50 protein-coding genes are annotated in these 55,776 nt (G+C 69.6%); 23 read left to right on the top strand and 27 right to left on the bottom strand.

Translation table 11 applies throughout. The features are described from left to right. Positions 1-40 precede the first annotated feature (40 nt). Positions 41-958, top strand: coding sequence for a DMT family transporter (locus tag EAT51_RS18970; protein WP_130521719.1), 918 nt, complete (start codon positions 41-43; stop codon positions 956-958). Positions 959-1,093: 135 nt separating this feature from the next. On the opposite strand, the gene EAT51_RS18965 is transcribed toward EAT51_RS18970, so the two are convergent. Both EAT51_RS18965 and EAT51_RS18960 read right to left on the bottom strand, forming a co-directional pair. Next, a complete protein-coding gene (locus EAT51_RS18965; RefSeq protein ID WP_130521720.1) occupies positions 1,094-1,429 on the bottom strand; it encodes a hypothetical protein in 336 nt (111 codons plus the stop codon). Positions 1,430-1,492: 63 nt separating this feature from the next. Then, positions 1,493-2,437, bottom strand: a complete 945-nt coding sequence (locus EAT51_RS18960) for a DegV family protein (protein ID WP_130521721.1) — start codon at positions 2,435-2,437, stop codon at positions 1,493-1,495. Positions 2,438-2,768: 331 nt separating this feature from the next. On the opposite strand from EAT51_RS18960, the gene EAT51_RS18955 reads away from it, so the two are divergent. Further along, positions 2,769-3,323 (top strand): DUF924 family protein, encoded by a 555-nt coding sequence (locus EAT51_RS18955; protein ID WP_130521722.1) that lies wholly within the window; start codon positions 2,769-2,771, stop codon positions 3,321-3,323. Positions 3,324-3,553: 230 nt separating this feature from the next. Here the strand turns inward: EAT51_RS18955 and grxD are convergent, their stop codons facing one another. After that, the gene (gene grxD, locus EAT51_RS18950) at positions 3,554-4,483 is read right to left on the bottom strand and encodes a Grx4 family monothiol glutaredoxin (RefSeq protein ID WP_130521723.1); all 930 of its coding nucleotides are present in this window, start codon (positions 4,481-4,483) and stop codon (positions 3,554-3,556) included. Positions 4,484-4,550: 67 nt separating this feature from the next. Here grxD and EAT51_RS18945 point away from each other — a divergent pair, with 67 nt between their 5' ends. Continuing rightward, positions 4,551-5,324, top strand: a complete 774-nt coding sequence (locus tag EAT51_RS18945; RefSeq protein ID WP_130521724.1) for a polysaccharide deacetylase family protein — start codon at positions 4,551-4,553, stop codon at positions 5,322-5,324. Positions 5,325-5,503: 179 nt separating this feature from the next. Next, complete coding sequence (locus EAT51_RS18940; RefSeq protein ID WP_130561903.1) at positions 5,504-7,678, top strand: TonB-dependent siderophore receptor; 2,175 nt, start codon at positions 5,504-5,506, stop codon at positions 7,676-7,678. A gap of 71 nt (positions 7,679-7,749) precedes the next feature. On the opposite strand, the gene EAT51_RS18935 is transcribed toward EAT51_RS18940, so the two are convergent. From EAT51_RS18935 to EAT51_RS18925, 3 genes are read right to left on the bottom strand one after another with little or no spacing between them, the layout of a single operon-like run. After that, the gene (locus tag EAT51_RS18935; RefSeq protein ID WP_130521740.1) at positions 7,750-8,424 is read right to left on the bottom strand and encodes a class I SAM-dependent methyltransferase; all 675 of its coding nucleotides are present in this window, start codon (positions 8,422-8,424) and stop codon (positions 7,750-7,752) included. A gap of 52 nt (positions 8,425-8,476) precedes the next feature. After that, positions 8,477-9,124 (bottom strand): SGNH/GDSL hydrolase family protein, encoded by a 648-nt coding sequence (locus EAT51_RS18930; protein ID WP_130521726.1) that lies wholly within the window; start codon positions 9,122-9,124, stop codon positions 8,477-8,479. Positions 9,125-9,129: 5 nt separating this feature from the next. Next, positions 9,130-10,410: a pyridoxal phosphate-dependent aminotransferase gene (locus EAT51_RS18925; protein ID WP_130521727.1), complete on the bottom strand. Its 1,281-nt coding sequence runs from the start codon at positions 10,408-10,410 to the stop codon at positions 9,130-9,132. A gap of 139 nt (positions 10,411-10,549) precedes the next feature. Between EAT51_RS18925 and rsgA the strand changes: the two genes are divergently transcribed. Further along, a complete protein-coding gene (gene rsgA / locus EAT51_RS18920; RefSeq protein WP_130521728.1) occupies positions 10,550-11,638 on the top strand; it encodes a ribosome small subunit-dependent GTPase A in 1,089 nt (362 codons plus the stop codon). Here rsgA and EAT51_RS18915 read toward each other — a convergent pair. After that, the gene (locus EAT51_RS18915; protein WP_130521729.1) at positions 11,635-12,027 is read right to left on the bottom strand and encodes a MerR family transcriptional regulator; all 393 of its coding nucleotides are present in this window, start codon (positions 12,025-12,027) and stop codon (positions 11,635-11,637) included. The two genes, rsgA and EAT51_RS18915, sit on opposite strands and share 4 nt — an antisense overlap. Before the next feature lie 89 nt (positions 12,028-12,116). On the opposite strand from EAT51_RS18915, the gene EAT51_RS18910 reads away from it, so the two are divergent. Next, entirely contained in the window at positions 12,117-13,040 is a 924-nt protein-coding gene (locus EAT51_RS18910; protein ID WP_130521730.1) for an alpha/beta fold hydrolase, read from the top strand. 105 nt (positions 13,041-13,145) lie between these two features. Next, entirely contained in the window at positions 13,146-13,970 is an 825-nt protein-coding gene (locus tag EAT51_RS18905; RefSeq protein WP_130521731.1) for a COG4705 family protein, read from the top strand. Here EAT51_RS18905 and EAT51_RS18900 read toward each other — a convergent pair. Further along, positions 13,900-14,862, bottom strand: coding sequence for a LysR family transcriptional regulator (locus EAT51_RS18900; protein ID WP_130521732.1), 963 nt, complete (start codon positions 14,860-14,862; stop codon positions 13,900-13,902). The two genes, EAT51_RS18905 and EAT51_RS18900, sit on opposite strands and share 71 nt — an antisense overlap. 117 nt (positions 14,863-14,979) lie before the next feature. On the opposite strand from EAT51_RS18900, the gene aceB reads away from it, so the two are divergent. From aceB to EAT51_RS18880, 4 genes are all read left to right on the top strand, one after another. After that, the gene (gene aceB / locus EAT51_RS18895) at positions 14,980-16,614 is read left to right on the top strand and encodes a malate synthase A (RefSeq protein WP_130521733.1); all 1,635 of its coding nucleotides are present in this window, start codon (positions 14,980-14,982) and stop codon (positions 16,612-16,614) included. A gap of 101 nt (positions 16,615-16,715) precedes the next feature. Continuing rightward, positions 16,716-18,047: an isocitrate lyase gene (gene aceA, locus EAT51_RS18890; protein ID WP_130521734.1), complete on the top strand. Its 1,332-nt coding sequence runs from the start codon at positions 16,716-16,718 to the stop codon at positions 18,045-18,047. Positions 18,048-18,299: 252 nt separating this feature from the next. Then, the gene (locus tag EAT51_RS18885) at positions 18,300-18,671 is read left to right on the top strand and encodes a hypothetical protein (RefSeq protein ID WP_130521735.1); all 372 of its coding nucleotides are present in this window, start codon (positions 18,300-18,302) and stop codon (positions 18,669-18,671) included. Between the two features lie 195 nt (positions 18,672-18,866). Beyond that, positions 18,867-19,877: a DUF2884 family protein gene (locus EAT51_RS18880; protein WP_228258001.1), complete on the top strand. Its 1,011-nt coding sequence runs from the start codon at positions 18,867-18,869 to the stop codon at positions 19,875-19,877. A 256-nt stretch (positions 19,878-20,133) separates the two neighbouring features. On the opposite strand, the gene EAT51_RS18875 is transcribed toward EAT51_RS18880, so the two are convergent. From EAT51_RS18875 to speE, 8 genes are all read right to left on the bottom strand, one after another. Next, positions 20,134-21,648, bottom strand: a complete 1,515-nt coding sequence (locus EAT51_RS18875; RefSeq protein WP_130521741.1) for a YifB family Mg chelatase-like AAA ATPase — start codon at positions 21,646-21,648, stop codon at positions 20,134-20,136. A 36-nt stretch (positions 21,649-21,684) separates the two neighbouring features. After that, the gene (gene ubiK / locus EAT51_RS18870; protein WP_130521742.1) at positions 21,685-21,939 is read right to left on the bottom strand and encodes a ubiquinone biosynthesis accessory factor UbiK; all 255 of its coding nucleotides are present in this window, start codon (positions 21,937-21,939) and stop codon (positions 21,685-21,687) included. Between the two features lie 193 nt (positions 21,940-22,132). Beyond that, positions 22,133-22,648, bottom strand: a complete 516-nt coding sequence (locus tag EAT51_RS18865; RefSeq protein ID WP_130521743.1) for a GNAT family N-acetyltransferase — start codon at positions 22,646-22,648, stop codon at positions 22,133-22,135. A 43-nt stretch (positions 22,649-22,691) separates the two neighbouring features. Then, positions 22,692-23,441, bottom strand: coding sequence for a DUF998 domain-containing protein (locus EAT51_RS18860; protein ID WP_165422016.1), 750 nt, complete (start codon positions 23,439-23,441; stop codon positions 22,692-22,694). A 398-nt stretch (positions 23,442-23,839) separates the two neighbouring features. Continuing rightward, on the bottom strand, positions 23,840-24,499 hold the full coding sequence (locus EAT51_RS18855) for a BUD32 family EKC/KEOPS complex subunit (RefSeq protein WP_130521745.1): 660 nt from the start codon (positions 24,497-24,499) through the stop codon (positions 23,840-23,842). A gap of 471 nt (positions 24,500-24,970) precedes the next feature. After that, the gene (locus tag EAT51_RS18850) at positions 24,971-27,265 is read right to left on the bottom strand and encodes a TonB-dependent receptor (RefSeq protein ID WP_130561902.1); all 2,295 of its coding nucleotides are present in this window, start codon (positions 27,263-27,265) and stop codon (positions 24,971-24,973) included. A gap of 154 nt (positions 27,266-27,419) precedes the next feature. Continuing rightward, the gene (locus EAT51_RS18845; RefSeq protein ID WP_130521747.1) at positions 27,420-28,535 is read right to left on the bottom strand and encodes a glycerophosphodiester phosphodiesterase; all 1,116 of its coding nucleotides are present in this window, start codon (positions 28,533-28,535) and stop codon (positions 27,420-27,422) included. A gap of 569 nt (positions 28,536-29,104) precedes the next feature. After that, positions 29,105-29,965 carry a polyamine aminopropyltransferase gene (speE, locus tag EAT51_RS18840; RefSeq protein ID WP_130521748.1) on the bottom strand — a complete coding sequence of 287 codons (861 nt, stop codon included), beginning with the start codon at positions 29,963-29,965 and terminating at the stop codon, positions 29,105-29,107. Positions 29,966-30,130: 165 nt separating this feature from the next. Here speE and speA point away from each other — a divergent pair, with 165 nt between their 5' ends. Further along, entirely contained in the window at positions 30,131-32,020 is a 1,890-nt protein-coding gene (gene speA / locus EAT51_RS18835) for an arginine decarboxylase (RefSeq protein ID WP_130521749.1), read from the top strand. Positions 32,021-32,335: 315 nt separating this feature from the next. Here speA and EAT51_RS18830 read toward each other — a convergent pair whose 3' ends face one another. Then, positions 32,336-33,346: a pyridoxamine 5'-phosphate oxidase family protein gene (locus EAT51_RS18830; protein WP_130521750.1), complete on the bottom strand. Its 1,011-nt coding sequence runs from the start codon at positions 33,344-33,346 to the stop codon at positions 32,336-32,338. A 296-nt stretch (positions 33,347-33,642) separates the two neighbouring features. Between EAT51_RS18830 and EAT51_RS18825 the strand changes: the two genes are divergently transcribed. The 4 genes from EAT51_RS18825 to EAT51_RS18810 all read left to right on the top strand — a co-directional run bounded on the left by EAT51_RS18825 (position 33,643) and on the right by EAT51_RS18810 (position 37,223). Beyond that, a complete protein-coding gene (locus EAT51_RS18825; protein ID WP_130561901.1) occupies positions 33,643-34,167 on the top strand; it encodes a nuclear transport factor 2 family protein in 525 nt (174 codons plus the stop codon). Between the two features lie 5 nt (positions 34,168-34,172). Continuing rightward, complete coding sequence (locus EAT51_RS18820) at positions 34,173-35,240, top strand: sensor histidine kinase (protein ID WP_130521752.1); 1,068 nt, start codon at positions 34,173-34,175, stop codon at positions 35,238-35,240. Continuing rightward, a complete protein-coding gene (locus tag EAT51_RS18815; RefSeq protein ID WP_130521753.1) occupies positions 35,237-35,983 on the top strand; it encodes a LytR/AlgR family response regulator transcription factor in 747 nt (248 codons plus the stop codon). Before EAT51_RS18820 ends, EAT51_RS18815 begins: the two co-directional genes overlap by 4 nt. 103 nt (positions 35,984-36,086) lie before the next feature. Next, on the top strand, positions 36,087-37,223 hold the full coding sequence (locus EAT51_RS18810) for an acyltransferase family protein (protein WP_130521754.1): 1,137 nt from the start codon (positions 36,087-36,089) through the stop codon (positions 37,221-37,223). Positions 37,224-37,252: 29 nt separating this feature from the next. Here EAT51_RS18810 and EAT51_RS18805 read toward each other — a convergent pair whose 3' ends face one another. The 6 genes from EAT51_RS18805 to radC all read right to left on the bottom strand — a co-directional run bounded on the left by EAT51_RS18805 (position 37,253) and on the right by radC (position 43,041). Further along, entirely contained in the window at positions 37,253-38,002 is a 750-nt protein-coding gene (locus EAT51_RS18805; protein WP_130521755.1) for an SDR family NAD(P)-dependent oxidoreductase, read from the bottom strand. A gap of 87 nt (positions 38,003-38,089) precedes the next feature. Further along, positions 38,090-39,292 carry a dienelactone hydrolase family protein gene (locus EAT51_RS18800; RefSeq protein WP_130521756.1) on the bottom strand — a complete coding sequence of 401 codons (1,203 nt, stop codon included), beginning with the start codon at positions 39,290-39,292 and terminating at the stop codon, positions 38,090-38,092. Then, positions 39,289-39,738 (bottom strand): hypothetical protein, encoded by a 450-nt coding sequence (locus tag EAT51_RS18795; protein ID WP_130521757.1) that lies wholly within the window; start codon positions 39,736-39,738, stop codon positions 39,289-39,291. Before EAT51_RS18795 ends, EAT51_RS18800 begins: the two co-directional genes overlap by 4 nt. Beyond that, positions 39,735-40,553 (bottom strand): SPOR domain-containing protein, encoded by an 819-nt coding sequence (locus tag EAT51_RS18790; RefSeq protein ID WP_130521758.1) that lies wholly within the window; start codon positions 40,551-40,553, stop codon positions 39,735-39,737. The genes EAT51_RS18795 and EAT51_RS18790 overlap by 4 nt, the downstream gene beginning before the upstream one ends. 27 nt (positions 40,554-40,580) lie before the next feature. Beyond that, positions 40,581-42,272, bottom strand: a complete 1,692-nt coding sequence (gene argS, locus EAT51_RS18785; RefSeq protein ID WP_130521759.1) for an arginine--tRNA ligase — start codon at positions 42,270-42,272, stop codon at positions 40,581-40,583. Positions 42,273-42,366: 94 nt separating this feature from the next. Beyond that, complete coding sequence (gene radC / locus EAT51_RS18780; RefSeq protein WP_130521760.1) at positions 42,367-43,041, bottom strand: RadC family protein; 675 nt, start codon at positions 43,039-43,041, stop codon at positions 42,367-42,369. A gap of 66 nt (positions 43,042-43,107) precedes the next feature. On the opposite strand from radC, the gene coaBC reads away from it, so the two are divergent. The 3 genes from coaBC to EAT51_RS18765 are packed head-to-tail and all read left to right on the top strand — an operon-like array spanning position 43,108 to position 47,239. Then, complete coding sequence (gene coaBC / locus EAT51_RS18775; RefSeq protein ID WP_425478256.1) at positions 43,108-44,397, top strand: bifunctional phosphopantothenoylcysteine decarboxylase/phosphopantothenate--cysteine ligase CoaBC; 1,290 nt, start codon at positions 43,108-43,110, stop codon at positions 44,395-44,397. Beyond that, entirely contained in the window at positions 44,394-44,852 is a 459-nt protein-coding gene (dut, locus tag EAT51_RS18770; RefSeq protein ID WP_130521762.1) for a dUTP diphosphatase, read from the top strand. Before coaBC ends, dut begins: the two co-directional genes overlap by 4 nt. 17 nt (positions 44,853-44,869) lie before the next feature. Continuing rightward, positions 44,870-47,239 (top strand): phosphomannomutase/phosphoglucomutase, encoded by a 2,370-nt coding sequence (locus EAT51_RS18765; RefSeq protein WP_130521763.1) that lies wholly within the window; start codon positions 44,870-44,872, stop codon positions 47,237-47,239. A 289-nt stretch (positions 47,240-47,528) separates the two neighbouring features. Here the strand turns inward: EAT51_RS18765 and EAT51_RS18760 are convergent, their stop codons facing one another. Further along, on the bottom strand, positions 47,529-48,182 hold the full coding sequence (locus tag EAT51_RS18760) for a hypothetical protein (protein WP_228258000.1): 654 nt from the start codon (positions 48,180-48,182) through the stop codon (positions 47,529-47,531). A 26-nt stretch (positions 48,183-48,208) separates the two neighbouring features. After that, the gene (gene pyrE, locus EAT51_RS18755) at positions 48,209-48,865 is read right to left on the bottom strand and encodes an orotate phosphoribosyltransferase (protein WP_130521764.1); all 657 of its coding nucleotides are present in this window, start codon (positions 48,863-48,865) and stop codon (positions 48,209-48,211) included. Positions 48,866-48,965: 100 nt separating this feature from the next. On the opposite strand from pyrE, the gene EAT51_RS18750 reads away from it, so the two are divergent. Genes EAT51_RS18750 through EAT51_RS18740 form a run of 3 tightly spaced genes read left to right on the top strand, consistent with a single transcriptional unit; the run spans position 48,966 to position 51,308 of the window. Next, a complete protein-coding gene (locus tag EAT51_RS18750) occupies positions 48,966-49,766 on the top strand; it encodes an exodeoxyribonuclease III (protein ID WP_130521765.1) in 801 nt (266 codons plus the stop codon). Continuing rightward, entirely contained in the window at positions 49,763-51,100 is a 1,338-nt protein-coding gene (locus tag EAT51_RS18745; protein WP_130535483.1) for an AmpG family muropeptide MFS transporter, read from the top strand. Before EAT51_RS18750 ends, EAT51_RS18745 begins: the two co-directional genes overlap by 4 nt. Beyond that, entirely contained in the window at positions 51,078-51,308 is a 231-nt protein-coding gene (locus EAT51_RS18740) for a hypothetical protein (RefSeq protein WP_130521767.1), read from the top strand. The genes EAT51_RS18745 and EAT51_RS18740 overlap by 23 nt, the downstream gene beginning before the upstream one ends. Before the next feature lie 61 nt (positions 51,309-51,369). Here the strand turns inward: EAT51_RS18740 and EAT51_RS18735 are convergent, their stop codons facing one another. Further along, positions 51,370-52,488, bottom strand: a complete 1,119-nt coding sequence (locus tag EAT51_RS18735; RefSeq protein WP_265937043.1) for an anhydro-N-acetylmuramic acid kinase — start codon at positions 52,486-52,488, stop codon at positions 51,370-51,372. Between the two features lie 32 nt (positions 52,489-52,520). After that, positions 52,521-53,978, bottom strand: coding sequence for a peptidoglycan DD-metalloendopeptidase family protein (locus EAT51_RS18730; protein ID WP_130521768.1), 1,458 nt, complete (start codon positions 53,976-53,978; stop codon positions 52,521-52,523). A 182-nt stretch (positions 53,979-54,160) separates the two neighbouring features. Here EAT51_RS18730 and tyrS point away from each other — a divergent pair, with 182 nt between their 5' ends. Beyond that, positions 54,161-55,369: a tyrosine--tRNA ligase gene (gene tyrS, locus EAT51_RS18725; RefSeq protein ID WP_130521769.1), complete on the top strand. Its 1,209-nt coding sequence runs from the start codon at positions 54,161-54,163 to the stop codon at positions 55,367-55,369. Positions 55,370-55,776: the final 407 nt, after the last annotated feature.

The raw sequence follows: 55,776 nt of genomic DNA, 5'->3' as shown, positions 1-55,776 counted from the left end.
CCTAGCCTGTCCGTTCCCCTCCTGCCGCGAAGCCGCCGTCATGTCGCCTGCCTCTCCTCCCGCCGCGTCGCGCACCGCGCTGTGGCAGCTGCTGATCGCCGAGGTGCTGATCGGCTCGGTCGGCGTGTTCGTGCACGAGAGCGGGCAGGACCCGGTGACCGCCGTGTTCTATCGCTGCCTGTTCGGCGCGCTGTTCCTGCTGGCCTGGGGCCTCGCGCGCGGCCATCTGCGCGGCGTGCTGCGCGACCGCGTGCTGCTGCGCGGCGCGGTGATCTCCGGGGTGCTGCTGGTGCTCAACTGGGTGGCGCTGTTCGCCGGCATGGCGCGCTCGTCGATCGGCGTGGCCACGCTGGTCTATCACTTCTTCCCCTTCGTGATGCTGATCCTGGCCGCGCTGCTGCTGGGCGAGCGCACGCGGCCGGCGGACTGGGGCTGGACCGCGCTGGCGTTCGTCGGCGTGGTCTGTTCGGCCGATCCGCTGCGGCTGCTGCAGCATGTCGATGCCGGATACCTGGCCGGCATCGGGCTGACCCTGTTGGGCGCGGTGCTGTGCGGTGCGTCCCTGCTGATGTCGCGCAGCGTCGGGCGCCAGCGGCCGTTCGCGGTGGTCACCATCCAGTGCTGCGTCGGCTCGGTGATGCTGGCGGGCTTCTCCTCCGGCACCGCACTGCACTTGGGCACGCACTGGGCCTGGCTGGTCGGCCTGGGCGTGATCCACAGCGGCATCGTGTATGTGCTGTTCTACTCGGCCTACCGGCACCTATCGGTGGCGACCATCGCGGTGATCGCCTTCGTCTATCCGCTGGTGACACTGGTGCTGGACTATGCGCTCTACGGGCATCGTCTGGACGCCGTGCAGCTGCTCGGCGTGGCGCTGATCATCCTCGGCACGCTGGGCGTCAACCTGAAGTGGCGGCTGCCTTCGCGCCGCGCGGCGCCGTTGGATGTAGTCCGGTAAACGCCTTCGGCAATGCTTCAACCGTCGTTCCCGCGTTCGCTGGAACGACGGATTCTTGTTGGCGGTCGCAGTAGCGGTGCGATCAAAAGAAAGGCCGCGCATGGCGCGGCCTCTCGCAGCCCTGGCGTTGCGCCATCAGCGCACGTCGTGCAGACGCCAGCCGCTGCCGGCCAGCAGGCCCAGGCGATGCTTGAGCACCTCGCTCGGCAGGCTGGTGTCCACCACCAGGTCGATGTGCAGGTCGTCGATCTTGCCCTGCACATGCGCGGCCGGATCGACCGCGCCCAGCGAGGGCGGCACCTGGTCCGGCTCGTCCTGCGCGTCGCGCCAGCGGGCGAACAGCACGTCGGTGCGCAGCGCATCCTGCAGCTGTTGTGCATAGCCCTCGGCGCTGCTGGAGGTGAAGCTGAATTCCGGCTCCGGCCCGCGCGCCTTCTCGGGGTCTGGCAGGGCGATGTAATAGGTCGTCATGGGTGTTCCCTCCGCGATGGCATTGAGGCGCAGCCTAGGACGGCGCGCGTCAGCGCCCCGTGTTCAGGCCGAGAAGATGTGCGGCGGCGCGGCGAAGCCCACGCCCAGCGCGCCCTTGCCCACGTTGACCATGCCGGTCAGGCTCATCACCGACTCGTAAAGCCGCACCCCGTGCTCCTCGCAGGTCTGCCGCAGGCGCGCATAGCCGGGCAGGGCATGCAGCTCGGCCAGTTCGCCGCCATAGCCCAGGTTGACCACCGGCGTCAGCAGTCCCTCGCGCACCTTCTGCCCGGTGAATTCGAACAGCTTCTGCGCCGAGGGCTCGAAGCCCTTGAGCTTGGCCACCGGCTCGGTCACGCCGCGGTAGGCGCGCAGCACCGGCTTGATGTCCAGCGCGCTGCCCAGGGCGGCGCTGAGCAGGCCGACGCTGCGGTCGCCCTTGGTGCGGGCGCGGGCGCGCAGGTAGTAGAGGTCGCGCGGAATCATGTAGCCGTAGGTGTTCTCGGCCAGCGCCTCCAGCGAGGTGCGGATCCTGGCCACGCTCTCGCCGGCATCGCGCAGGCGCACGGCCTCGATCGCGGCCACGCCCTGGCCCGCGAACACGTTGAGCGTGTCGATCACGCGCAGGGCGAAGGGCGAGGTGTGCCCGGCCGCCTGGCGGATCGGCTTGTAGTCGTTGAGGATCGCGAAGCTCGCCTGCATCGCGTTGTCGTGGATCTGGCTGCGCAGGCGCGAGATGGTCAGGCAGAACACGTGGTCGTAGTCGATCGCCAGCCGCTGCAGAAACAGGTCGCGGATCTGCACCACCGAGAACGGCGTGGTTTCCGCCTCGTGGCCGCGCTCGGCCACATGCGTGCGCAGGAACTCCAGCGTGGCCTCCTCGTCGCGATGGTCGGCCAGGATGGCATCGCCGATGCGCACCGTGATCGGCAGGACGACGAGGTTGTGTTGACGGATGAAGTCGGCGGGCAGATCGCACGCCGAGTCCACCACGATCCCGATCCGCATGCGCTTTCCCCTTCGAAAGCCGGCGTGAGCCGTGTTGCCAGGTCTTGTGATGATGTTGCGGCGCGTCACGTCGATCCGTGGCGGCGCCCTCCCGGCGCGCATTGTGGACGATCCGGTCACGGCAAAATTGCAGGACGTTTCGCAGTTGTCGAACCCCGGCGGCTGCCAGATGACGCATGACGGCCTTGTCAGCCAGCCCGGCGGGCGCGGCGGGTTTGCACGTCCCGTTCATCGCCGCTTCTTATGCTCGCCGGTCCATCCATCCCGTTGAGGCAGGCGGCATGTCCAGGCGCGAGCAGGCAGGCGAGGCAGGTCAGGTGAGGCGCCGCGCATGCCGGTGAAGCGCAAGCCGAGCCGGCAGCAGGAAGTGGTGGAGTTCTGGCGCCAGGCCGGGCCGGAGCGCTGGTTTGCGAAGAACGAATCGTTCGACGCCAACTTCCGCACCCAGTTCCTGGCCGACCACCACGCCGCCGCGCGCGGCGAGCACGAGGACTGGCTGCGCAACGCCGAAGGCGCGCTGGCGCTGCTGGTGCTGCTGGACCAGTTTCCGCGCAACGCCTGGCGCGACAGCGGCCACGCTTTCGCCACCGACGGCCTGGCCCTGGCCTACGCCGCGCGCGCGCTCGATGCCGGCCATGACCAGGCCACCGAGCTGGCGCTGCGGCCGTTCTTCTATCTGCCCTTCAGCCATGCCGAGGACGCGGCGCTGCAGGCGCGGGCGGTGGCGCTGTTCGAGTCGCTGGGCGACGCCAAGCACCTGGAGTTCGCGCATGCGCACCAGGCCGTGATCGCGCGCTTCGGCCGCTTCCCGCATCGCAACGCCGCGCTGGGCCGCACCAGCACGCCCGAGGAACAGGCCTGGCTAGACGCGGGCGGCGGCTTTTAGTCTCGGGAGTGGCCTTGTGGGCCTTGCGAGCAACCGTCTCTCCCGATCACGTCGCGGCCCCTTGTAGAGCGGAGCTCGCTCCGCTGGGCTTTCCCCGCGATCCGGCCGAAAAGCAGCGGAGCAAGCTCCGCTCTACAGAAGGGGCGGGGACCGCTCCCTTGAATCGATCACCCAAACGACAACACGCCCCAAGCGGGGCGTGTCGTGTGGGTCATGCGCGCGTACGGAGATCAGTAGCGCGGCACGCTCGGATCGACGTCGTTGGACCAGGCCTCGATGCCGCCGGCCACGTTGTGCACGTTGGAGAAGCCGAGCACGCGGAACTGTTCGGCGGCCTGGTGGCTGCGCCCGCCGGCGTGGCACAGGAACGCGAGCTGCGTGTCCTTGGGCAGGGCCTCCAGCTCGGCACGGCCGTTGCCGTCGAAGGTCTTGAACGGCACGTTGACCGAGGCGATGGCGCGCTCGTCGGCCGGGCGCACATCCACCAGCAGCAGCTCGCCGGCGGCGACCTTGGCGGCGGCCTCGGTCACCGAGAGCTGATTGACCGGGCGCGGCGCGTTCGGGTTGTCGATGGCCAGGCCCTTGCCGCGGATGTCGTCGACCCAGTCGATGGTGATGCCCTCGGCGCGGCGCGCGCTGGCCAGGTCGAACTGGATGCGCACGCCGTTGGACTCGGCGGCGATGGCGTTGGCGTCGAACGGGCCCAGCTGGAAGTTCGGCTGGAACTGCGCGTCGATGGACAGCACCAGCGCGGCGCCGCCGCCGGCGTCGGCCACGGCATTGGCCAGCATCTCGGCCGCGGCCGGGGTCACGGTGATCGACGGCGGCGTGCGGTCGGGCGCGGCCACGCCCAGCAGCGCGGCCAGCTCGCCGGAGTTGGTCATCTGCTCGATGATGTCGCTGCCGCCGACCAGCTCGCCATCGACGTACAGCTGCGGGATCGTCGGCCAGTCGCCATAGACCTTGATGCCCTCGCGGATCTCCTGGTCGGCCAGCACGTTGACGTGGGCGTAGTCCACGCCCAGCGTGGACAGCGCGCCGACCGCCTTGGCCGAGAAGCCGCACTGCGGCATGGTCGGCTGGCCCTTCATGAACAGCACCACGCGGTTGGACTGCAGCAGGGAATCGATGCGCGAACGCAGGGCGGGATCGAGGGACATGAGGGCTACCGGCGGGTTGGACGACAAGAAAGGAGGGGAATTTTACCCGCGTGGCATGATGCGCGGGATGGAGCCCGAAGCAACGCAGCATCGCGCCACGCCCAGGCCCTACTTCAGGTTGGGGCTGCTGGCGCTGTCACAAGTAGTCGCCCTGGCGCTGTGGTGGCTGGTCGGGTGGCCGCTGGGCCTGGCCGTGCTGCTGGTCAGCCATGGCGCGGTGCTGTGGTCCACCTTCCACCCGCGCTCGCAGCTGTTCTGCCCGGCGCTGGTGCGCCTGCCCGGCGCGCAGCCCCGGGTCTGGCTGACCATCGACGACGGCCCCTCCGACGACACCCGGCCGATGCTGGATCTGCTGGATGCCCACGGCGCCAAGGCCACCTTCTTCGTCGTCGGCGAGTGCGCCCGCGCCCGGCCCGACCTGGTGCGCGAGATCGTCCGCCGCGGCCATGGCCTGGGCAACCACAGCGATAGCCATCCGCAGGCCGCGTTTTGGCGGCTGGGGCCGGCCACGCTCGAACGCGAGATCGCCGCCAACCAGCGCGGCCTGACCGAACTGGCCGGCGCGTCGCCGCGCTGGTTCCGCTCGGTGGTCGGCCACACCAATCCCTTCATCGCGCCGGTGCTCGCCCGCCACGGCCTGACCCGCGTGGCCTGGAGCGCGCGTGGCTTCGACGGCGTGCGCTGCACGCCCGACCAGGTGCTGGCGCGCCTCGTCCCCGACCTCAAGCCCGGCGCCATCGTCCTGCTGCACGAAGGCGCCACGCATGGTCACAACGTGGAGATCCTGCGGCGCGTGCTGGAAGCGCTGCGCGCGCGCCGCCTGCGTGCCGAGCTTCCTTGATCGCACGTTGATACCAAGAGCGACTCGGTTGCGCCGGCAAGCATTCTTGACAGCGTTTTAACGCGAGCGGACCATTCCGCGCTGAAGCCAGCGACCGGCGGCGCCTTGCCTACAAGGCCCGATGCCCAGCCAGCTGCCGTCCACGACGGCATCTCCCACCGGTCCCGAGGCTCTCGACGATGTCCCATCGCTGCTGCCCTGCGCGCCTCGCCGCGCAGGTCGTTTCCGTACGTTCGCTGTCCCGTTCGCTGCTGGCCATGGCCTGCGCCTGGCCGCTTCTGGTGGCCGCCCAGTCCGCCCCCCAGGAGGCGGTCGATCTGGATCGCCTCAAGGTGGAGGGCCATCGTGGCGACGCCACCGAAGGCAGCGACTCCTACACCGCCGATCTCGCGCGCAGTTCGGTCAAGCTGGCGCTGTCGCTGCGCGAGACGCCGCAGTCGGTGGTGGTGATCAGCCAGCAGCAGCTCATCGATCGCGACCTGCAGACCTTCCAGGACGTCACCGACGCGGTTGCCGGCTTCAATTCGCCGACCTGGGATACCGAGCGTACCTACATCAGCGCGCGTGGGTTCGAGATCGACTATTACCGGGTCGATGGCATCCCGACCCAGTACACCGGCGATGTGCAGCAGAACCTGGCCATCTACGACCGCGTGGAGATCGTCCGCGGCGCCAATGGCCTGACCACCGGCGCCGGCAGCCCGGCGGCGTCCATCGACCTGGTGCGCAAGCATGCCGACAGCGACGTGTTCACCGGTAACGCCAGCCTTTCCGCCGGAAGCTGGGATCGCTATCGCGGCAGCGTCGATGTGCAGTCGCCGTTGAACGCGGCCGGCAACGTCCGCGGCCGCGTGGTGGCCAGCTACGAGGACAAGGACTCGTTCCGCGACTACTACAGCAAGACCTCCGGCCTGCTGTACGGCATCGTCGATGCGGACTTCAGCGATGACACCCATGGCTATGCCGGTGTCAGCAAGCAGCGCAACGACGGCCGTGGCACCACCTGGGGCGGCGTGCCGGCCTGGTTCAGCGATGGCACGCGCACCCACTTCTCGCGCTCGGATTCGTTCACCCCGCGCTGGGCGCGCGGCGTGGCCGATACCACCAACGCGTTCGGCGGGCTGATCCATCGCTTCGAAGGCGGGGCGCAGCTGCACGTGGAGTATTCGCACCAGTGCTTCGAGACCGACTGGAAGTCGGTGCTGTACGGCTACTACGGCTATCCGGACCGGATCACTGGCTTAGGGCTGGACAGCATTTACGGTGGGGATTACCCCACCTCCACCAGGCAAGACAGCTTGGATGCCTACGTCAGCCTGCCGCTGACGTGGTGGGGGCGCGAGCACGAGATCGTCGCGGGCGCGACCTGGACCGATCGCAATGTGCGCAGCTGGTACAACCTGCCGCTGCAACCGCTGGTGGCCGAGAGCGTCTACGCCTGGACCGGTACCATGCCGCAGCCGGCCTGGACGCCGCTGCAGAAGGGCAGCGAGAACGACATCCGCCAGGTCGGCGCCTATGCCGCCGGCCGCTTCAGCCTGACCGACGACCTCAAGGCCATCGTCGGCGCCCGCATCAGCGACTGGAAGAACGCCGACCGGCTGGCGCCGGCCAGCTCCTACGCCAAGCGCGGCCGCACCACGCCGTATGCCGGCCTGATCTACGACCTGGACGCGCATCATTCGCTGTATGCCAGCTACACCAGCATCTTCAATCCGCAGAACAACCGCGACCGCAACGGCCGCTACCTGGAACCGCTGGAAGGCAACAACTACGAGATCGGCGCCAAGGGCGAGTACTTCGGCGGGCGGCTCAATGCCGGGCTGACCCTGTTCCGCATCGAGCAGGACAACTTCGCCGTGGCCGATCCCGGCCAACGGGTGCCGGGCACCACCGATCAGGCCTATCGCGCCGCCGACGGCACGGTTAGCCAGGGCGTGGAGTTCCAGCTCGATGGCGAGCTGACCGAGCAATGGCGCATCAGCTTCGGCTGGGCGCAGTTCGACGCCGACGATGCGCAAGGCAAGGACGTCAGCCCGACCAGCCCGCGCCGCGAGGCCACCGTGTTCACCACCTGGCAGACCGGCCCCTGGCGGATCGGCGGTGGGTTCAACTGGCAGTCGTCGTTCTACGATCGCGGCGTCGGTCCGCAGGGCAATACGCTGCGGCTGGAGCAGGACAGCGTGCTGCTGGCCAGCCTGATGGCCCGCTACGACATCAACCAGGCGCTGTCGGCGCAGCTCAACGTGCGCAATCTGTTCGACCGGCACTACTACGCGAACGTCACCTATCAGACCCAGTGGATCTACGGCGATCCGCGCGATGTGGAGCTGACCCTGTCCTGGCGGTTCTGAGCGGCCGGCATCGCGTGCGGACCTTGCCGTCCGCGTGGACGGGCCGGCGCGCGCAGCGCGCCCAGGCCGGCTCAACCGCGGCGCTGGGCCACGATCAGCCAGTTGTTGAACGGCGTGTTGCCGTACAGCGGGACGAAGCTGGCGCTCAGGCCGGCGTTGGTCAGGTGGTGCTCCAGGCTCGCGCGCGTGGGATAGCGCTTGGGCACTTCCTGCATCCAGCCGGTGAAGTGCGCCATCAGGTCGGTGATCCTGGAGGTGCGGCCACGCCCGCTGTCGTCGCCCAGCGCGCTGCGGATCACCAGCTTGCTGTCCGGCGCGAGCATGCGCGCGGCGTGCTGCAGCATGCCGGCCTGCACGTGTTCGGGCAGGTACTGCAGCATGTCCAGGATGCACACGTTGCCGCGGTGCTCGGGCCAGCGCGCGGCCAGGTCGACCACCTCGAAGCGGGCGTCGTGCAGGCCGTTGCGGCGCGCGATCCGGCCGGCGCGCGCGATCTTGTCCGCGTCGATGTCCACGCCGTGATAGCGGCGCGGCTGGCCGTCCGCGCGCAGCGCATGCGCCAGCAGGCCCAGGCCGCAGCCCAGGTCCAGCACCGGGCCGGGCGCCTCGCGCAGCGCGGCCAGCACGCCGGGATACAGCGGATCGGTGCGCAGCTTGATGCGCGTGTAGTAGTAGTCGTGACGATTGCCCCAGGGCCGGCGTGGCAGGAAGGCGCGGGCGATGGCCAACGCTTGCTGGGGCGGCATGGGACGGGTGGCTTCGCTCACGTCGATCCTTCGGCGCAGGGGCGGGAGCGCGCTAGGCTAGCGCATCCCGGGCGGCGGGAAACGCGCGCTGCATCCACAGGCGATACATCGCGCCGGAGGGATGCAGGCCGTCGCCGACCAGCATCGCAGCTTCGGCCCCCTGCTGGCGACTGACGGTGGTGACATCCACGAACGCCACGTGCCGGCGCTGGCAGGCGAGCCGGGCCTCGCGGTTGAACGCATCGATCTGCGCGGCGATCTGCGCCACATCGCGCCCGGAGGCGGCCGCGAACGGGGTCACGCCCCAGTCCGGAATCGACAGCACCACCACGCGCCGCGCGCGCCCACCGGCCAGCGCGATGGCGTGCTCCAGCAGGCCCTGGAACTGTCGCAGGTACTCGTCCAGCGGACGACCGCGGTACTGGTTGTTGACCCCGATCAGCAGCGTGACCAGGTCGAAGCCAGGCGTCGGCGCGGCCCGATCGATCGCGGCCTGCAGCTCGTCGGTGGTCCAGCCGGTGGTGGCGATGATCTGCGGATCGTCCACGCCCAGCCCGTCGGCGCGCAGCGCACGGGCCAGCTGCACCGGCCAGCGCTCGCTTTCGGCCACGCCCTCGCCGATGGTGTAGGAATCGCCCAGCGCCAGATAGCGCAGGCCGTGCGGCGCGATGCTGCCCGCCGCCGGGCGCACGCCGGCCATGGCGGTCAGGCCGCGGCCGGGCGCGACTTGGGCTTGAGCGGCACGACCTTGGTGGCCGCCTCCGCGCGCTTGGCCAGCGCGCGGTCGATGCGCGTGAACACCTCGCGCATGGCCACCGCATCGGGCAGCAGGGTGACGCGGAAGTGGTTGCGGTAGGGCACGTTGAAGCTCGAGCCCGGCACCACCAGCACGCCCTCGTCCTCCATCAGCTCCAGCGCGAAGGCGTAGTCGTCGAAGCCCTTGGCCGCATCGCCCACCACCGCCGGGAACGCATACAGCGCGCCGGCCGGCGCGCACAGCTTGAGGTGCTCGCTGGCCGCGCAGGCCTCGACCACCGCGCGGCGGGTCTCGTACAGGCGGCCGCCCGGCGCGGTGAGGCCGCTGATGGTGTCCGGGCCGTTGATGGCCGCTTCCACCGCGTACTGGCCCGGCACGTTGGCGCACAGGCGCAGTGCGCCCAGCAGGTCCATGGCGTGCTGCAGCGGAGTGATGCGCTGCGCATCGCCGGACAGCAGCGCCCAGCCCACGCGCCAGCCGCAGGCGCGATGCACCTTGGACAGGCCGGAGAAGGTGATGCACGGCACCTCGCCGGCCAGCGGCGCCAGCGGTTCGAAGGTGGCGCCGTCGTAGAGGATCTGGTCGTAGATCTCATCGACCATCAGCAGCAGCTGGTGCTTGGCGGCGATGGCGACGATGCGCTTGAGCAGCTCGCGCGGGTAGGTCGCGCCGGTGGGGTTGTTGGGGTTGATCAGCACGATGGCACGGGTGCGGCTGGACACCAGCGTCTCGATCTCCGACGGATCGGGCAGGAAGCCGTTGGCGGCATCGCACTGGTAGTACACCGGGCGGCCGTCGTTGAGGATGGTCGCGGCCGACCACAGCGGATAGTCGGGCGAGGGCACCAGCACTTCGTCGCCCGGGTTGAGCAGCGCGCGCAGCGACAGGTCGATCAGCTCGGACACGCCGTTGCCGATGAACACCCGGTCCGGATGCGCGTCGGGCGTGTTGCGGCGCGCGTAGTAGGCGGCCACCGCCTCGCGCGCGGCCGGCAGACCCTGCTGGTGGGTGTAGGGGTCGGTGCGGCCCATGTCGTCGGCGATCGCGTGCTGCAGATGCTCGGGCGCGCGGAAACCGAACGCGCCGGGGTTGCCGATGTTGAGCTTGATCAGCTTGCGGCCCTGGGCCTCCAGCTCGCGGGCTCGCCGGGCCAGCTCGCCACGGATCTCGTAGCGGACTTCGGACAGGCGTTCACGGATGGCGAGGGGCTTGACGGGAGCGGAGGACATGGCACGGGCGCGTGGAGGTGAAAAAACGACCAAAGCATACGCCTGATGGCCCGTGCTGCGGGCGTTTCAGCGGAAACCATGGCCGCGGGCCAGGCCGCTCGCCTGCGGCGCCGACGGGCCAGCCCGTAGAATCGCCACCATGACCGATGCTGTCTTCGACGATGCCGACCTGCGGCGGATTGGCTGGCCCTGGCCTGGCGCGCCCGAGGACCCGGCGTGGCGGGCGCTGATCCAGGCCCATCCCGGCGCCCGGCCGGCGCGGGTGATCGAGCAGCATCGCTCCGGCTACGTGGTCGCGCGCGGGCTGCTGCCTGAGCAGACGCTGCGGCCCGAGTCCCTGCCGGACTGGCAGCGCCCGCGCTTTCCGGCGCATGAGCGCCCCGCCGTGGGCGACTGGGTGCTGGTGGAGGAAGACAAGCGCATTGTTGCCCTGCTGCCGCGGCGCACGGCGATCAAGCGCGCCGCCGCCGGCGAGCACTATCACCAGCAGGTGATCGCGGCCAATATCGATGTGGTTTTCATCGTCTGCGGACTGGATGCCGACTTCAATCCGCGCCGGATCGAGCGCTATCTGATGCTGGTCGGCGGCGGGGGCGTGCAGCCGGTGGTGGTGCTGACCAAGGCCGACCGCACCGAGTACGCCGAGGACGCGCTCGAGGTGCTCGCCGACCTGGCCGCGCAGGAGGTGCCGCTGCGCACGGTCAACGCCAAGGACGCGGCCAGCGTGGCGCAGCTGCACGGCTGGCTCGGGCCGGGCCGCACGGCGGTGCTGGTGGGCTCCTCGGGCGCGGGCAAGTCCACGCTCACCAACACGCTGCTGGGCGTGGAGAAGATGAAGACCAATGCGGTGCGCGAGACCGATTCGCGCGGCCGCCACACCACGACCCACCGCGCGCTGATCCCGCTGCCCTCCGGCGCCTGCCTGATCGACACCCCCGGCATGCGCGAGCTCAAGCCCACCGGTGAGGAGGACCTGGCCGAGGGCGGCTTCGCCGACATCGAGGCGCTGGCCGCGCAGTGCCGGTTCCGTAACTGCGCCCACCAGGGCGAACCGGGCTGCGCGGTGCAGGCGGCGATCGAGGCTGGCGAGCTCGATCCCGGCCGGCTGGCCAATTACCTGAAGCTGCAGGAAGAGGTGACCACCGCGGCGGCCAAGCTGGCCAAGCGCGTGGCCGAGCAGCAGGGCAAGACAGGGCGGCGTCCCACTGGGAAGCCGTCCCGCCGCTAGACCGGATCGCGATCCGCCTGCTGTCCCTTTTCCAGCATCTGGCGCAGTCGGCTGCGTCGCTGTTCGAGTTCGGCGATCTGCCGCTCGATCGAAGCCAGTCGCCGGCGCTGCACCTCGGTCGTCTCGGAGCAGGCCGCCGCGCCTTCGATCATCCGCATGCAATCGGGAAACTCGCGGATCTCGGCCAGGCTGAAGCCTGCGCCGATCAACCGCTGGATCTGCCGGACCTGGGTCACGGCCAGGGCGGAGAACACGCGATAGCCGTTCTCGGCGCGGACCGACGACAGCAGCCGATGGTCGTCGTAGTGGCGGATCGAGCGCAGGCTGGCGCCCGTCTCGCGGGCCAGTTCACCGATGGACAGGTCGGCTTGGGGACGGGCCTTGGGCATGGGCGAACGCTAGCACAGGCCGCGCTTGACTCTCACATCAGTGTGAGGCTCGAGACTGCGCGCCTCCCAGGCATCGATGAGGATTCGCCATGCTTTCGTCCAGGTTTCACCGCGCGCTCGGCGCGCTGATCGTCGGGCTTGCGCTGCTGATCGGCGCGCCGGCCGCGCTCGCCGTCACCAGGCAGTACACCGTCGCCGCGCCGGACGGTGTGGCGCTGGCCGTGCAGGAATCCGGCGATCCCGACGGCGCTCCGGTCATCTTCATCCACGGCCTGCTCGGCAGCCGGCTGAACTGGGACAAGCAACTGCTCGACCCCCAGCTGCAGCGCTATCGGTTGATCACCTACGACCTGCGGGGACACGGCCTGTCCGGCAAGCCCACCGACGCCGCGGCCTACACCGACGGGCGCCGGTGGGCGGACGACTTGGCGGCGGTCATCGCGTCCACGAAGGCGCGCAGGCCGGTCCTCGTCGGCTGGTCGCTGGGCGGTGCGGTGATCTCGAACTACCTCGCCGCCTACGGCGACGACGCCATCGGCGGTGCGGTCTATGTCGATGGCGTGATCGAGCTCAAGCCCGAGCAGCTTGTGGCGCATCCGGAGGTCTATCGCGACATGGTCGCCGCGGACCTGAAGACCCATCTGCAGGGCGAACGCGCCTTCCTGCGGCTGTGCTTCCACCGCCAGCCGGATGCGGACACCTTCTCGCTGCTGCTGGCCAATGCGGCGCTGGCGTCGTGGGAGATGCAAAAAGCCGTCCCCTCGATGACCGTCGACGCCGCCGGCGGGTTGGGCCGGGCCAAGGTCCCGGTGCTGCTGCTCTACGGGGCGCGCGACGCGCTGGTGAAGGCCGAGCCGAGCATCGCGCGCGCCAAGCGCCTCAATCCGCGGATCCGCAGCGTGCTCTATGCCGAGTCCGGCCATGCGCCGTTCCTGGAAGAACCGGACCGCTTCAATCGCGACCTGCTCGCGTTCATCCGCTCGGCCACGTCCGGCTCGGCCGGTCGAGACTGAGGAGGCGTTGAAGCTCGGCGACCGTTGGACCATGGCGTGAGTGCGACCGAAATCCGACAGCGCGGCTGCGACCGTGTCTGCCCTACTCGAGGCTGAGGGCTGGACATGTCCGAACACGGCACGCCGCCGGCGGTCGCCAACAAGGTTGCCGCGGTCACGCTGGGCTTCTGGATTCTCAAGATCCTGGCGACCACGCTGGGCGAGACCGGCGGCGACTGGCTCACCATGACGCTCGGGCTGGGCTACGGGCCCGGGGCCTTGCTGCTGCTGGGCCTGTTCGCGCTGACCCTGTGGGCGCAGCTGCGGGCGCGCGGCTTCCATCGCGGGCTGTACTGGGTGGTCATCCTGTCCACCAGCACCGCGGGCACGGCGATGTCGGACTTCCTGGACCGCACGCTGGGGCTGGGCTATCTGCGCGGCGCGCTGCTGCTGGTGGCGCTGCTGGCCGGGGTGCTGGCCGCCTGGTATCGCAGCGAGGGGCATCTGTCGGTGCAGCGCATCGCCAGCCGTCGGGCCGAGGGCTTCTACTGGATGGCGATCCTGGTCAGCAACACGCTGGGCACGGCGCTGGGGGATTTTTTGGCCGATTCGTCCGGCCTGGGCTTCGCCGCCAGCGCCGGGCTGATCGCGGCGGTGATCGCGGCCACGGCGCTGGCCTACCGCTTCACGCCGGTCAGCCGGGTGCTGCTGTTCTGGATCGCGTTCGTGATGACCCGGCCGTTCGGTGCGACCTTCGGCGACCTGCTGACCAAGCCGGTCGCGCATGGCGGCCTGGAACTGGGCACCGGCGGCGCCTCGCTGGTGCTGGCGGTCCTGCTGGTGGCCGGGCTGCTGGTGCAGGGATGGGGCGGCCGGACGCTCAGCGCTCCGAATGCCCGCTCTCGTCGTGGTCGCGCGGGTGGAACAGGTCCGGCCGGATCAGCGCGATGAAGGCCCGCGCCTGCGGCGAGAGGTACTTGCCCTTGCGCACCACCACGCCATAGCTGCGCGAGGGGAAGTACGCGCTCAGCGAGCGCGCGGTGATGCGGCCGCGGTCGGCCTCGCCCAGGCAGATCGAGCTGACGATCGACAGGCCCATGCCCATGGCCACGTACTGCTTGATCACCTCCCAGCCGCCGACCTCCAGCGCCACGGTGTACGGCACACGCGCCTGCTGGAAGGTCAGGTCCACCAGCCGGTAGGTGATCTGCCGGCGCGGCGGCAGGATCAGGCCGTAGGGCGAGATGTCCTCCAGGGTCACCTTGTCCTTCTTCGCCAGGGGGTGGTCGTGCGGGGTGATCAGCATCGGCTCGAAGCGGTAGACCGGCTCGTAGCTCAGGTCGGCGGCGACGTCGACCATCGAGCCCACCGCCAGGTCCACCGCGTCCTGGCGCAGCAGGTCGGTGCCGTCGGCGCTGATGGCGTTGTGCAGGGTCAGGCGCACCTCGGGGTGCTCGCGGCGGAAGGCGTCCACGATCCGCGGCAGCAGGTAGAGGATGGTCGAACTGTTGGCGGCGATGTTCAGCTCGCCGGCGTCCAGGCCGCTGACCTTGTGGCGGAAATCCGAGGCCAGCGAGTCCACCCCTTCGACCAGCGGCTGGGCCATCTCGTACAGCAGCTGGCCCTCGCGGGTGGGGGTCAGGCGCCGCCCGCTGCGCTCGAACAGCCGCGTCCCGTACTCCCGTTCCAGCGCCTGCAGCTGCAGCGAAATGGCCGGCTGGCTCACGAACAAGGCCTCCGCCGCCCGCGAAACCGAGCCCAGACGCACCACCTGGCAGAACGCGCGCAGCGGTTTGAGTCGATCAGATTTGTAGGAAAAACGCGGGGTTACGTTCGCTGGCATGGGTCTGAATCCGTTCTCATGAGCAGAACTTATGAATTGAATTGATAAAACTAAGTTGTCAAATACTAACCCCCGGAGCACGGTGGCGGCCCAGCTGAAACGACGAGGAACACCGCCATGTCCGCCACCGCCTTCGCCCTGTCGCCCACCGCCCGCGGCGCCACGCCCGGCCTGGCGCTGACGGTCCGGGCCCCGGGCCAGGACGCGCTGCTGCCGGCCGGCCTGCTGGGCCTGCTGACCTCGCTGCACCGGGCGATCGAGCCCGAACGCCAGGCCCGCCTTGCCGCCCGCGCCGCGCGCCAGGCCGCGTTCGACGGCGGCGCCCTGCCGGACTTCCGCGCCGACACCGCGCAGATCCGCGAGGGCGACTGGACCGTGGCGCCGATCCCGGCCGCGCTGGCCGACCGTCGCGTGGAGATCACCGGCCCGACCGACCCGAAGATGGTCATCAACGCGCTGAACTCCGGCGCCAAGGTGTTCATGGCCGACTTCGAGGACTCGACCTCGCCGACCTGGGCCAACCTGCTGACCGGCCAGCGCGCGCTGATCGGCGCGGTCGACGGCGATCTGACCTTCCAGGCGCCGGCGGCCGGCGACAAGCCGGGCAAGCGCTACACGCTCAAGCCCGCCGACGAACAGGCGGTGCTGATCGTGCGTCCGCGCGGCTGGCACCTGGACGAGAAGCACGTGCTGGTCGATGGCGCGCCGATCGCCGGCGGCCTGTTCGACGTGGCCACCTTCGCCTTCCACAACGCCCGCGCGCTGCAGGCCAGGGACCGCGGCCCCTACTTCTACCTGCCCAAGCTGCAGTCGATGGAGGAGGCGGCGCTGTGGGAGACCGCGCTGTCGCACATCGAGGCGACCCTGGGCCTGCCACAGGGGCAGATGAAGGTCACCGTGCTGATCGAGACGCTGCCGGCGGCCTTCGAGATGCACGAGATCCTGTACGCGCTGCGCAGCCGCATCGTCGGCCTGAACTGCGGCCGCTGGGACTACATCTTTTCCTACATCAAGACCTTCCGCGCCCACCCCGACCGCGTGCTGCCCGAGCGCGGCCAGGTCACCATGACCCAGCCGTTCCTGAAGGCCTATTCGGAGCTGTTGATCCAGACCTGCCACCGGCGCGGCGCGCACGCCATGGGCGGCATGGCCGCGCAGATCCCGATCAACAACGATCCGGCGGCCAACGAGCAGGCCATGGCCCGCGTGCGCGCCGACAAGCTGCGCGAGGTCACCGCCGGCCACGACGGCACCTGGGTCGCGCACCCGGCGCTGATCCCGGTGGCGATGGAGATCTTCGATGCGCACATGCCCGGCCCGAACCAGCACGGCGTGGCCCGCGCCGATGTGCATGTCGGCCGCGACGACCTGATCCGCCCGTCCACCGGCACCATCACCCGCGCCGGGTTCGAGGGCAATGTCGAGGTCTGCGTGCGCTACCTGGCCGCCTGGCTGGATGGCAACGGCTGCGTGCCGATCCACTGGCTGATGGAGGACGCAGCCACCGCCGAGATCTCGCGCACCCAGATCTGGCAGTGGCTGCACACCGACGGCCTGCACCTGGACGACGGCACCGCCATCGACCTGGCGCTGCTGGAGACCACGCTCAAGCGCCTGCCCACCCGCCTGGGCGATGCCGCGCTGCCCGGCGCGGCCAAGGTGCCGCAGGCCATCGCCCTGCTGGACCAGCTCTCGCGCAGCGACACGCTGGCCGAGTTCCTGACCCTGCCGGCCTACGCACAGATCGATTGAAGCCGGGTTCGGGCTTCGGATCGAAGAAGCCCGCCCAGCCCTTATCCGCATTCCGCTTGCACCCCATTCGACGGGCATCCGTCAACGACCGGAGAAGCACCATGAGCACTCGCCAGGAACAGATCGACGCCCTGCAGAAGGACTGGAACACCAACCCGCGCTGGAGCGGCGTCAAGCGCAACTACAGCGCCGCCGACGTGGTGCGCCTGCGCGGCAGCGTGCAGCCCGAGCACACCCTGGCCAAGCGCGGCGCCGAGCGGCTGTGGAAGCTGATCAACGGCGAGGCCAGGAAGGGCTACGTCAACGCCTTCGGCGCCATCAGCGCCGGCCAGGCGATGCAGCAGGCCAAGGCCGGCCTGGAGGCGGTCTACCTGTCCGGCTGGCAGGTGGCCGCCGACGGCAACACCTCCGAGACCATGTACCCCGACCAGTCGCTGTATGCCTACGACTCGGTGCCGACCATGGTCCGCCGCATCAATAACACCTTCCAGCGCGCCGACGAGATCCAGTGGAAGAACATCTGCGACGGCAAGCTGGACGAGCAGGATGCGATCGACTTCTTCCTGCCCATCGTCGCCGACGGTGAGGCCGGATTCGGCGGCGTGCTCAACGCCTATGAGCTGATGAAGAACATGATTATCGCCGGCGCGGCGGGCGTGCACTTCGAGGACCAGCTGGCGGCGGTGAAGAAGTGCGGCCACATGGGCGGCAAGGTGCTGGTGCCCACCCAGGAGGCGATCCAGAAGCTGCAGGCCGCGCGCCTGGCCGCCGACGTGCTGGGCGTGCCGACCATCGTGCTGGCCCGCACCGATGCCGAGGCCGCCAACCTGCTGACCTCCGACTTCGATCCCAACGACAAGCCCTTCGTCAACGGCGAGCGCACCAGCGAGGGCTTCTACCGCGTCAGGAACGGCCTGGAACAGGCCATCAGCCGCGGCGTGGCCTACGCGCCTCATGCCGACCTGGTGTGGTGCGAGACCGGCACCCCGGACCTGGGCTTCGCCCGCGAGTTCGCCCAGGCCGTGCATGCGGCCAGCCCGGGCAAGCTGCTGAGCTACAACTGCTCGCCTTCGTTCAACTGGAAGAAGAACCTGGACGACGCGACCATCGCCCGCTTCCAGGACGAGCTGTCGGGGCTGGGCTACAAGTACCAGTTCATCACCCTGGCCGGCATCCACATCAACTGGTTCAACACCTTCAAGTTCGCCCACGACTACGCGCGCGGCCAGGGCATGAAGCACTACGTCGAGCAGGTGCAGCAGCCGGAGTTCGAGGCCCGCGAGCAGGGCTACACCTTCGTCAGCCACCAGCAGGAAGTCGGCGCCGGCTACTTCGACGACGTCACCACCGTCATCCAGGGCGGCAGCTCCAGCGTGACCGCGCTGACCGGCTCGACCGAGGAGGAGCAGTTCTACGAACACAAGGCGGCCTGAGCTTGCGCGCCTTGAACCAGGCAGGACGCGCCCGGCACCGGCGCGTGCGATGAACCTTGAGAGGAGCGGCGTGGCGCAGGCGACCCTCGCGAACAGGGGCGCGAGGGTCTGGCGCGACGCGGGCTGGGAGGCCCCGCCCTCGATCAGAGACATGGCACGCGCTGGCGTCGGGTGCTTTGGCAACACCCGCGGCATCGCTTCAGCGTCATCGAACACCCACCAGCGTCGTTCACCCACTGAGAAAGGTGCGCCATGCTTCGAGCCCGTCACGACAACCGCTATCGCGGCCAGGATGCGTTGTTGTTCCGCGGGGATCGCCCCGGCATCGCCATGCTCGCCTCCATGCTGGATCACCTGGCCTCCAGTCCGCGCCCCGACGCGGTCGGTCGCCGCCATGCCATCCCCGGCGTGCCCAACGTCAGCCTGGAGGTGACCGACTCGGTCTCCCGACTGATGCTGGACAGCGCCTGTCCCACGCCGTTCGTGTGGCAGCTCAAGTGGGCCGACCTGGCCGACTGCGGCGCCAGGCTCGGCGCACTGGCCGGCGAAGCCCAGGGCCAGCTGCGCATCCAGGGCGAGCGCGACGACCTGCAGCTGGTCCTGGCGATGGGGGAGGACGCCTGAGGCACAGCCTGGGGCGACAGGATCCGGGTGGGAGCCGCCATGGCGGCGAGGGGCTTTACTGGGAAAGCCCCATCGCCGCCATGGCGGCTCCCACCAAGCAGTCCAGCCATCGGTCCTTGTGACTTCAGGCACGCGCTCGCATCCGGCGGCCGCGCGGAAGCTGGCTGCCAGTTGGCAGACAGGACGTTCGAGAAGATGCGCAAGCGATGGCAGGTGGTGATGCTGGCGTGCCTGGCGCCTGCTGCCTGGGCGCAGCAGGCGAATACGCCCGCCGACAAGGCGCCGCAGACCCAGGCTTCTGCCGAGAAGGTGCCGCAGACGCTTGCCGACAAGCCGCAGCCTGACTCTTCGCAGCAAGGCCGGCACGACCGCCGGCCGCACGTGTCCTCGCGCCAGTGCGGCCTGGGGACCGAATTCAACGTGCTGGCCGATAGCGGCGGCATCTGGCTGTACCGCGACAGCGGCTCGCCGCGCGAGATCTTCTTCCACGGCGGCGAACTGAGCGTGGACCGCAAGCTGCGCCCGGTCAGCGCCGCCGATGCGCAGCGGCTGTGGCAGATGGAGAGCCAGGCCCGCGCGCTGATGCCGAAGGTGGCCGGGCTGGCCAACGAGGTCGTCGACCTCAGCTACGACGCGCTGGGCGGCGTGGTCGAGATCATGACCGGCAGCTCCTTCAACGCGCGCAAGATCGCACGCATGCGCACCCAGGCCCATGGCTATGTCGATGGCACGCTGGGCAAAGGCCGTTGGGAGCAGGACGCCTTCGGCGGCAACTTCGAGCGCTACGTGGAGGACCAGGCCGAGGCGTTCAAGGGCAGCATCGCCCGGCACCTGCTGTTTCAGATCTTCACCGGTCGCAGCGATGCGATCGACGAGCGCGCCGACCGCCTGGGCGACGAACTGGACGCCAAGCTCGAGGCGCGCAGCGAGGCCATCGAGGCCCAGGCCGAAGCGATGTGCGACCAGGTCGATCAGCTGCGCGCGCTGCAGGACGCGCTGGAGTTCCGCTACGAGGGCAAGCCCCTCCAACTGCTGGAACCGATCGAGGGCCACGCCGCCGCCGATGCGGCCGATGCGGCGGAAGACGCCGAAAAGCGCGACGCGCCGGACCACAGCGAGGATGCCACCTCGAAGCAGCCCGCTGCCGCGCGCGAAGACGCCCCGCGCGACACCACCATCAAGCCCCGAGCCGTCCCTCATCCTTGATCGCGCGATCTGTGGGAGCAACTGTCTCTCAGATCAAGACGCGGTCTCCATGTAGAGCGGAGCTTGCTCCGCTGCGTTTCGACCGGATCATCGGCAAGGCCCAGCGGAGCAAGCTCCGCTCTACAGGTGGGAGCCGCCCTTGTGGCCTTTTCGGCCAATGGCGGCAATGCGGCTCCCCTGAAGATCCTCACTGACGCCACGGCTCGACGTTGTTGCAACTACAGCGACGAAAGAGATGCCGCGCTCGCTGTCCTGCTCACGCCGCATCGACGTGCGGCGCCATCGCCTGCTGGCGATAGCCCAGGGCTTCGGTCAGATGCGCGGTGGTGATGTCTTCGCTTTCGGCCAGATCGGCGATGGTGCGGGCCACGCGCAGCGTGCGCTGCATGGCGCGTGCAGACAGCTGCATCTGATCGATCGCGCGCTCCAGCAGCGCCTGGTCGGGTGGCGCCAGCCGGCAATGGGTGAGTGTCTGCGCCTGATCCAGGCGTGCGTTGAGCACGCCGGCGCGCTGCAGCTGTCGCGCGCGAGCGGCGGTGACGCGTTCGCGCACGGTGGCGCTGTCTTCGCCGGCCGGTGCGTCGGGGCGCAAGGCCTGCGGCGGCACGCGTGCGACGTCGATCTGCAGGTCGATCCGGTCCAGCAGCGGGCCGGAGATGCGGCCGCGATAGCGGGCGATGCGCTCGGCCGTGCAGCGGCAGCGGCCGTTGGCATCGCCGGCCCAGCCGCAGGGGCAGGGATTCATCGCGGCCACCAGCTGGAACCGCGCGGGGAACTCCGCACTGCGCGCCGCGCGCGCGACGGTGACTGTGCCCGACTCCAGCGGCTCGCGCAGCACTTCCAGCGCACGCCGGTCCCACTCGGTCAGCTCATCGAGGAACAGCACACCGTGGTGGGCCAGCGAGACCTCGCCGGGTCGCGGCAGCGCGCCGCCGCCGATCAGCGCCACCGCGCTGGCGGTGTGGTGCGGACTGCGGAACGGGCGCTGCCGCCAGCGCGCCGGGTTCAGGCCCCGGCCGCTGACCGAGGCGATGACGGCGCTCTCCAGCGCTTCATCCTCGCTGGCCTCCGGCAGCAGGCCGGGCAGGCGCGAGGCCAGCAGCGTCTTGCCGCAGCCGGGCGAGCCGACGAACAGGAGGTGGTGCCCGCCGGCCGCGGCGACTTCCAGCGCGCGTCGCGCATGCAGCTGGCCGCGGACATCGCGCAGGTCCGGCATGGGCCAGGGCGCGACCGGTTCGGCCACCGCCATCGCCGGTGCGCGCGTGCCGCACAGCATGGCGCAGACCTCCAGCAGGGTGCGCGCGGTGCAGGCCTGGCCGGTGGCCACCAGCGCCGCCTCGGCGCCATTGCCCGCCGGCACGATCAGGCGCCGGCCCGCGTCGCGCGCGGCCAGCACCGCCGGCAGCACGCCATCGATGCTGCGCAGCTCGCCGGTCAGGCCCAGCTCGCCGACGAATTCCCAGCCGGCCAGGGCCTGGCGGTCGAGCTGGCCGCTGGCCGCCAGGATGCCCAGCGCGATCGGCAGGTCGAAGCGGCCGCCGTCCTTGGGCAGGTCGGCCGGTGCCAGATTGACGGTGATGCGCCGTGCCGGGAACTCGAACTGCGCACACAGCAGCGCCGCGCGCACCCGGTCGCGGCTCTCGCGCACCGCCGCCTCGGGCAGGCCGACGATGTGCGTGGCCGGCAGGCCGCCGGAGAGATGCACTTCGACCTGCACGCCGGGCGCCTGCACGCCGCAGCGCGCCCGGCTATGGGCCAGGGCCAGACTCATGGGGGACGCTCCGTGTCCGCCGGAAGGAGGGAACCGTCAGCTGCGCGGGGCGACGCGCGCCTCCAGCGCGGCCAGCTCGCGCTCCAGCGCGTCGAGCTTCTCGCGGGTGCGCAGCAGCACCGCGCGCTGCACCTCGAACTCCTCGCGCGTGACCAGGTCCAGCTTGGCCAGGCCCGACTGCAAGGCGCTCTTGAAGGTGCGCTGCAGGTCCTCGCGCGATTCGCGCAGGCCCGGCGGCACCAGCTCGCTCAGGCGGCGGGCGAGGTCATCGAGGGGATTGAGATCGATCATGGCAGGCTCCGTGGGCTCATGGCCAAGGTCGCATGCGCCCTGCGCGCGCCACCATCGGCCGGGCGCGCGCCGGCGGGTCGGAAAAGTCCGATGCCGCGCGCGCCGGTTCGCGCACATTATCGTGGAAGGACCGTTCGTTAGCGGTCACGCGCCAGAGGCGACGGTTCCGATGCGGCCCGGTCGCGGGCTGGTCTCAACTGCCGCGGGACGTCTCAGCGAGGTCGAACGCCATCTGCGGAAGCAAGCGTCCCGGGACGGAGCCGCTTGGGACCAGGCCGATCCTGACGGCACCGAAACGGGCGTAGAACGCTTCGGCGCCCGGATCGGCGTCGAGGACGAGGCGCTCGAATCCAAGGGCCACCGCATCGCGAAGCGCGTTCTGCAGCAACAGCCGTCCGCATCCGGTGCCGATCGCGGATGGATCGACGAAGAGCGCGCACAACTCCCCGATGGGAGGCGTTCGGCCGATCAGGCTGAAGCCGAGGATCCGATCGTCGTCCGCGACGGCGACCCAGAAGCGCCCGGATGCGCACGCCTCCGCGCTCCAGGAAAGCTCGGCGCGGCAGGCTTCGAGAAACTGCGGCGAATAGCCCCAGTATCCCTTCGAGCGCAACGCCAGGGCCGACAGGGCCTGATGGTGGGCGCCAACCGCCCTCCGGAGTTTTGGCAGCTTACGCTGCTCGATGTCTGAGGGCTTTATCTGGGTCATGGGTACGAAACCCGGCGCGATCGCATCACCATTGCGGCGTTGGTCAGCGCGATCGCCAGCCGCCGTCAGCCCGACCCGAGCCGCTGAGCGCGATCAGGACGATGCCGGCGACGAGCTCCCACAGGATGATCGTGTAGACGCTCCCACGCTCCCAGAGGCCGTCCGCCACGGCCGCGATCCCGAGCGCGTTGTGCGCAAACAGCCCGACCAGCGAGAGAAGACCGAACACGGCGATGGCGATGCTGAAGCCGCGGAGCCAGCGCCCGCCGATCGCGAAGCCTCCGGCCACCGCGGCCAGGTTCCCGCAGATGATCGCGAACGCGGCGCCGATGCCGTGGAAGACGGCCATGCCGGACTGGATGGCCTGCTGGCTGCCGGGCACGGCGGCCACGAGCACGATGCCGAAAGCGTGCAGCGCCGACAGCGTCGCCCAGAGCGTCGTCTTGCGCGGCCTGCGCGTCAGCGCGCGAGCGGCCAGCAGGGTCGCGATCAGGAAGAAGACGCCCTGCACGACGAAGCCGGTGTTCATCACCCAGCTCAGCGGCGAATCGAGATGCCGGCCGTCCACGACGCCCACTTCGGGCACGCCGAGGTCGCTGATGTAGTTCGTCGCATAGCTGTAGCCGGGAAAGGCGGTGGACGCCACGTATTCCGCGGCCAGGTAGATCACGCCGGCGGCGATCCACAGCGCGCCGGCGAGGCGTCGAGCGACGCGGGACGGCTGCGGCTTGGGGACGGATGCGCACGCTTTGTCGTCCGTCGCGACCGCGGGATGTTCCTGCCTTCTGTTCACCGGATGGTCCTTCGAATACGGCGATCTCGCCATCATCTCAGGACCGCGGTGAGCGCAGCGCGGTGCAGACCTGCGCGGGCTAATGCTCCTTGCAGGAGCAGGTTGGGCATCCGCTGAAGCAGGCGGGGCGCCGCCTGGCGGTGATAGACGCGCAGTCGACGTGGAAGGGCATATCCGATCGGGAGGGGCCCCGCGCAAAGCCCCCTGCGAGTCGGCATCAGGCAATAGCTCGGCGACGGCAACGTGCAGCCCGGCAAGCAGGCGTCTTCTCTATCCAGCCCGACACGAACTGATGCTGGAGGCAGGCTCGCAAGCGGTGGCCCACGTCGTTCCTGCTCGGGCTCGCTCGCTCATGGAGCGGGCCTGAAATTCCGAGGACGAGCCCCGCCGCGCAGGGCTCAGGCCTTGCTCCAGGCGTAGAAGCGCTTCCAGCCGTTGCGCACGCCGCTCACCCAGGGGCGCTGGGCGACCACGCGTGCGCGCATGCCGGTGATCTCGCGCCCGGTCAGGCGGCGCTGGATCTTCAGCGCGTTGGCCAGGTCCGAGCGGCGCAGTTCGCGCAGCAGGGGCAGGCGCATCATCCAGCGCGGCAGGCGCATGGCCGAGGCGTAGTCGAGCAGCACCAGGGTGCCGCCGCTGACCATCAGGTTGGAGGTGTGCAGATCGTTGTGGGTGATGCCGGCTGCGTGCAGCTGGGCGATCATGGCGCGCAGCTGGCGGAACACCGTCTTGCCGGCATCCATCGCATCGCCGCCCAGGACGGTGCCGGAGACGAATTCCATGCCCAGCAGCAGGCCGCCGGCCGTGCCCAGCAGCATCGGCGCATGGCGCCAGCCGGCCAGGTGCCGGAGCATGCTCGCCTCGCGCCAGACCAGCAGCCGGGCCAGCAGGGCCATCGGCGTGCCGGCATAGCGGCGGTAATCCTTGACCACCACCGGGCGGCCCTCGTAGGGCGTAACGTAGACGTCCGGTTCGAGGACGCGCTCGCCGCGCTTGAGCAGCTTGGCGGTCGCCGGCAGGCGGGCGCCGGGGTGGAAGGGGAGCAGGGCGGTATTCATAAGTCGGTTGCCTCGCGCGTGGGCCGTTGGGACTCCGGGGACCAACAGCTGCGGAATTACTGAACTTTTTGGTTCGGCAAACAATTCTAACGGCTTTCCGACATGAGGGTGTAACGAAATTCCGACAGAGACTGTTCCGCAGGAGGGGGTGATCGGGCGGGCTCCGAAGCGCCAAACGTCCGCCTGGGGCCACGAGGGCTCGGTAAGCCGCGGCCTCCTTGTAGAGCGGAGCTTGCTCCGCTGCTTTTCGTTCGGTTCGTGGGCAAGCCCCCAGCGGAGCAAGCTCCGCTCTACAGGGTGGGAGCCGCCATGGCGGCGAGGGCTTTCCCAGGCCGGCCGCAGACGCCGGAAATCAGCCCCCCGTCCTCCGGGCGGCCTCGTCCTGCCCCGGCCCAGACCGCCCAAAACGCAAGCGGGGCGCGGACTTACGTCCGCGCCCCGCTCGGGGTCACACCCATCTGGCCTAGGCGGTCAGAAGTCCGCGCCGAAGGTCAGGAAGTACTGCCGCGGCGCATCGGCATGGATGGCATAGCGCGTGCCGGCCGGGTCGGTCGGGGCGAACGAGCTGAGCTGGCCGGCATAGCGCTTGTCGGTCAGATTGGCCACGTTGAAGGACACCCGCACGTTGCGCAGGCCCAGGCCGGGTCCGAAGTCGTAGCCGGTGCCGAAGTCGAAGGTGGTCACGCCCGGCACCGACTGGTCGTTGGTATAGGTGTAGTAGCGCTTGCCGGTGTACTTGCCGCGCAGGCTGACGTTCCAGCCGCTGCCGCGCCAGCTCAGTTCGCTGGAGGCCATGCGCTGCGGCGTGTCGACGGTGATCTTGCCGGCCACCGGCACGACCTGGCCGCCGGAGATGTAGTTGTCCTCGTAGGTGCTCTTGTTCCAGGACAGCGCGTTGTACCACTCGAAGCCCGCGCCCGGCTTGAGGATGAAGGTCAGCTCGGCGCCGTTGCTCTTGACCGAGCCGACGTTGACGAACTTGGTGACGCACTCCGGGCGCGTGCCGACTTCGATGCTCGAGCACGGGTTGAGCGAGAGCAGGCGGTTGTCGAACAGCACGTGGTAGGCCGCCAGCGAGGCCTGGTAGTGCTCGCCGAAGGTGCGCCAGCCGGCTTCCAGCGTGCGCGACTTCTCCGGCTCCAGGCCCTTGGCCGCGGCGAAGGACTGCGGCGTGACCTGCAGCGGGCCGCCGCTGCCGCCGCCGACGAAGGCGGCGATGTTCTGCGCGTAGGAGGCGAACAGCTCGTTGTCCTGGTTCAACTTGAAGCCCAGGCCGACCTGCGGCAGGGCGCTCTTCTTGGCCACCAGGGTGCCGCTGGCGAGCAGCGTTTCCACGCCGGGTTTGGCCTTGGCGGTCATCTCGGTGCGCGGGCTCTTGATGCCCACGTCCACGGTCAGGCGGTCGTCGAGGAAGCGCATCCGGTCCTGCACGTAGAACTGGCGGGTGCGGATGGTGTAGTCCTGGTCGAACAGGCGGCGGTTGGGCCGGTTGAGGTAGAAGTCGTCCAGGAACGGGCCGCTGACGTAGTAGAAATTGCGCTCGACGTTGTGGTCGTTGTACTCGTACCACAGGCCGGCCTCCAGCTCGTGCAGGCCCCAGCGCCAGTTCAGCGCCGCGGTGCCGCCGGTGCGGTTGATGGTGTAGTTGGTCGAGCGGATCGAGATCGGCAGCGCCTGCGGCGTGTTGGGGTACGAGGCCTGGCCCGGCGCCCACCAGTGGCCCTGGCCGCGGTTCTCGTGGTGGTAGGCCAGCAGCTTCAGGTGCGCCTCGCTGCCCAGGGCGATGTCGCCGTCGAGCGCGTAGAGGTTGTCGTCGCGCAGCGCGCGGCTCTGGTAGTAGGCATCGTCGATGCTGTTGACCCCGCCGCTGAAGCGGCAGCGTGCGGCGTTGTAGGTCGCCGGCGCGCAGTAGGCCGCGGCCACGGCGCGGTCCCAGTCCGGGGCGTAGATGTTCCAGTCCCAGCCCAGGCCGCGGGCGAGCATGCTCTTGGACAGGTAGGAATAGTTCGGCTGGTTGACGCGCGAGGTGGCGATGAACGCGCCGAAGCGGTGGTCGCCCACGTTCCACACCGCCTTGGCGTTGAACTGCTTGGTCTTCTGCGCCTGGTGCGGCGGCGCCCACATGTCGGCGTCCTGGCGCACGGCGGAGACGTAGGCCGAGAAGCCGTGCAGGTCGCCGGTGTCGGCGCGCAGGTAGGTGCGGTTCTGGTGGTCGCTGCCGATGGTCTGCTGCAGGCGGCCGCCGGCCTCGGTGTCCGGGTCCTGCGAGTAGTACTGCAGGGTGCCGCCCAGGTTGCTGGTGGAGGCCACGCCGAGCGAGCCGATGCCCTGCGACAGTTCGACGCCGGCCAGGTTCTCGGGAATCAGCGCGCGCGAGATGCTCAGGCCGTTGTAGTTGCCGTAGCTGTTGTCGCCCAGCGGGATGCCATCGAGCGTATAGCCCAGGCGGCTCTTGTCGAAGCCGCGCAGGGTGATGGACTGCGATTCCTCGTTGGCGCCCAAGGCGTCGTTGGACTGCACCGACACGCCCGGCAGCTTGTCCAGCAGCTTCTGGCCGCTGGTGCCCGGCGGCAGCACCTGCTTGTCGACCTGGGTGATGCGCTGCACCTGGCGGGTTTCGCCGCGGCCGATGACCGACACGCTGTCCAGCGTCTTGGCGGTGATGTCGGCGTCGGCCGGCGCGGCGGGCGGGGTGTCGTCGGTGGCGTAGGCGTTCGCAGCGCACAGGGCGAGCGACACCGCGACCGTCAGGGAGCGGATGTGCATGTTCGAAGCGTCGTTGGTCAAGGGAAGGCGCGTAGGCGCCCGGACACCTTGACCGACGAACATGAAAACTTTCTTACGAAGTTGGCGCGGCGTTGCACGCGTGCCGGGCGATACGCGCGTTGTGACGTCCTGCGGCGCAGGCGCTACGCGTTCCTCAGGGTTTATGCCAGCCGTCTACTGCCTGTCTTCCCAGGGCCGGATCGTCGGTGAAGAAGCCATCGACGCCGGCATCGAGGAAGGCGCGCATCTCGCGGATCGAACCGGCGTCGCTGCGCGTGGCCGGTGCGCGACCCTGCTGCAGGTCCTTGGGCAGGAAGGCGTTCTCGGGGCGGAAGGTGTAGGGCACCACCTTCAGTCCGGCCGCATGCGCGTCGGCGATGATCGCATTGGGCTTGCCCAGGTTGCCCTGGGCGTCCAGCGGCAGCAGCATGCGGTTGGCGGGGCCGAGCAGCTGGGCGTACTGGGCGATGGCCTTCAGGCCCTGCGGGGTGAGCATCTGCGCATAGGTGGTGCTGCCGCCGGCGGCGAGCACGTCGCCGGGGCGCTCGTTCGGTGCGTCGATCAGTTGGACCAGGCGCACGTTGGGATGCGTATCGCCCAGCAGGGCGTGCAGCTGCTTGAGGTTGGCGATCTCGAAGGACTGGATCACGACCGGCGCGCTGCGCGTGTAGGCGTGCGCATCGAGCGTGGCCACGACCTTGGCCTCCATCGGCAGGCCCTGCTGCTGGAAGTAGGTCGAATGCTTGATCTCCGGGATCAGCCCGATCACGCGTCCGCGCGCGGCCGACTCGGCGGCGGTGAAGTCGATGATCTCGTCCAGGGTGACCAGCTGGAACTGGCCGTCGAAGGCGGTGCCGCGCAGCTTGGGCAGGCGTTCGCGCGCGCGCAGTGTCTTCAGCTCGGCCAGGGTGAAGTCTTCGGTGAACCAGCCGGTGACGGCATGGCCGTCGATGGTCTTGGTGGTCTGGCGGGCGGCGAACTCGGGGTGCGCGGCCACGTCGGTGGTGCTGCCGATCTCGTTCTCGTGACGCGCGAGCAGGGCGCCGTCCTTGCTGGAGACCAGGTCGGGTTCGATGTAGTCGGCGCCGTCGGCGATGGCCTTGGCGTAGGAGGCCAGGGTGTGTTCGGGGCGCAGGGCGCTGGCGCCGCGGTGGCCGATCACCAGGGGCCGGTCGCTCGGCACCGGGGTCGGTGGCGTGTCCTGTGCGGCGGCGTGGAAGGACAGGGTGGCGCCCATGCAGGCCATCAGGAACAGGGTCGATCGCATCATGCACTCCTTGGAAGCAGGCGCGCGTGGTCGCCCCTGCGTGACCGTGCAGCCTCGCATGCGGGGATGGCGTGTGGGTGACATTGCGTTACGGGCTGGGCTGGAGTCCTTCGAAGACAAGGAGTCTTTTGCTGATCGCGGGATCGCGGGATCGCGGGATCGCGGGATCGCAGCGCGTGCGCGTCTCGGCTGCGGAAGGGCAGCGGTCCGGCGGGCGGTGGCCGCTTTTCCTTCAATCAGGGCATCCTGCCCTGATTCGGGCGCTCGGCTTCCTGCCTCGCTAGGCGCGGCCACCGCCCACCGGCCCGCTGCCTCGCGCGTCAAGTCATAAGGCTTCGGTCGGAAGACGTTCTGATCTCTTTTCTTTGTGAGCCCCCTCCCACCGGGAGAGCTCGAAGTCGCGGCTGGCGACTGAGGGGGAGGGCGCGGGCGAAGCCCGCAAGACCCAAAGCACTTGGTTCCATCCGCTGCCAAGCTTCGCCAACAGGTGCATGCAACGGAAAACGCCGCGCGGGCTGCCCCGCGCGGCGTTGGGTTGGCTGGCGTGCGCCCTGTCCGGGCGCGGGCGGGGATCAGCCTTCGCCCAGCGCCTGGGCCACGAACGGCGGCGGCACCAGCGTGCCGGTGTGCTGGTGGGCGGTGTAGTACAGGGTCTGGAACGGCTTGGCTTCGGCGTCCTGGACGCGGAACGCGAAGTCCGCGCCGGCGTCCTTGGAGGCGATGGTCACGCTCCACCAGCCGGTCGGGTAGCACGGCTGCGGGAAGGGCAGGGTCTTGAACGACTTGAAGCCCGCCTTGCCCATCTCCGCGCGCATGTCGCGGATCAGGTCCAGCAGCGCCAGCGGCGATTCGGACTGCTGCACCAGCAGGCCGTCGGGCTTGAGCGCCTTGAAGCAGCTTTCGAAGAAGGCCTGGTTGAACAGCCCCTCGGCCGGGCCGATCGGGTCGGTGGAGTCCACGATCACCACGTCCACGCTGCCCGCCGGGCAGTTGGCCATGTAGGCCACGCCGTCGTCGAACAGCAGCTCGGCGCGGGCATCGCCGTTGGATTCGCACAGTTCGGGGAAATACTTCTCGGCCATGCGCGTGACCTGCTCGTCGATGTCGCACTGGGTCGCGCTTTCCACGCCCGGGTGCTTGAGCACCTCGCGCAGGGTGCCGCAGTCGCCGCCGCCGATGATCACCACGCGCTTGGGGTTCGGGTGGGTGAACAGCACTGGGTGGCTGATCATCTCGTGGTAGAAGAAGTTGTCTTTGGTGGTGAGCATCATCGCCCCGTCGATCACCATCAACTTGCCCCAGTCGGTGCTGTCGTAGATCTCGATTTTCTGGAACGGGGACTGCACTTCGTCCAGCTTGCCCTTCAGGCGAAAGCCGATCGCCGAGCCGGTGGGCTGGAAGTGTTCGATGTACCAGGAGTCGTTGTCGGTCATGGGAATTCCTTGCGTGCGAAGGCGGACGGACGCGGCCGCCGGTCGAAATAACAGGCGCGGCGACGGGCAGCCCCGGCGCGCGAGGCGGCGCATTGTAACGAAGCCAACCCGGGCGGACGTTACAATTCGCGGCCGTTTCCCCACGACAGCACAGGCCGCACCACGATGAGCGATTGGTCCACCGACCAGGCACGCAAGACCTATTCGATCCCGCACTGGGCCGATGGGTATTTCGACGTGGACGCGGCCGGGCGCATCACGGTGGCCCCGCAGGGCCCGGGCGGCCCGGTGGTGGCGCTGCCGGAGGTGGTCGACGCCGCGCGCGCCGAGGGCGCCAAGCTGCCGCTGCTGGTGCGGTTTCCCGACATCCTGGGCCAGCGCCTGGGCAAGCTGCAGGCGGCCTTCGCCCAGGCCCAGGCGGACTGGAACTACGCCGGCGGCTACACCGCGGTCTATCCGATCAAGGTCAACCAGCATCGCGGCGTGGCCGGCACGCTGGCCGCGCACCACGGCGAGGGCTTCGGCCTGGAGGCCGGCAGCAAGCCCGAGCTGATGGCCGTGCTGGCGCTCTCGCGCCCCGGCGGCCTGATCGTGTGCAACGGCTACAAGGACCGCGAATACATCCGCCTGGCGCTGATCGGCCGCAAGCTGGGCCTGGAGACCTTCATCGTCATCGAGAAGCCCTCCGAACTGAAGCTGGTGCTGGAGGAGGCCAAGGCGCTGGAGGTGATGCCCGGCCTGGGCGTGCGCATGCGCCTGGCCTCGCTGGGCGCGGGCAAGTGGCAGAACAGCGGCGGCGACAAGGCCAAGTTCGGCCTGTCCCCGCGCCAGGTGCTGGACCTGTGGAAGACCCTGCGCGATACCGAGTACGCGGCCTGCCTGAACCTGCTGCATTTCCACATGGGCAGCCAGATCTCCAACGTGCGCGACATCGCCAACGGCATGCGCGAGGCGGTGCGCTACTTCGTCGAGCTCTCCGCGCTGGGCGCCAGGATCAGCCATGTCGATGTCGGCGGCGGGCTCGGTATCGACTACGAAGGCACGCGTTCGCGCAGCTATTACTCGATCAACTACGGGCTGGGCTCCTACGCCGGCAACATCGTCCAGCCGCTGGCCGAGGCCTGCGAGGAACACGGCCTGGCCCCGCCGCGCATCGTCACCGAATGCGGCCGCGCCATGACCGCCCACCACGCGGTGCTGATCGCCAACGTGTCCGAGGTCGAGCAGGCGCCGGAGGGCCGCGTGCCCGATGCGCACGACGACGAACCGGCCGCGGTGCGCCACCTGCGCGAGATCCACGACGAGCTGGACACGCGCCCGGCGGTGGAGCTGTTCCAGGAGGCCCAGCACTTCCACGCCGAAGGCCTGGCCGCCTACGCGCTGGGGCAGATCGACCTGACCCACCGCGCGCGCATCGACGATCTGTTCTACGCCATCGCCCACGGCGTGCGCGCGCGCCTGAGCCACGAGGAAAAGAGCCACCGCCCGGTGCTGGACGAGCTCAACGACCGGCTGGTGGACAAGTACTTCGTCAATTTCAGCGTGTTCGAGTCGATCCCGGACGTGTGGGCCATCGACCAGGTGTTCCCGATCGTGCCGATCGAGCGCCTGGACGAGCGCCCGCAGCGCCGCGGCATCGTCTGCGACATGACCTGCGACTCGGACGGCATGGTCAAGACCTATGTCGAGAACGAGAGTCTGGACAGCTCGCTGCCGCTGCATGCGATGAAGCCGGGCGAGTCCTACCGCATCGGCTTCTTCCTGGTCGGCGCCTACCAGGAGATCCTGGGCGACATCCACAACCTGTTCGGCGACACCGACGCGGTGGAGGTCACCTGCCAGGACGGCACCACGCGCATCACCCAGCAGCGCCGCGGCGACACCACCGACGTGATGCTCGACTACGTGGGCTATTCCCTGGCCGAGCTGCGCAGCGCCTATGCCCAGCGCGTGGCCGCCGCCGACCTGTCGACCGAACGCGCGCAGGAGCTGTCGGCTGCCTTGGAGGCGGGGCTGACGGGGTACACGTATCTTTCGGATGAGCCGTTGGCGTAGGGCTGTTTTTCACTGCGATCTGGGCGGTGCGCGTTGGGATTCGGGATTAGGGATTAGGGATTAGGGATCAGAAGCCCAAGCGAAATCACGCCGAAGCGACACTAGAGCCGCAGCAATACTTCACCTCGTCATCCCCGCGAAAGCGGGGATCCATGGACTTACGCGCCGTGCACGGCACGCAGCGACGCGCTGACCCACATGATCTATCAGTCGTCGTTCCCGCGAACGCGGGAACCCAGCGCCTTGCGCGTCCCATGCGAACGTCCATGGGTTCCCGCTTTCGCGGGAACGACGATGCAGCGGCCATCGCGCCGCCTAGTACAGGTTCTTCTTGTAGTCCTGATCCAGCCCGTGGCGCACCAGTCCCGGCACCGCGACCGCCGCGCGCACCATCGCCGCCTGCAGGCCGCTGCTGCGGTTGAGCCGCACATGGGCCTTGAAGATCTCCGCGGGCGCCAGGTCGTCGGGAGGCTGGGTCGCTGGCCACAGCGCGGCGGCGGCCAGGGCGGGGCTGTCGCGCACCGCCCAGTGCGCCGGGGCGATGCGGGTCACCAGCTTGGGCGGCTTGTCGCCGACGGCCAGGCGGGCCCGGGCCGCGGCATCGGTGGTCAGCGTGGCTGTGCCACGGACGTGCAGCAGCCGCGTCTGGCCGGGCACCAGCGCGGCCAGCGACAGGCGCGGCTGTTCGAGCAGGTTGCGGAAGCTGTCCACGCGCCGGTTGCCGGGGCGGTCGGGCAGCCACAGCGCCGCCTCGTCCGCCTGCAGCAGGGCGCCGGCCGGATCGCCCTTGGGACTGAGGTCGGCCTGGCCGGCGGCATCGACCGTGGCCAGGACCAGGAAGCGGCTGCGGGCGGCCGCCTGGACGGGGGTGAGCGGCGCGGTGAGCGGATCGGGCGCGGCCTGCCAGAAGTCCGAGCGGATCAGCGCCTTGGCGCAGTGCAGATAGCATTCGCGCACGGCGATGCCGATCCGGCCGTCCTCGACCCCGGCGACCTGGCCGTTGATGCGCAGGGTCTCGCCCAGCCCCGGCACGAGCCACAGCGAGCAGAAGCTCTGCCCGGCGCGCGCCAGGCGCGGATCGTCCAGCCGGGTGGGTGGCAGATCCAGCGTGGTCGGCGTATCGGTCCGGGCGAATCCCGTCGGGCCGCCGCCGACGGTGATGGCGATGCCTTCGGCGTCGCCGAAGCCGAAGAACGCCAGCGGCGAGGCCTGCAGCCAGCGCACCGCCCAGGTGTCCAGGTGGTCGATGACCTTCATGTCGCGCGGACCGGGCAGCGCGCCGATGCAGCGCTGCAGCGTGTCGGCGTCGGTGATCCGGGTGGTCATGGCCGCCGCACCGGCAGTGGCGGCGGGCAGGGAACAGGGCAGGTGTGCAGCATCGTCATTCCTCGATCGATCGGGTGAGATCGCTGGCACGACGCTGGCGTGCGCACGTTATCACGCCCGTCCGCGCATGGCCCAGCGACTTCGCTGAAGTGCGCGCTGGGCCTCGCTCGCACAGCTGCCGGATGGCCGTCCGGCGCATCGCGGGCACGGCTCGGCGCATGGAGCCGGAAGGCGTATGGCGTCATGCCGCGCCGCGTGGAGTAATGGCGTCGCCCTCACTGACGTCTCTCGATCCCATGGCAATCAGATCCAAGGCCGCGCTGGTGTTCGTGCTGCTCGCCCTGACCGTCCAGCCCGCGCTGGCCACGCAGAACAGCGAGCGCGACGTGTCCGCGATCGGGCAGGTCGTCGAAGCCTTCCGCAGCGCCATCGCCGAGAAGGACAAGGCGCGGTTCACCGCGCTGTTCTTCTCCGAGGACCCGGCCCGGATGACCTGGCAGTTCGTCAACGACGATGCGCGCCTGGCGCGGTTCCGTGCCGTCAAGCCGGACGCGAGGAAGGCCCGCTACATCCCGCAGTCCAACTACCTCAGCTTCATCGACTCGATCGTGACCAGCGCCCAGGCCAGCGAGGAAGTGTTCTCCGACGTCAGGATCGACACCGACGGCGAGATCGCCGCGGTCGCCTTCGACTACGCCTACCTGGAGAACGGCAGGCAGACCAATCGGGGCAGGGAAATGTGGCAGCTGATCCGTACCGAGGCAGGCTGGAAGATCATCTCGGTCGTCTGGACCATGCGCGATCCCGCGCGGGCCAGCTGACGGCGATGGCGCCGGACGCGTCGGTCTTCTCGCCACCGCCGTGGCGCCTCTCGCTGATGGCGGCGCTGCCGATCGGCCTGTGCCTGCTGGTGATGGCGGTGCCGGCGGTAGGGCATGGGCATGCGCTGGCCTACCGCACTCTGTATCTGCTGGCCTTCCTGTCCTGGGTGCCGGTGCTGATCTGGCTGCAGCGTGCGCTCTGGCGAGCCGGGTGGTCGCCGTGGAAGACGGTGCCGCTGCTGCTGGCGGTGACGTATCTGATGGCGGTGGTCAACAACGTGCTGGGCTTCCTGCTGCCCGAGGCGATGGGCTGGTCCGGGGCACAGCCTCCACGCTGGCCGCGCGTGTTCTTCGGCGTCGACGATTGCTGGCTGGCGCTGATCGCCTATTGCGCAGCCAATGCGCTGGTCGGGCACTCCCACGCACTCAAGGAGGCCCAGGGCCGTCAGGCGCAGGCGCTGCTGGCCACGCGCGATGCCGAACTGCGCGCGCTGCGCTACCAGCTCAATCCCCACTTCCTGTTCAACACGCTCAATGGCGTGTCCTCGCTGGTGGCGCAGGCGCGCGGCGAGGAGGCACGCACCATGCTGGCGCGGCTGGGCGGCTTCCTGCGCGCCACGCTGGATCGGCCCTCCCATGAAGTGTCGGTGGCCGAGGAGCTGGCGATGACCGAGACCTATCTGGCCATCGAGCAGGTGCGGCTGGGCGACCGCCTGCGCGTGGAGTGGGACATCGGGCCCGGCGTGCTGGACGCGTCGCTGCTGTCGCTGCTGCTGCAGCCGCTGGTGGAGAACGCGATCCGCCACGGCATCGCCCGACGCAGCGCGGCGGGCCGGCTGTCCATCGCGCTGCACGCGCGCGCCGGGCAGCTGCAGCTGCGCGTGGTCAACGATCTCGCGCCGGACGATGAGGCGCAGGGCGGACGAACGCTGGGCCATGCGAACGTGCGCCAGCGCCTGGCCTGGCTCTATCCGCAGCGCCACGCCTTCGCCGCCGGGCTGGAGGACGGCGTGTACGTGGTCGCCATCGCGATTCCGTTCCAGCGCCTGGATCCGCGAGGCGATGCGGCGTGATCCGGATCGCGGTGATCGATGACGAGCCCTTGGCGCGCAGCGGCGTGATCGCCGGTCTCGCGCGCCATGAGGATGTCCAGGTCGTGGGCGAGTACGCCGACGGCGAGGCGGCGTTGGCCGGCCTCCCGCAGTGCCGCCCGGATGTGCTGATCCTCGATATCCAGATGCCTGGCCTGGACGGCATCGCGCTGCTCCAGGCCATGGAGGCGCACGCACGTCCGCTGGTCATCCTGCTGACGGCGCACGCCGAGTTCGCCGTGCCGGCCTTCGCGCTGGAGGTGTTGGACTATCTGCTCAAGCCGCTGGACGAGGAACGCCTGGCCGACGCCCTGGCCCGCGTGCGGCGTCGGCTGCAGGCGAGCGCTTCGGTTCCCGTCCCGCCGCCCGACGAGCCGCGGCCGGAGCCGCTCACGCGCTTCGAGGTTCGGGTGGGGCGGCGGATCGTGTTCGTGCCGGTCGAGGAGGTCGAATATCTCCAGGCCGACGGCGACTACGTCGCCCTGCACGTGGGATCCCGGCAATACCTGCTGCGCGATGCGCTGCAGCGCCTGCAGACCCAGCTCGATCCGGCGCGCTTCGTGCGCATCCATCGCTCCACCATGGTCAGGCTGGATTGCGTGGCCGAACTGCAGCCGCTCTCCAACAAGGACGCGCTGCTGCGGCTGCACAACGGTGCGCCGCTGCGCGTCAGCCGCACCTATGTCGATGCGTTGCGCGCCCAGCTGACCGGCGCTTCGGGCTGACGCGCTTCACCGCAGGCGGGGCACGGCCCGGCGCAACGGCGGCAACAAGCACACTGCGCGGACATAGACTTTCCCACTTCTCCTGTACGCCTGGCTTGGCCCGATGATCCGCACCGACGCTCGCTACCCGGGCCTGGACCTGCTGCGCGCCATCGCCATCGTGTGGGTGATGTTCTTCCATGCCTGGGTGGTGGGTGGACTGGCGCCGGAATGGACCTGGCTGTCGCGCTACGGCTGGATGGGCGTGGACCTGTTCTTCGTGCTCAGCGGTTTCCTGATCGGCGGGCAGGTGCTGGCACCGCTGTCGCGCGCGCAGCCGCTGCGGTTCGGCGACTTCTATCTGCGGCGCGCGTTCCGCATCCTGCCGGCGTACTGGGTGGTGCTGGCGCTGTATGCGCTGGTGCCGGCCTGGCGCGAGCGGCCGGAGATGGAGCCGCTGTGGAAGTTCGTCCTGATGGTGATGAACCTGGGCAACGACTACAGCCGGCCCGCGTTCTCGCACGCCTGGTCGCTGTGCGTGGAGGAGCACTTCTATCTGGTGTTCCCCGTGCTGGCCTGGTGGCTGATGCGCAGGCCGGTCGCGTGGAAGGTGGCGCTGCTGGCGGCGCTGGTGCTGGTCGGCGGCATCGCGCTGCGCGCCGGCATCTGGCTGCACGACACCGCCGCCGAGGCCGCAAGCGCAGCGCAGCGCAACTGGTTCATCGAGGATCTCTACTACCCGACCTGGAACCGCCTGGACGGCCTGCTCTGCGGCGTGCTGCTTGCGACACTGAAGACCTTCCGCCCCACGCTATGGTCGCGCGCGCAGCGGTACGCCAACGGCGCGCTGGTAGCAGGGCTTGCGGTGATGGCATTGGCGCTGTGGCTGTTCCGCGACCGAACCGGGCTGGTGGGCAACGCGGTGGGCTGGCCGGTGCTGTCGATCGGGCTGGCGCTGCTGGTGTTCGCCGGGGCGGGGCGCAGCAGCCTGATCGGGCGTTGGGCGCTGCCGGGCGCGGCCTGGCTGGCCGGCGTGTCCTACAGCCTGTACCTGGTGCACAAGGCCGTGTTCGTGCAGGTGCAGGACCATCTGGGCCAGGCGATCGCCGGCTGGGGCGCTGCGCAGGTGCTGGTCTATGGCGGCGCGTCGCTGCTGGCGGCCGCGTTGCTGCATTACGCGGTGGAGCGGCCGTTCCTGCGCCTGCGCGGCCGCGTGCTCAGGCCGCGCACCACACCCATGCCGGCCACGGACGCCGCTTGAGCGTCCGCGGTCGGCGCAGGCAGAGAGACTTACTGACGCGCGACCTGGAAGCCGGCGAAGGACTGGCTCACCGGCATGATCTCCAGCCGGTTGATGTTGAGGTGCGCCGGCAGCGTGGCGACGTAGAAGATCTGCTCGGCGATGTCCTCGCCCGTCATCGGCGTGGCGCCACCATAGAGCTTGTCCGAGGCGGCCTGGTCGCCGCCGGTGCGCACCAGGGTGAACTCGGTCTGCGCCATGCCCGGTTCGATGCTGGTCACGCGCACGCCGGTGCCGTGCAGGTCGCTGCGCAGGCCCAGCGAGAACTGCCGCACGAAGGCCTTGGTGCCGCCGTAGACATTGCCGCCGGTGTAGGGATAGGTGGCCGCCACCGAGGAAATGTTGATGATCGCGCCCTTGCGGGCGATCAGCACCGGCAGCAGCTTGCGCGTGATGGTGACCAGCGCGGTCACGTTGGTGTCGATCATCTGCTGCCACTGCGCCAGGTCCGCCTGCTGCGCCGGCACCGTGCCCAGCGCCAGGCCGGCGTTGTTGACCAGCACGTCGATGTCGGCGAAGCCGGCAGGAAGCGCGGCCAGGGCCGCATCCAGCGCGGCGCCGTCGCGGATGTCGAAGGCGGCGGCGTGCACCACCTCGCTGCCGAACTGCTCGACGAACGGGGTCAGCCGCTCGGCGCGGCGGCCGGTGGCGATCACCTTCCAGCCGGCGTTGGCGAAGCGGGTCACCGCGGCGGCGCCGAAGCCGGAGGTGGCGCCGGTGATTAGGACAGTCTTGGACATGTGATTACCTTGATACTCGGTTAGGCAATGGACGGTGGATATGCTTGCGGGCGGGAGAGGAGCCCCGCATATCGCGGACCCATGTTGTCATGGCGAGGTGTTGATTGGAGTGGCGCGAAAATCCACGGACATGAAGTGTCGAGGTACGCCGTTGCCAGCAGGCGTATTCTTGAGGAATGCCTTGGCCGAGGCGTCCTGCTTGAGGAACGCGTCCAGGAACTGCAACGTGTAGCGCGCCATCCAGGCGTAGCTGGTATTGACATCGCCCCGATCGTAATCAGCTTTTTGGTTTTCGGCGAATTTCTGCGCAGTCTGGCGACGCTGGAACATCGAACTGAATCCGGGGTGCGGCATGCCGAACATGCGAACGATCATCCGACTGCCACCCCAGGTATTGAGCGCACTGGGACCGGTGGCGTATAGATTTTGAGCATAGAAGTCCGGTAGCTCTTCCAGTGTGATCTCGCCTTCAGTGAAAAAAAGGAGCGGGATCCGCATCTGTTCCGGATGTACATCCCCGGCGGCTTTTATCAATCCTGGGTAGTAGCGCATGCTGCCATCGAGGGCAGTCAGCGCGTCGATACGAGAATCGCGGGCGGCGGCCAGCAGGTTGGCCAGGCCGCCCCAGCTCCAACCGACGACGGCCAGTTCGGACATGTCCGTATCCGGCAGCGTCTCGGCATAGTCAATCAGGAAAGTGATGTCGCTTGCCTGCGCATTGACATCGGCAAGATTGTCTTCCGAATCGAAGGTTGTCGCGCCCATGCTGGGGCTGGCGATGACCACGTAGCCGTGGCTGGCCAAGTATTCGCACAGGTCTGCATTTTCCCAGGCCACCGACGACTGGCTTGGAGAATAGATTACGACTGGAAATCGACCGGTGGCCAGCGTGGCGTTGCGGACTGCCCAGAGCCGCACGTCGGCCGATTCGGACAGATGCGAGGCTGCCCAGCGGTTCTTCACATCCGGCATGTCGAAGTGAAACTGCGTGGCAGCCAACGCGACGTAGTCACCGACCGTCATTGCGGCTCGGGTCTCTCCCTTCGCCGGATACCAGACCAACGTCTGCAAAGGGCGGCCGCGGGCGTCCCGCGCCGACTTGTCCCCTTCCAAGGCAGGCATGGCGCGCTTTTCATCGAATTGATCAACGACTTTCAGGCCGACGGAGTAAGGCCCGCGCGATTGATGGAACCGGAAACCGGAAGGCTCCACCGACGTTGTCGCATGGCAGCAGTTGATGGCGCCGCATAGCAGTGCCAATAGCGTGGCTAGCGACCGGATCCTCGTCACGTGGGCTCCTGAGGAGAAGGGAACAGGGGGCGGCGCGCGTGCAGCGCCGCGCCGGCCAGCGCGCCAAGCGCGGCGGCCAGCAGCTGCAGGCCCACGCCCAGCACGTTGCTGGCCAGCACGTCCTGGATCGTCAGCCACAGCGGCCGCTGCGGCATGTGACGGTCGGCCAGCTGCACCAGCAGGCCCAGGGCCAGCAGCTGCAGGGCGAACATCAGCGCCACGCCGAGCGGAAGAAAGCGTCGCCCGCCGATCCAGCCGCCCAGCAGCAGGCTGAAGGCGCCGGCCAGGCAGTGCGCGGGCTGGATCAGGCTGTTGCCGTGCAGCTCGAGCACGCGCCAGCCGGGCGGCAGGAGCCGCCAGATCAGCACGCCGAGCAGCAAATCCAAGGTGAAGGCGACCGCGGCCGCCAGGATCAGGCGCTCGCGCTGGGTCGCCGGGGCGATCACCGGGCCTTGATCGGCATCGCCGGCAGGCCGCCGCTGGCCAGTTTCTGCTTGGCCTCGGCCAGTTCGCTGGCGGTGGCGTAGGGCCCCATGCGCACGCGGTAGACGGTCTTGCCGGCCGAGTCGCCCGATTCCACGCGCGCGCTGAGGCCCAGCATCGCGATCTTGGCCTTGACCGCCTCGGCATCGCCGGACGCGCTGAAGCTGCCGGCCTGCAGGATGTAGGCGACATCGCCTGCGGCGCTGGCCACCGCATTGGACGCGGCGGCCTGGGCGACGGTGGTCTGGGTCGGCGTGGCCGAGGGCACCTTGGTGATCTCATCCAGCGGCGTGGGCTGCTGGGCGGCGGCGGTCGTGGTCTCGGCGATGGGCTGGGGCTGGCCGGCGTTCTTGGCCGCGTCCTCGCGCGCCTGCTGCGCGGCCAGCTTGGCCTTGCGATCGGCCTCGGCGCGCGCGCTGGCGGCCAGTTCGGCATCGGACATCTGCACTTCGCGGCCCGGCAGCAGCGTGTAGAAGTCGTACTGGGTCGGGCGCTCGGGCGACTTTTTGGCGGTTTCGGCCGTCGCCGCGAGCGCGGCTCCGGTCTCGGCCGGGGCCGAGGCGGGCGGCGTGGCGCTGTCGTCCTCGCTCACCGGCGCGGGGCGCGCGTCGGGGTTGGGCTTGGGCCGCAGGAAGGTGTCGCCGTCCTTCTTCATCAGGTCCGGCACGATGAAGAACGCCGCCGCGCCCAGCACCAGCCCGGCGATCAGCCAGACCCAGCCGGGCGTGCCGTTGCCGTTGGTGCGCTTGGCCTGGGATTTACCGCGTCGTGCCGCCATCTTGTTCTTGTTCTCGTAGAAGTCGTCTTACATGCGCTCGGGCGCGGACACGCCCAGCAGGTCCAGGCCGTTGGCCAGGGCCTGGCGCACCGCCAGGGCCAGCGCCAGGCGCGCGTTGCGCGCATCGGCATCGTCGATGAGGATCGGTTCGCCGTCGTACCAGGCCTGGAAAGCATAGGCCAGTTCGCGCAGGTATTGCGCGATGGCATGCGGCTCCAGCGAAACGCCGGCCGCTTCGACCACTTCCGGATAGCGCGACAGCTCCACCATCAGCGCGATCGAGGCGGCGTCCTCCAGCGAGGGCAGCGCGGCGATGCCGGCGGCCTGATCGTAGGCCGCATAGCCCTTCTCCTCGACGCGGCGCAGCAGGCTGCACACGCGCGCATGGGCGTACTGCACGTAGAAGACCGGGTTGTCCTTGCTCTGCTCGCGCGCCAGGTCGATGTCGAAGGTCAGCTGCGAATCGGGCTTGCGCGCGATCAGGAACCAGCGCGTGGCATCGGCGCCGGCTTCCTCGATCAGGTCGCGCAGGGTCAGGTAGCTGCCGGCGCGCTTGGACAGTTTCACTTCCTCCCCGCCGCGCATCACCGTGACCATCTGGTGCAGCACGTATTCGGGCCAGCCCTTGGGGATGCCCACGTCCAGCGCCTGCAGGCCGGCGCGCACGCGCGCCAGCGAGCCGTGGTGGTCGGCGCCCAGCTCGGTGATCGCGCGCTCGTAGCCGCGCTGCCACTTGGACAGGTGATAGGCCACGTCCGGCACGAAGTAGGTGTATGTGCCGTCGGACTTGCGCATCACGCGGTCCTTGTCGTCGCCGTAGTCGGTCGACTTGAGCCACAGCGCGCCGCCTTCCTCGTAGGTGTGGCCGGACTTGATCAGCGTCTCGACGGTCTCCTCGACCTTGCCGTCGCGGTAGAGCGCGCTCTCCAGGAAGTAAACGTCGAAGCCCACGCCGAAGGCGGCCAGGTCGGCGTTCTGCTCGCGGCGCAGGTAGGCCACGGCGAAGCGGCGGATGGCATCGAGGTCCTCGATGTTCTGGGCGCCGGTGATGGTGTGGCCTTCGATCTCGATGGCATCGCCGCGCAGGTAGGCGGCGGCGACATCGGCGATGTAGTCGCCGTTGTAGGCCGCCTCGGGCCAGTCGGCGTCGCCGGGCTTGAGGCCGTGCAAGCGCGCATAGGTGGACCTGGCCAGGTTCTCGATCTGTACGCCGGCGTCGTTGTAGTAGAACTCGCGCTTGGTGTTCCAGCCGTTGGCGGCCAGCACGCGCGCCAGGCAGTCGCCGATCACCGCGGCGCGGCCGTGGCCCACGTGCAGCGGGCCGGTCGGATTGGCCGAGACGTATTCCACGCCGACCGTGCGGCCGGCACCGGACGCGTTGCGGCCGTACTGCGCGCCCTGGGTCAGCGCGGCCACGGCCTCGCGCTGGTAGGCGGCGTTGGCCAGATGGAAGTTGATGAAGCCGGGTCCGGCGATCTCGATCCGGGCGATATCGGCGCTGGCCGGCAGCGCGTCGACCAGGGCCTGGGCCAGGGCGCGCGGATTGCTGCGCGCCGGCTTGGCCAGCAGCATGGCGGCATTGGTGGCGAAGTCGCCGTGCTCGCGGGTCTTGGGACGCTCGACGGTGAAGTCCGGGGTGGCGGTCTCGGCGGGCAGGGTGCCGGCCTGGCGCAGGGCGTCGATGCCCTGGGCGATAAGGGCACGCAGATCGGATTTCACGGGGTTCTGGCTCGATGGGTCACGCGGGACCGGACATTTTAGCCCACGCCCGCCGCCTTGCCGGCCCCGGCGCCCGGGCCGCCGCGCGCGGGCCTCACACCCAGCCGCGCGCGGCCAGCGAGACCGGCGGGCCGTCGGCGATCACGAAGTGGTCCAGCAGGCGCACGTCGACCAGCGCCAGGCCGGCCTTGAGCCGCGCGGTGACGGCGCGGTCGGCGGCCGAGGGCTCCGGGTTCCCGGAGGGGTGGTTGTGGGCCACGATCACCGCCGAGGCGTTGAGCGCCAGCGCGCGCTTGACCACCTCGCGCGGGTGCACCTCGGACGCGTCCAGGCTGCCGGCGAACAGCTCCTCGAAGGCCAGCGCCCGGTGCCGCGTGTCCAGGAACAGCGCCGCGAACACTTCGCGCGGCCGCGCCCGCAGCTTCAGCGCGAAATAGCGGCCGGCCGCGTGCGGGTCGTTCAGCATCTCGCCGCGGGCCAGGCCGGCGGCCAGGTGGCGCTGGCCCAGTTCGAGCGCGGCGGCCAGCTGGCAGGCGCGCGCCGGGCCCAGGCCGGGCAGGGCCGCCAGCGCCTTGGGCGGGTGGTCGAGCAGGCCGCGCAGCGGGCCGTGGCTGGCGAGCAGGTCGCGCGCGGTGCGTACCGCGTCGCGCCCGGGCAGGCCCGAGCCGAGGAAGATCGCCAGCAGCTCGGCGTCGGACAGCGTGGCGGCGCCGCGCGCCATCAGTTTTTCGCGGGGGCGTTCCTCGGCGGGCCAGTCGCGGATATGCATGGGCGCTTCCTTGGGCTTGGGACGTGCCGCTTCCCTGCGGCGTCATGGCGATTGTTCCGGACGCTCATGCCCTGGGGTTATCAGAGCCGGGAGGGGCGTCGGGTAAGCTGTCGCCCTAGTTCTGGTTCGGAAAATTCTGACGTGGCCCAGGCCCTGGAAGGACAACGCATCCTGCTGTGCGTCGGCGGCGGCATCGCCGCCTATAAATCGTTGGAACTGGTGCGCCGGCTGCGTGATGCCGGCGCGCAGGTGCAGGTGGCGATGACCGCCGGCGCCCAGCAGTTCGTCACCCCGCTGAGCTTCCAGGCCCTGTCCGGCCAGCCCACGCGCACCAGCCTGTGGGACAGCGCCGCCGAGGCCTCCATGGGCCATATCGAGCTGGCGCGCTGGGCCGACCGCGTGCTGATCGCCCCGGCCACCGCCGACCTGCTGGCGCATCTGGCCCACGGCCTGGCCGACGACCTGGTGACCACCCTGGCCCTGGCCACGACCGCCCCGATCACCGTGTGCCCGGCGATGAACCACATCATGTGGAAGCACGCCGCCACCCAAGCCAACCTGGCCACCCTGCGTGCGCGCGGGGTGCAGGTGATCGGGCCCGAGGACGGTCCGCTCGCCGAAGGCGAATCCGGCCCGGGCCGCCTCAGCGAGCCGGACGCGATCGTGGCCGCGCTCAGCCAGGCGGCGCAGGCGGCCGTTCCGCTCGACGGTCCGCTGGCCGGGCTGCATGTCGTGGTCAGCGCCGGTCCCACCTATGAGGACCTGGACCCGGTGCGCTATCTGGGCAACCGCAGCAGCGGCAAGATGGGCTTCGCCGTGGCCCAGGCGGCCGCGCGGCGCGGGGCGAAGGTCACCCTGGTGGCCGGCCCGGTGAGCCTGGGCACCCCGCCCGGCGTGACCCGCGTGAACGTGCGCTCGGCCGCGCAGATGCGCGCGGCGGTGTTCGGCGCCTTCCCGGCCGATGTCTACATCGGCGCCGCCGCGGTCGCCGACTACACCCCGCGCACGCCGGCGCCAAACAAGATCAAGAAGTCCAGCGAATCGCTGGCGCTGGACCTGGTCCGCACGCCGGACATCCTGGCCGAGGTCGCCGCCTCGGTGCAGCCGCTCAAGCTAGTGGTCGGCTTCGCCGCCGAGACCGAGAACGTGGCCGAGTACGCGCGCGGCAAGCTGCTGGCCAAGCGCCTGGACATGATCGTGGCCAACCGGGTCGGTATTCCCGACGGCGGCTTCGAGAGCGACAGCAACGCGATGACCGCGTTCTGGAAGGATGGCCAGCGCGAGTTCCCTTCCGCGCCCAAGACCGCCCTGGCCGAGGCGCTGGTGGACCTGATCGGGGAGCGTCTGCGCGCATGAGCCTGCCGATGGAAGTCAAACTGCTGGACCCGCGCTTCGGCGAGACCTGGCCGCTGCCGGCCTATGCCACCTCGGCCAGCGCCGGGCTGGACCTGCGCGCCGCGCTGGAGACCCCGCTCACGCTGGGGCCGGGCGAGACGGTGCTGGTGCCCAGCGGCATCGCCATCCACCTGGCCGATCCCCATCTGTGCGCGATGGTGCTGCCGCGCTCGGGCCTGGGCCATCGTCACGGCATCGTGCTGGGCAATGGCACCGGCCTGATCGATGCCGACTACCAGGGCCCGCTGCTGATCAGCCTGTGGAACCGCAGCAGCGAGGCCTTCGTGATCCAGCCCGGGGACCGGGTCGCGCAGCTGGTGGTGTTGCCCATCGCGCGCGTAGCGTTGAAGATCGTGGATACTTTCGTGGAAAGCGCGCGTGGAGAAGGGGGCTTCGGCCACACGGGCGTCCGCTGACAGGGGCGAAACGTCGCATGGCTGGATTCAAACGAAGGACCGCGAAGACAGGCAGCGGGCAACACGTGCTGCTGCTGTCCGCCCTGCTGGTGCTGCTGGCCGCGTGGTTCGGCTGGAGCGCCTGGGTGCTTTACCAGGAAGGTGCGCGCCGCGACGCGCTGCTGCAGGCGCGCGATGCCGCCGTGCAGGGCCTGCAGCAGAACCTGCAGACCCAGACCGCCAAGCTCGACCAGCGGGTGGCCACGCCCGCCTTCCAGGCCGCGGTGAGCGCCGACGACACCGCCGCGGTCGGCGCGGCGATCAAGGCCGGCTGGCCCGAGGTGGAAGCCGTCGACATGCTGCCGGCCGATCTTCAGTCCGCCTACGCCGATGCCGCCAGCTTCGGTTACAGCAAGCTGGCGCTGCTGGAAGCTGCCCAGCAGGCCAAGGGCGCGATCGTCGGCGCGGTGCGTGACGGCACGGGCACCGGCCTGGCGCTGGCCGTGCCGGTGCAGAACCGGCTGCTCTACGTGCGCCTGCCGATGGCGCTGCTGACCGCCCAGATTGACGGCGCGCAGGTGCCGGGCGCCTATCTGGCCCTGCGCCAGGGCGGCTTCACCCTGCGCGAGGTCGGCGATGCGGGCCTGTCCGGGTCCGCCGACGCGCTCTCGCGCCCGGTCGGCCAGACCGGCCTGCGCGTGGCCGCCGCCGTGCCCGACGAAAGCGAGGGCCCGCTGGGCCTGGGTGCGCTCCCCAGCGCGATCGTGGCGGCGCTGCTGCTGGCGCTGGCCGTACTGGTGGCCGCGCTGACCACCGGCAAGGTCAAGCTCAAGGTGCCCGAACTGCGTCGCGGCAAGGGCGAGGACGTGGCCGACGACGGCCTGACCCTGGACCAGGCCGTGCAGTCGCACCGCGCCGCCGCGGCGGCCAGGGCGGCGGACGAGGCCGATGCCGAAGCAACGGCCACCGACGCGCCAGTCGAGACGGTCGGCTTGGCGGCCGCGCCGGCCGCCAAGCTGGTGCGTGGCACCACCGTGGACCCGGGCATCTTCCGCGCCTACGACATCCGCGGCGTGGTCGGCAAGACGCTGAGCGTGCCGGTGGCCGAGCTGATCGGCCAGGCGATCGGCTCGGTGATGGCCGAGCAGGGCCTGACCGAAGTGGTCGTCGCCCGCGACGGCCGCCTGTCCGGCCCGGAGCTGTCCACCGGCCTGATCGAAGGCCTGCGCAAGGCCGGCCGCGATGTCATCGACATCGGCATGGTGCCCACGCCGGTGGCGTATTTCGCCGCCTTCCACCTGCGCACCGGCACCTGCGTGGCGGTCACCGGCAGCCACAATCCGCCGGACTACAACGGCTTCAAGATCGTGGTCGGCGGCGAGACGCTGTCCGGCGCCGCCATCACCGATCTCTACACCCGCATCAGCGAAGGGCAGCTGCACAGCGCCGAGCGCGGCGGCCTGACCCAGCGCGAGATCGCCGAGGACTACGTCCAGCGCATCGCCAGCGACGTGCAGCTGGCACGCCCGCTCAAGGTCGTGGTCGATGCCGGCAACGGCGTGGCCGGCGAGATCGTCCCGGTGTTGCTGGAGGCCATCGGCGCCGAGGTCGTGCCGCTGTACTGCGACATCGACGGCACCTTCCCCAACCATCACCCCGATCCCAGCGAGCCGGACAACCTGCTCGACCTGGCCTCGACGGTGAAGCGCTTCGACGCCGATCTGGGCCTGGCCTTCGACGGCGACGGCGACCGCCTGGGCGTGGTCACCCACGACGGCCACGTCATCTTCCCCGATCGCCTGCTGATGCTGTTCGCCGCCGACGTCCTCGAGCGCAACCCCGGTGCGATGGTGATCTACGACGTCAAGTGCACCGGCAAGCTGCAGGGCTGGACGCTGCGCAACGGCGGCACGCCGCTGATGTGGCAGACCGGGCATTCGCTGATCAAGGCCAAGATGCGCGAGACCGGCGCCGAACTGGCCGGCGAGATGAGCGGGCACTTCTTCTTCCAGGAGCGCTGGTACGGCTTCGACGACGGCCTGTACGCCGCCGCGCGCCTGCTGGAGATCCTGGCCGCGCGCGACGACCAGACCCCGAGCGAGATCCTCGACGCGCTGCCCGACGGCGTGTCCACGCCGGAGATCAAGGTCGAGGTGCCCTCCGGCGATGCGCATGCGATCGTGCAGGCCTTCGTGGACGCGGCCCGGTTCGACGGTGCGCGCCTGTCCACCATCGATGGCCTGCGCGCGGACTGGGACGACGGCTGGGGCCTGCTGCGCGCCTCCAACACCACCCCGGTGCTGGTGCTGCGTTTCGAGGCCTCGGACGCGGCGGCGCTGGAACGCATCCGCGGCGCGTTCCGCAGCCAGCTGCAGGCCGTGGCGCCGCAGCTCAAGCCCCGCTTCTGAGGCGCGGTAATAGCGCGAAGGCGGAGCGGGCTCCGGCATGTCCACGATCTCCGGAGCAGCAACTGCTTTGTGGGAGCAACTGGCCCTGCCTGTAGAGCGGAGCTCGCTCCGCTGCTCTTCGTTCGGTTCATGGGGAAAGCCCCAGCGGAGCAAGCTCCGCTCTACCCACGACAGGTTCAGGCCTGGCGGCCAAGCAGCGAGATGCCTGCCGCCATCGCCAAGCCGAACACCGGCAGCTTCGCGAGCCCGGCGCTGCTCAGCACAGCAGGCTTAACCGCCCGCACCCACCTCAACCGTTCGCCGCAGCGCTGGCCTTCATATCGCGGTAGCGCTTCAAGGTGTCCTCCACCTCGGCGCTGAGCTGCGTGCGCTGCTGCTCGAAATTGGTCAGCAGCGCCTGCTGGCGCAGCAGGTCGGTGTGGCGCTGGCGCACGTCCTCGGCCAGCTTGGCGTCGACCTTGCGGCCGGCCAGTTCGGCGTTGCTGGCCTGCTGCAGCTTGATCACCAGCGCCTCGCGCATGCTGGTCAGATTGAAGCGCGCGGTCTGCACGTTGTTGTCGATCAGCGTGGTGCGCTCGTTGAACACGCGCTTGAGATCGTCCTCGGACGCATAGGACAGCAACATCGCCTGCTCGGTGCGCTTGCGCGTGTCCTCGGCCGCCTGGTCGGCCCGCGCCTGGGCGGCGGCGGCGGCCAGGTCGGCGCGCTGCTCGGCGGTCAGCGCCTGGCCGACCGCGCCGGTGCGCGCACCGCTGGTGGCGCTGAATTCGTCGCGCGCGCTGTTGACCTGATCCGGCGGCAGCGCATCGGAGCAGGTGCGGCCGCTCTTGGGGTCGTTCCAGCAATAGAGCTTCTTGGCCTGGGGCGCATCCTGCGCGCCCGCCGTCAGCGCCGCCGCGGCCAGCGGCATCATCAACATCGCGGCGAACCTGGTCCTGGTCATGACAGCCCCCTTGCTGCCAGTGGCGATTACGCGGCGCTGCCGTACCGGGCCCGGTAGGCCAGAAGCTGCTCGCGGTGGCCGACAAGTTCCGCATTTTCCCCGGCGAATGCAAGCAGATCGTGCAGGCTGGCCACCGCGATCACCGGCACGCCGGTCTCGGCGGCCACGCGCTGGGCGGCCGACAGGCGCTGGCCGTCCTCGCCGAGGATTTCCTGGCGATCCAGCGCCACCACGATCCCGGCCGGCACGCCGCCGGCCGCGGTGATCAGGCCCAGCGCCTCGCGGATGGCGGTGCCGGCGGTGATCACATCGTCCACGATCAGCACCCGGCGCTCGTCCAGCGGCGCGCCGATCAGCGTGCCGCCCTCGCCATGGTCCTTGGCCTCCTTGCGGTTGAAGGCCAGCGGCAGGTCGCGGCCGCGGCGGGCGAACTCCATGCCCAGCGCGGTCGCCAGCGGGATGCCTTTGTAAGCCGGGCCGAACAGCAGATCGAACGACACCCCGGCCTCCTCGATCGCATCGGCGTAGCAGCCGGCCAGCTCGGCCAGCGCCGCGCCGCTGTCGAAGCGCCCGGCGTTGAAGAAGTAGGGGCTCAGGCGGCCCGACTTGAGCGTGAACTCGCCGAAACGCAGCGCGTTGGCGCGCAGGGCCAGCTGAAGGAAGCGCGCACGGTGGTTGGACATGGGCGTCTTGAACGTGTGGGGATGGGCAAAGGTTAGCAGGCGGCGGCGGCCGGATCGGGCGGTATGCTTGCGCGTCGCTTCTGTCTTCGGCTCCAACTCCATGCGCATCATCAGCTTCAACGCCAACGGCCTGCGCTCGGCCGCGTCCAAGGGCTTCTTTCCGTGGTTCTCCGCACAGGACGCCGACGTGCTGTGCGTGCAGGAGACCAAGGCCCAGGAACACCAGCTGGCCGGGCCCGAATTCCTGCCGGCCGGCTACAAGGCGTATTTCCGCGACGCGACCACCAAGAAGGGCTACTCGGGCGTAGCGATCTACAGCAAGGTCGAGCCCGACGAGATCCGCACCGCGCTGGGCTGGCCGGAGTTCGACGAGGAGGGCCGCTACCTGGAGGCGCGCTTCGGCAACCTGAGCGTGGTGTCCTTCTACATCCCGTCCGGCTCCTCGGGCGAGCTGCGCCAGGGCTACAAGTTCCAGGTCATGGAATGGCTCAAGCCGATCCTGGACCAGTGGCTGGCCAGCGGCCGCGACTATGTGCTGTGCGGGGACTGGAACATCGTGCGCACCCGGCTGGACATCCGCAACTGGACCAGCAACCAGAAGAACTCCGGCTGCCTGCCGCCCGAGCGGGACTGGCTCAACGGCCTGTGCGCCGACGAGGGCGCGCAGGTCGATGTGGCCGCCGGCCGCGGCTGGGTCGACGCCTACCGCGTGCTGCATCCGGAAGGGCAGGACTACACCTGGTGGTCCAACCGCGGCGCGGCGCGCGCCAACAACGTGGGATGGCGCATCGATTACCAGTTCGCCACGCCCGGCTTGCGCGATCGCCTGCGCGGCTGCGCGATCTATCGCGAGCAGCGCTTCTCCGACCATGCCCCGTTCACCGTGGACTACGCCCGGTGAGCGCCGCGCCCGGCGGGCGGCCGGTGTCCTACAAGGGCTGGCGCGGGATCAAGGCCGCATTCGCCACGCCCTCGGCGCTGACCATGGCGCTGCTGGGCTTCGGCAGCGGATTGCCGTTTCTGCTGATCGCCTCGCAGACCCTGTCCACGCGCCTGCGCGACGTCGGCCTGCAGCTGGGCGAGATCGGCCTGATCAGCCTGGCCAGCTTCTTCTACCTGCTCAAGTTCGTCTGGGCGCCGCTGATCGACCGCTACACGCTGCCGCTGCTGTCCGGGCTGGGGCGGCGGCGCTCCTGGCTGCTGGCCGCGCAGGTGCTGGTCGCGGCGAGCCTGTTCGCGCTCGGCGCCATGCGGCCGGAACTGGGCGTGGCCGGGCTGGTGACCTGGGTACTGGTGGGCTCCTTCGCCGGCGCCACCCAGGACGCGGTGGTCGATGCCTACCGCATCGAGATCGCCCCGGAAAGCGCCCAGGCCGCGCTGGCGGCCACCTACATCCTTGGATATCGCATCGCGCTGATCGTCGGCGGCGCCGGCGCGCTGTACATGGCCGAGTTCGAGGACTGGAAGATCGCCTACTTCTGCATGGCCGCGCTGATGCTGGTGCCCATCGTCACCACGCTGGTCAGCCGCGAGCCGGTGCGACCGGAGGCCACGGTGGTGCGGCGGATCGACTTCTTCGGCGCCTTCTGGCAGCCGATCGTCGGCTTCTTCACCACCAACGGCTGGAAGCTGGCGCTGGCGCTGCTGCTGTTCGTCGGCCTGTTCAAGTTCCCCGACCAGGTGATCGGCGTCATGGCCGGGCCGTTCTACCTGGACTCGGGCTTCACCAAGTCCGACATCGCCACGGTGTCCAAGCTGTTCGGCATCTGGATGAGCATCGTCGGCGCCTTCGGCGGCGGCATGGCGGTGGCGGCGTTCGGCTTTAGGCGCATGCTGCTGCTGGCCGCACTGGCGGTGGCGCTGTCCAACCTGGCCTTCCTGCTGATGGCCCAGCATCCGGGCCAGTTGTGGGCGTTCTACGCGGCGCTGAGCGCGGACAACATCTCGCAGGGATTTGCCGGCACCGTGCTGGTGGCCTTCATGTCCTCGCTGACCGACCGCAACTTCACCGCCACCCAATACGCGCTGCTGGTCTCGCTGGCCAATTTGCCGGGCAAGTTCGTGGGCGGTGTTTCGGGCTACATCGTCGAGGCCACCTCTTATTCGACCTTCTTCGCCCTGAGCGCGCTGACCGTGATCCCCACGCTGGCCTTGCTTGCCTGGCTGTGGCGTCGTATCAAGGAGCCTTCCAGGACAGTGGCCGCACCCGACCATGACCGACCTGCTCATCCGTGACCTCGATCCGATCCTGACCGATCGCATCCGCCGCGTCGCCCAGGCGCGCGGCTGGAGCACCGAGGAGACCATCAGCCGCCTGATCGAGCACGGCCTGTTCGCGGTCGAGGCCGAGGTGCGCAACGGCTTCAGCGACCCGGAGGTCGCCGTCCTGTCCGAGGCCATCGCGGCGCTGCGCGCGGTGCCGCACGGCGGCCCGGCGTCCTAGCCGCCGCTTTCGCCCTCAGGTCAATTCCGCGCGCCGCGGTTTCCCGCGAATTCCGGTGCGATCAGGCCGGATACAGCGCGCCCAGCACGCGCAGTCCCTTGGCGCCGCTGACGCTGGGCAGGTTGCCTGGGCGCCCGGCCAGGGTCTCGCGCGCCAGCCAAGCAAAGCCCATGGCCTCGACGTAGTCCGGATGCAGGCCGTGGGCCTCGGTGGATTCGACCACCACGCCCGGCAGCCGCGCCGCCAGGCGCTGCATCAGCACCGGGTTGTGCACGCCGCCGCCGCAGACCATCACCCGCGCGGTGCCGGACTGGGTCGCGCTCAGCGCCTCGGCCACGGTGACCGCGCTGAGTTCGACCAGCGTGGCCTGCACGTCGGCCGGCGCCAGCGCGGCCTGGCCGAGCTTGCTTTCGACCCAGGCCAGGTGGAACTGCTCGCGACCGGTGCTCTTGGGCGGCGGCTGGGCGAACCACGGCTCGTCCAACAGCCTCGCCAGCAGCGCTTCATCCGGCTTGCCGGTCGCGGCGAAGGCGCCGCCGGCATCGAAGGCCATGCCGGTATGCCGCTCGCACCAGGCGTCCAGCAGCGCATTGGCCGGGCCGGTATCGAAGCCGCGCACCGCGCCGCTGCCCGGCAGCAGGGTCAGGTTGCCGATGCCGCCCAGGTTGAGCACGGCCCGGTCTTCGCCCGGGTCGTGCAGCATCGCGGCGTGGAAGGCCGGCATCAGCGGCGCGCCATGGCCGCCCGCGGCGACGTCGCGCCGGCGGAAGTCGGCTACGGTCGGGATGCCGGTGCGCTCGGCGATGACGTTGCCGTCGCCCATCTGCCAGGTGAAGGGGAAGGTCCCCTCCGGCCGGTGGCGCACGGTCTGCCCATGCGAGCCGATCGCCCGCACCAGCGCCCGGTCCAGCCCGGACTGGGTGATCAGCCGGCCCGCCGCATGGGCGAAGGCCAGCGCGACCTGCACGTCCAGTTCGCCCAGCTCGTCCAGCGAGGTCGCCTCGCCGCCCTGGCCCAGCTCGATCAGACGCGTGCGCAGCGCGTCGTCCCAGCGGTAGGTGCGGCCCATCAGCAGCTGCGGCTCGGGGTCGAAGCGCACCAGCGCCACGTCGATCCCATCGGCGCTGGTGCCGGAAATCATGCCCAGATAGAGGTCGCCCAGCGCCGGCTTGCGTGCCAGCGGTCCGCCGGCGCGCGCCGCAGCCGGCGGAGTCACTGGCGATCCGGCCGCTTGCGCGACGCCTCCAGCGCCTGGGCCAGCGTCACGGACGGCTGCGGCGCCGTGGCCGGCGAGGCATCGGCGTAGATCGCGCTTTCCACGGTGTGGATGCGGGCCAGCGCGCTCGAGGTCTGGGTCTTGAACTGCGCCAGCACCGTGCCGGACAGCGGCTCGGGCGGCGGCAGGGTGACCTTGAGCGGGTTGCGGTGCACGCCGTTGACGCGGAATTCGTAGTGCAGATGCGGGCCAGTGGCCATGCCGGTGGACCCGACGTAGCCGATCACGGTGCCCTGCGCGATGCGCTGGCCGGTCTTGATCTTGGCGAAGCGCGACATGTGCCCGTACAGCGTCGTGCGGCCCTGACCATGGTCCAGGATCACCACATTGCCGTAGCCGCGCTGCTGGCCGGCGAACTGCACGCGCGCATCGCCCGCGGCCATGATCGGCGTGCCGGTGGCCGCGGCGTAGTCCACGCCCTGGTGCATGCGCATCGTGCCCAGGATCGGATGATGGCGCGCCCCGAAGGTCGAGCTCAGCCGCGCGTAGGGAATCGGCATGCGGATGAAGCTGCGCTTGAGCGGTTTGCCGCTGGCGGTGAAGTACTCCGGCTGCCCGCCCGGGCGCGTGAAGCGGAAGCCCGAATGCAGCTTGCCGTCCACGGTGAAGGTCGCCGCCTGGACCGGACCGGTGGCCACAAGCTGGCCCTCACGCCAGGTCTGCTCGACCACCACGCTGAAGCGGTCGTTGGCTTCCAGGTCGGAGTTGAAGTCGATGTCGTACTTGAAGATCTCGTCGGTCAGCGCATTGATGTTGGCCGCCGTCAGCCCGGCCTTGCGCGCCGAACGGATCAGCGAACTGCCGACCTTGCCGCTCAGCACCGCGGTGCGCACGCTGACCTCGCGCTTGATCACCCGCTCGGTGACCGCCTCGTCGCTGATGTCCAGCTGCACGCGCGAGGCCATGTCGCGGTCGTAGCGCAGCGCCTTCAGCACGCCCTCGGCGGGAAGATCGAAGGCGATCTCATCGCCCGGATGCAGGCGGCGCAGCTCGGCCGCGGCCGCCTTGTTCTCCATCACCCGCTGCAGGGTGGCGGCCGGCATGCCCATCTCTTCGAAGATCGCGCTCAGGGTCTGGCCGGGGCGGACGTTCACCGTCTGCCAGTTGTCGCCCGCCGAGGCCGCGGCGGCCTGCGTGTCGATCTCGGGTAGCGCCAGCGGCACGCTGGCCAGCGGCTTGCGCTGTGGCTGTACCACGCTGGAGAAGCCCGGCACGATGGTGGCCACCATGATGCCGATGGTGGTGAACAGGGACGCGTGGATCCACTGCCGGCGCGTCCACCGGCCCTGGGGCAGGTGCTGGGTCAGTTGGCGGTGGAGAGCGGACTCTCGAAGGACTTCCAGTCGTTCGCGAAAGCGTTGCTTGCGGCGGCTGCCGTCCCCGTGCGTCTGCATCGATGTCTTCACCCTGGGGCCCAAGCGGAAGGCCCAATCGGGCTACCATAGTCAGGCATGGGGAGCAGGTCAAACCGTTGAGTGGATTGGTTTTTTCCTGCGGTCCGGCGTTAACCTCGATTTAACCGCGCGTTCAACTTTGTGGTGGCCGCGCCGGTCTCTTTCTTCATCTGGAACCTCACGTGTCACAGGCAGACGCACTGCAACTGATCGGCCGCGGCGCCGACGAAATCCTCAAGCTCGAAGACCTGCAGCAACGCCTGCAATCCGGCCGTCCGCTGCGCATCAAGGCCGGGTTCGACCCGACCGCGCCGGACCTGCACTTGGGCCACACGGTGCTGCTCAACAAGATGCGGCAGTTCCAGGACCTGGGCCATCAGGTGATCTTCCTGATCGGCGACTTCACCGGGATGATCGGCGACCCGACCGGCAAGAACGTCACCCGCAAGCCGCTCACCCGCGAGGACGTGCTGGCCAATGCGCGCACCTACGAGGACCAGGTGTTCAAGGTGCTGGACCGCGAGAAGACCGAGGTGCGCTTCAACAGCGAGTGGTTCGGCAAGATGGGCGCGGCCGACATGATCCGTCTTGCGGCGCAGCACACCGTGGCGCGCATGCTCGAGCGCGACGACTTCGCCAAGCGCTACGCCGCCCAGCAGTCCATCGCCCTGCACGAATTCCTCTACCCGCTGGTCCAGGGCTACGACTCGGTCGCCCTGGAGGCCGATGTCGAACTGGGCGGCACCGACCAGAAGTTCAACCTGCTCATGGGCCGCGGCCTGCAGGAGCACTACGGGCAGAAGCCGCAGATCGTGCTGACCATGCCGCTGCTGGAAGGCCTGGACGGCGTCAACAAGATGTCCAAGTCGCTGGGCAACTACATCGGCATCGGCGAGCCGGCCATCGACATCGTCACCAAGACCATGAAGATCGGCGACGCACTGATGTGGCGCTGGATCGAGCTGCTCAGCTTCGATATCGGCGTGGACGAGGCCAAGGCCCTGCAGGCCGAGGTCGCCTCCGGCGCGCTCAATCCGCGCGACGTCAAGCTGCGGCTGGCGCGCGAGCTGGCCACGCGCTTCCACGACGCGGCCCAGGCCGAGACGGCGATCGCCGGTTGGCATGCCGTCGTGCGCGGCGAGGGCGATACCTCGCTGCTGCCGCTGCAGGATGTGGTGGTCCCGGCCGAAGGTCTGCGGATCGGCGCCTTGCTGACCGCGGCGGGCGTGACGCCGAGCAATTCCGAGGCCGGCCGCAAGCTCAAGGAGCGCGCGGTGAAGGTCGACGGCGTGGTGATCGAGGACGCGCAGCTGCAGCTGCAGCCGGGCTTCGAGGGCGTGCTGCAGGTGGGCAAGCGCAACTTCGCCCGCGTCCGCCTGCTCGCCGGCTGACGCCCGCAGCCAGCGGGCAGGCGACAAAAGCCTGCCCCATCAGGCACTTGGCGCACAAAGTAAAAAGAACTTCGCAAACCCCTTCCCAAGGCGGCCGCGCGCTCCCATAATGCGCGCCCCGCCACGGTGGTGGCCGGCCCAGCCGGCACACGACGAGACGGGGTCCACCAAGCGCCTCGCACGAAGCACTTGACGGATGCGGGAACTGCCTCATAATGGGCGGCTCGCTTCGGCGGAAACGAACAGCGGTTGGGTTTCGGATCTGGTGGAGCTAAGTTCGAAAGACCTCCTCACGAGGTGTTGACGAACTTCGAAAGCGCCCTATAATGGGCGGCTCACTTCGGCGAAACGCTGAAGGATACGAAGGAAGGCGCTGAGGCCGACTTCGAGCTCTTTGACAGTATGCG

Origin of the sequence: Pseudoxanthomonas winnipegensis, assembly GCF_004283755.1 — a bacterium.
GTDB classification, from domain to species: Bacteria; Pseudomonadota; Gammaproteobacteria; order Xanthomonadales; family Xanthomonadaceae; genus Pseudoxanthomonas_A; species Pseudoxanthomonas_A winnipegensis.
The sequence above is the reverse complement of the archived record's forward strand: the minus strand, read 5'-3'. Positions and strand labels throughout refer to the sequence as shown.

Coding starts and splice junctions, on each gene's coding strand:
- EAT51_RS18935 (WP_130521740.1), bottom strand. CDS start 8,424: ATGCCGCCCCAGCAAGCGTTGGCCATCGCCCGCGCCTTCCTGCCACGC.
- EAT51_RS18825 (WP_130561901.1), top strand. CDS start 33,643: ATGGCAATCAGATCCAAGGCCGCGCTGGTGTTCGTGCTGCTCGCCCTG.
- rsgA (WP_130521728.1), top strand. CDS start 10,550: ATGACCGATGCTGTCTTCGACGATGCCGACCTGCGGCGGATTGGCTGG.
- EAT51_RS18955 (WP_130521722.1), top strand. CDS start 2,769: ATGCCGGTGAAGCGCAAGCCGAGCCGGCAGCAGGAAGTGGTGGAGTTC.
- pyrE (WP_130521764.1), bottom strand. CDS start 48,865: ATGTCCAACCACCGTGCGCGCTTCCTTCAGCTGGCCCTGCGCGCCAAC.
- EAT51_RS18740 (WP_130521767.1), top strand. CDS start 51,078: ATGACCGACCTGCTCATCCGTGACCTCGATCCGATCCTGACCGATCGC.
- coaBC (WP_425478256.1), top strand. CDS start 43,108: ATGCCCTGGGGTTATCAGAGCCGGGAGGGGCGTCGGGTAAGCTGTCGC.
- ubiK (WP_130521742.1), bottom strand. CDS start 21,939: ATGATCGATCTCAATCCCCTCGATGACCTCGCCCGCCGCCTGAGCGAG.
- EAT51_RS18790 (WP_130521758.1), bottom strand. CDS start 40,553: ATGGCGGCACGACGCGGTAAATCCCAGGCCAAGCGCACCAACGGCAAC.
- EAT51_RS18965 (WP_130521720.1), bottom strand. CDS start 1,429: ATGACGACCTATTACATCGCCCTGCCAGACCCCGAGAAGGCGCGCGGG.
- EAT51_RS18855 (WP_130521745.1), bottom strand. CDS start 24,499: ATGAATACCGCCCTGCTCCCCTTCCACCCCGGCGCCCGCCTGCCGGCG.
- aceA (WP_130521734.1), top strand. CDS start 16,716: ATGAGCACTCGCCAGGAACAGATCGACGCCCTGCAGAAGGACTGGAAC.
- speA (WP_130521749.1), top strand. CDS start 30,131: ATGAGCGATTGGTCCACCGACCAGGCACGCAAGACCTATTCGATCCCG.
- EAT51_RS18915 (WP_130521729.1), bottom strand. CDS start 12,027: ATGCCCAAGGCCCGTCCCCAAGCCGACCTGTCCATCGGTGAACTGGCC.
- EAT51_RS18730 (WP_130521768.1), bottom strand. CDS start 53,978: ATGCAGACGCACGGGGACGGCAGCCGCCGCAAGCAACGCTTTCGCGAA.
- aceB (WP_130521733.1), top strand. CDS start 14,980: ATGTCCGCCACCGCCTTCGCCCTGTCGCCCACCGCCCGCGGCGCCACG.
- EAT51_RS18905 (WP_130521731.1), top strand. CDS start 13,146: ATGTCCGAACACGGCACGCCGCCGGCGGTCGCCAACAAGGTTGCCGCG.
- EAT51_RS18925 (WP_130521727.1), bottom strand. CDS start 10,410: ATGTCCTCCGCTCCCGTCAAGCCCCTCGCCATCCGTGAACGCCTGTCC.
- EAT51_RS18765 (WP_130521763.1), top strand. CDS start 44,870: ATGGCTGGATTCAAACGAAGGACCGCGAAGACAGGCAGCGGGCAACAC.
- EAT51_RS18900 (WP_130521732.1), bottom strand. CDS start 14,862: ATGCCAGCGAACGTAACCCCGCGTTTTTCCTACAAATCTGATCGACTC.
- EAT51_RS18810 (WP_130521754.1), top strand. CDS start 36,087: ATGATCCGCACCGACGCTCGCTACCCGGGCCTGGACCTGCTGCGCGCC.
- EAT51_RS18845 (WP_130521747.1), bottom strand. CDS start 28,535: ATGATGCGATCGACCCTGTTCCTGATGGCCTGCATGGGCGCCACCCTG.
- EAT51_RS18805 (WP_130521755.1), bottom strand. CDS start 38,002: ATGTCCAAGACTGTCCTAATCACCGGCGCCACCTCCGGCTTCGGCGCC.
- EAT51_RS18760 (WP_228258000.1), bottom strand. CDS start 48,182: ATGACCAGGACCAGGTTCGCCGCGATGTTGATGATGCCGCTGGCCGCG.
- EAT51_RS18875 (WP_130521741.1), bottom strand. CDS start 21,648: ATGAGTCTGGCCCTGGCCCATAGCCGGGCGCGCTGCGGCGTGCAGGCG.
- EAT51_RS18930 (WP_130521726.1), bottom strand. CDS start 9,124: ATGGCCGGCGTGCGCCCGGCGGCGGGCAGCATCGCGCCGCACGGCCTG.
- radC (WP_130521760.1), bottom strand. CDS start 43,041: ATGCATATCCGCGACTGGCCCGCCGAGGAACGCCCCCGCGAAAAACTG.
- speE (WP_130521748.1), bottom strand. CDS start 29,965: ATGACCGACAACGACTCCTGGTACATCGAACACTTCCAGCCCACCGGC.
- dut (WP_130521762.1), top strand. CDS start 44,394: ATGAGCCTGCCGATGGAAGTCAAACTGCTGGACCCGCGCTTCGGCGAG.
- EAT51_RS18830 (WP_130521750.1), bottom strand. CDS start 33,346: ATGACCACCCGGATCACCGACGCCGACACGCTGCAGCGCTGCATCGGC.
- EAT51_RS18910 (WP_130521730.1), top strand. CDS start 12,117: ATGCTTTCGTCCAGGTTTCACCGCGCGCTCGGCGCGCTGATCGTCGGG.
- EAT51_RS18885 (WP_130521735.1), top strand. CDS start 18,300: ATGCTTCGAGCCCGTCACGACAACCGCTATCGCGGCCAGGATGCGTTG.
- EAT51_RS18945 (WP_130521724.1), top strand. CDS start 4,551: ATGGAGCCCGAAGCAACGCAGCATCGCGCCACGCCCAGGCCCTACTTC.
- EAT51_RS18820 (WP_130521752.1), top strand. CDS start 34,173: ATGGCGCCGGACGCGTCGGTCTTCTCGCCACCGCCGTGGCGCCTCTCG.
- EAT51_RS18750 (WP_130521765.1), top strand. CDS start 48,966: ATGCGCATCATCAGCTTCAACGCCAACGGCCTGCGCTCGGCCGCGTCC.
- EAT51_RS18880 (WP_228258001.1), top strand. CDS start 18,867: ATGCGCAAGCGATGGCAGGTGGTGATGCTGGCGTGCCTGGCGCCTGCT.
- EAT51_RS18960 (WP_130521721.1), bottom strand. CDS start 2,437: ATGCGGATCGGGATCGTGGTGGACTCGGCGTGCGATCTGCCCGCCGAC.
- grxD (WP_130521723.1), bottom strand. CDS start 4,483: ATGTCCCTCGATCCCGCCCTGCGTTCGCGCATCGATTCCCTGCTGCAG.
- EAT51_RS18865 (WP_130521743.1), bottom strand. CDS start 22,648: ATGACCCAGATAAAGCCCTCAGACATCGAGCAGCGTAAGCTGCCAAAA.
- EAT51_RS18970 (WP_130521719.1), top strand. CDS start 41: ATGTCGCCTGCCTCTCCTCCCGCCGCGTCGCGCACCGCGCTGTGGCAG.
- EAT51_RS18850 (WP_130561902.1), bottom strand. CDS start 27,265: ATGCACATCCGCTCCCTGACGGTCGCGGTGTCGCTCGCCCTGTGCGCT.
- EAT51_RS18940 (WP_130561903.1), top strand. CDS start 5,504: ATGTCCCATCGCTGCTGCCCTGCGCGCCTCGCCGCGCAGGTCGTTTCC.